General features: G+C 70.9%; 43 protein-coding genes (1 of these 43 only partly in view). 20 read left to right on the top strand and 23 right to left on the bottom strand.

Translation table 11 applies throughout. From position 1 onward, the window contains the following. Positions 1-440: 440 nt before the first annotated feature. Together LIX60_RS31335 and LIX60_RS31330 are read left to right on the top strand one after the other, a co-directional pair. A complete protein-coding gene (locus tag LIX60_RS31335; RefSeq protein WP_227963121.1) occupies positions 441-692 on the top strand; it encodes a hypothetical protein in 252 nt (83 codons plus the stop codon). Positions 693-1035: 343 nt separating this feature from the next. Further along, entirely contained in the window at positions 1036-3708 is a 2673-nt protein-coding gene (locus LIX60_RS31330) for a DEAD/DEAH box helicase (RefSeq protein WP_227963120.1), read from the top strand. Between the two features lie 95 nt (positions 3709-3803). On the opposite strand, the gene LIX60_RS31325 is transcribed toward LIX60_RS31330, so the two are convergent. Further along, positions 3804-4088: a hypothetical protein gene (locus LIX60_RS31325; RefSeq protein WP_227963119.1), complete on the bottom strand. Its 285-nt coding sequence runs from the start codon at positions 4086-4088 to the stop codon at positions 3804-3806. Between the two features lie 178 nt (positions 4089-4266). On the opposite strand from LIX60_RS31325, the gene LIX60_RS31320 reads away from it, so the two are divergent. The 4 genes from LIX60_RS31320 to LIX60_RS31305 all read left to right on the top strand — a co-directional run bounded on the left by LIX60_RS31320 (position 4267) and on the right by LIX60_RS31305 (position 9772). Continuing rightward, the gene (locus LIX60_RS31320) at positions 4267-4974 is read left to right on the top strand and encodes a hypothetical protein (protein WP_227963118.1); all 708 of its coding nucleotides are present in this window, start codon (positions 4267-4269) and stop codon (positions 4972-4974) included. Continuing rightward, on the top strand, positions 4967-6943 hold the full coding sequence (locus LIX60_RS31315; protein ID WP_227963117.1) for a hypothetical protein: 1977 nt from the start codon (positions 4967-4969) through the stop codon (positions 6941-6943). Before LIX60_RS31320 ends, LIX60_RS31315 begins: the two co-directional genes overlap by 8 nt. A gap of 31 nt (positions 6944-6974) precedes the next feature. Continuing rightward, positions 6975-9047, top strand: a complete 2073-nt coding sequence (locus LIX60_RS31310) for a hypothetical protein (protein ID WP_227963116.1) — start codon at positions 6975-6977, stop codon at positions 9045-9047. A 473-nt stretch (positions 9048-9520) separates the two neighbouring features. After that, entirely contained in the window at positions 9521-9772 is a 252-nt protein-coding gene (locus LIX60_RS31305) for a hypothetical protein (RefSeq protein ID WP_227963115.1), read from the top strand. Here LIX60_RS31305 and LIX60_RS31300 read toward each other — a convergent pair. From LIX60_RS31300 to LIX60_RS31280, 5 genes are all read right to left on the bottom strand, one after another. Then, on the bottom strand, positions 9769-10206 hold the full coding sequence (locus LIX60_RS31300) for a hypothetical protein (protein ID WP_227963114.1): 438 nt from the start codon (positions 10204-10206) through the stop codon (positions 9769-9771). The two genes, LIX60_RS31305 and LIX60_RS31300, sit on opposite strands and share 4 nt — an antisense overlap. 580 nt (positions 10207-10786) lie before the next feature. After that, positions 10787-11191, bottom strand: a complete 405-nt coding sequence (locus tag LIX60_RS31295; RefSeq protein WP_227963113.1) for a DUF6009 family protein — start codon at positions 11189-11191, stop codon at positions 10787-10789. Next, positions 11188-12678 carry a phage/plasmid primase, P4 family gene (locus LIX60_RS31290; RefSeq protein WP_227963129.1) on the bottom strand — a complete coding sequence of 497 codons (1491 nt, stop codon included), beginning with the start codon at positions 12676-12678 and terminating at the stop codon, positions 11188-11190. Before LIX60_RS31290 ends, LIX60_RS31295 begins: the two co-directional genes overlap by 4 nt. Positions 12679-12710: 32 nt before the next feature. After that, the gene (locus LIX60_RS31285; RefSeq protein ID WP_374118009.1) at positions 12711-13712 is read right to left on the bottom strand and encodes a bifunctional DNA primase/polymerase; all 1002 of its coding nucleotides are present in this window, start codon (positions 13710-13712) and stop codon (positions 12711-12713) included. Positions 13713-13868: 156 nt separating this feature from the next. Next, positions 13869-14126: a hypothetical protein gene (locus tag LIX60_RS31280; protein ID WP_227963112.1), complete on the bottom strand. Its 258-nt coding sequence runs from the start codon at positions 14124-14126 to the stop codon at positions 13869-13871. A 341-nt stretch (positions 14127-14467) separates the two neighbouring features. Here LIX60_RS31280 and LIX60_RS31275 point away from each other — a divergent pair, with 341 nt between their 5' ends. Beyond that, on the top strand, positions 14468-15217 hold the full coding sequence (locus LIX60_RS31275; protein WP_227963111.1) for a pentapeptide repeat-containing protein: 750 nt from the start codon (positions 14468-14470) through the stop codon (positions 15215-15217). Between the two features lie 281 nt (positions 15218-15498). On the opposite strand, the gene LIX60_RS31270 is transcribed toward LIX60_RS31275, so the two are convergent. Further along, a complete protein-coding gene (locus LIX60_RS31270) occupies positions 15499-16092 on the bottom strand; it encodes a hypothetical protein (RefSeq protein ID WP_039824569.1) in 594 nt (197 codons plus the stop codon). A gap of 356 nt (positions 16093-16448) precedes the next feature. Between LIX60_RS31270 and LIX60_RS31265 the strand changes: the two genes are divergently transcribed. The 10 genes from LIX60_RS31265 to LIX60_RS31220 all read left to right on the top strand — a co-directional run bounded on the left by LIX60_RS31265 (position 16449) and on the right by LIX60_RS31220 (position 28953). Beyond that, complete coding sequence (locus LIX60_RS31265; protein ID WP_227963110.1) at positions 16449-17282, top strand: conjugal transfer protein; 834 nt, start codon at positions 16449-16451, stop codon at positions 17280-17282. After that, entirely contained in the window at positions 17279-17584 is a 306-nt protein-coding gene (locus tag LIX60_RS31260) for a hypothetical protein (protein WP_227963109.1), read from the top strand. Before LIX60_RS31265 ends, LIX60_RS31260 begins: the two co-directional genes overlap by 4 nt. Next, positions 17581-18147 carry a hypothetical protein gene (locus LIX60_RS31255; protein ID WP_227963108.1) on the top strand — a complete coding sequence of 189 codons (567 nt, stop codon included), beginning with the start codon at positions 17581-17583 and terminating at the stop codon, positions 18145-18147. The genes LIX60_RS31260 and LIX60_RS31255 overlap by 4 nt, the downstream gene beginning before the upstream one ends. Positions 18148-18150: 3 nt before the next feature. Beyond that, positions 18151-20790 carry an ATP-binding protein gene (locus tag LIX60_RS31250; protein WP_227963107.1) on the top strand — a complete coding sequence of 880 codons (2640 nt, stop codon included), beginning with the start codon at positions 18151-18153 and terminating at the stop codon, positions 20788-20790. Then, positions 20790-21164: a hypothetical protein gene (locus LIX60_RS31245; RefSeq protein ID WP_227963106.1), complete on the top strand. Its 375-nt coding sequence runs from the start codon at positions 20790-20792 to the stop codon at positions 21162-21164. Before LIX60_RS31250 ends, LIX60_RS31245 begins: the two co-directional genes overlap by 1 nt. Beyond that, the gene (locus LIX60_RS31240; RefSeq protein ID WP_227963105.1) at positions 21161-23695 is read left to right on the top strand and encodes a hypothetical protein; all 2535 of its coding nucleotides are present in this window, start codon (positions 21161-21163) and stop codon (positions 23693-23695) included. Before LIX60_RS31245 ends, LIX60_RS31240 begins: the two co-directional genes overlap by 4 nt. Positions 23696-23790: 95 nt before the next feature. Further along, on the top strand, positions 23791-24843 hold the full coding sequence (locus LIX60_RS31235) for an NlpC/P60 family protein (protein ID WP_227963127.1): 1053 nt from the start codon (positions 23791-23793) through the stop codon (positions 24841-24843). Next, positions 24840-25451 carry a hypothetical protein gene (locus LIX60_RS31230; RefSeq protein ID WP_227963104.1) on the top strand — a complete coding sequence of 204 codons (612 nt, stop codon included), beginning with the start codon at positions 24840-24842 and terminating at the stop codon, positions 25449-25451. Before LIX60_RS31235 ends, LIX60_RS31230 begins: the two co-directional genes overlap by 4 nt. Next, entirely contained in the window at positions 25433-28054 is a 2622-nt protein-coding gene (locus tag LIX60_RS31225; RefSeq protein ID WP_227963103.1) for an ATP/GTP-binding protein, read from the top strand. Before LIX60_RS31230 ends, LIX60_RS31225 begins: the two co-directional genes overlap by 19 nt. After that, positions 28051-28953: a replication-relaxation family protein gene (locus tag LIX60_RS31220; protein WP_227963102.1), complete on the top strand. Its 903-nt coding sequence runs from the start codon at positions 28051-28053 to the stop codon at positions 28951-28953. The genes LIX60_RS31225 and LIX60_RS31220 overlap by 4 nt, the downstream gene beginning before the upstream one ends. A 561-nt stretch (positions 28954-29514) precedes the next feature. On the opposite strand, the gene LIX60_RS31215 is transcribed toward LIX60_RS31220, so the two are convergent. The 3 genes from LIX60_RS31215 to LIX60_RS31205 all read right to left on the bottom strand — a co-directional run bounded on the left by LIX60_RS31215 (position 29515) and on the right by LIX60_RS31205 (position 35286). Then, entirely contained in the window at positions 29515-31404 is a 1890-nt protein-coding gene (locus LIX60_RS31215) for a pentapeptide repeat-containing protein (RefSeq protein WP_308102169.1), read from the bottom strand. 205 nt (positions 31405-31609) lie between these two features. Beyond that, positions 31610-32965 carry a helix-turn-helix domain-containing protein gene (locus tag LIX60_RS31210; RefSeq protein ID WP_227963100.1) on the bottom strand — a complete coding sequence of 452 codons (1356 nt, stop codon included), beginning with the start codon at positions 32963-32965 and terminating at the stop codon, positions 31610-31612. Positions 32966-33615: 650 nt separating this feature from the next. Next, a complete protein-coding gene (locus LIX60_RS31205) occupies positions 33616-35286 on the bottom strand; it encodes a DUF2637 domain-containing protein (protein WP_227963126.1) in 1671 nt (556 codons plus the stop codon). 422 nt (positions 35287-35708) lie between these two features. On the opposite strand from LIX60_RS31205, the gene LIX60_RS31200 reads away from it, so the two are divergent. Continuing rightward, positions 35709-36953, top strand: coding sequence for a ParA family protein (locus LIX60_RS31200; RefSeq protein WP_019711969.1), 1245 nt, complete (start codon positions 35709-35711; stop codon positions 36951-36953). After that, positions 36950-38146 (top strand): ParB/RepB/Spo0J family partition protein, encoded by a 1197-nt coding sequence (locus LIX60_RS31195; RefSeq protein ID WP_227963099.1) that lies wholly within the window; start codon positions 36950-36952, stop codon positions 38144-38146. Before LIX60_RS31200 ends, LIX60_RS31195 begins: the two co-directional genes overlap by 4 nt. 219 nt (positions 38147-38365) lie before the next feature. Here LIX60_RS31195 and LIX60_RS31190 read toward each other — a convergent pair whose 3' ends face one another. Together LIX60_RS31190 and LIX60_RS31185 are read right to left on the bottom strand one after the other, a co-directional pair. Beyond that, a complete protein-coding gene (locus LIX60_RS31190) occupies positions 38366-39091 on the bottom strand; it encodes a DUF5753 domain-containing protein (RefSeq protein ID WP_227963098.1) in 726 nt (241 codons plus the stop codon). After that, positions 39084-39935: a hypothetical protein gene (locus LIX60_RS31185; RefSeq protein WP_227963097.1), complete on the bottom strand. Its 852-nt coding sequence runs from the start codon at positions 39933-39935 to the stop codon at positions 39084-39086. The genes LIX60_RS31190 and LIX60_RS31185 overlap by 8 nt, the downstream gene beginning before the upstream one ends. Positions 39936-40196: 261 nt before the next feature. Here LIX60_RS31185 and LIX60_RS31180 point away from each other — a divergent pair, with 261 nt between their 5' ends. Further along, positions 40197-40400 (top strand): hypothetical protein, encoded by a 204-nt coding sequence (locus LIX60_RS31180; RefSeq protein WP_019711973.1) that lies wholly within the window; start codon positions 40197-40199, stop codon positions 40398-40400. 410 nt (positions 40401-40810) lie between these two features. Here LIX60_RS31180 and LIX60_RS31175 read toward each other — a convergent pair whose 3' ends face one another. The 11 genes from LIX60_RS31175 to LIX60_RS31125 form a co-directional block, all read right to left on the bottom strand. Continuing rightward, positions 40811-41176 (bottom strand): hypothetical protein, encoded by a 366-nt coding sequence (locus LIX60_RS31175; protein WP_019711974.1) that lies wholly within the window; start codon positions 41174-41176, stop codon positions 40811-40813. A 237-nt stretch (positions 41177-41413) separates the two neighbouring features. Beyond that, positions 41414-41950: a hypothetical protein gene (locus tag LIX60_RS31170; protein ID WP_227963096.1), complete on the bottom strand. Its 537-nt coding sequence runs from the start codon at positions 41948-41950 to the stop codon at positions 41414-41416. Positions 41951-42083: 133 nt separating this feature from the next. Beyond that, complete coding sequence (locus LIX60_RS31165; protein ID WP_227963095.1) at positions 42084-42827, bottom strand: hypothetical protein; 744 nt, start codon at positions 42825-42827, stop codon at positions 42084-42086. After that, positions 42827-43639, bottom strand: a complete 813-nt coding sequence (locus tag LIX60_RS31160; RefSeq protein WP_227963094.1) for a histone-like nucleoid-structuring protein Lsr2 — start codon at positions 43637-43639, stop codon at positions 42827-42829. Before LIX60_RS31160 ends, LIX60_RS31165 begins: the two co-directional genes overlap by 1 nt. Then, positions 43624-43827 carry a hypothetical protein gene (locus tag LIX60_RS31155; protein ID WP_227963093.1) on the bottom strand — a complete coding sequence of 68 codons (204 nt, stop codon included), beginning with the start codon at positions 43825-43827 and terminating at the stop codon, positions 43624-43626. Before LIX60_RS31155 ends, LIX60_RS31160 begins: the two co-directional genes overlap by 16 nt. A 20-nt stretch (positions 43828-43847) precedes the next feature. Then, complete coding sequence (locus LIX60_RS31150) at positions 43848-44138, bottom strand: hypothetical protein (RefSeq protein WP_227963092.1); 291 nt, start codon at positions 44136-44138, stop codon at positions 43848-43850. Beyond that, the gene (locus LIX60_RS31145; protein ID WP_227963091.1) at positions 44135-44578 is read right to left on the bottom strand and encodes a hypothetical protein; all 444 of its coding nucleotides are present in this window, start codon (positions 44576-44578) and stop codon (positions 44135-44137) included. Before LIX60_RS31145 ends, LIX60_RS31150 begins: the two co-directional genes overlap by 4 nt. Then, positions 44575-45252 (bottom strand): GGDEF domain-containing protein, encoded by a 678-nt coding sequence (locus LIX60_RS31140; protein ID WP_227963090.1) that lies wholly within the window; start codon positions 45250-45252, stop codon positions 44575-44577. Before LIX60_RS31140 ends, LIX60_RS31145 begins: the two co-directional genes overlap by 4 nt. Positions 45253-45343: 91 nt before the next feature. Continuing rightward, the gene (locus LIX60_RS31135) at positions 45344-45649 is read right to left on the bottom strand and encodes a hypothetical protein (RefSeq protein WP_374118008.1); all 306 of its coding nucleotides are present in this window, start codon (positions 45647-45649) and stop codon (positions 45344-45346) included. 245 nt (positions 45650-45894) lie between these two features. Next, positions 45895-46356, bottom strand: a complete 462-nt coding sequence (locus LIX60_RS31130; RefSeq protein WP_227963089.1) for a Pycsar system effector family protein — start codon at positions 46354-46356, stop codon at positions 45895-45897. Between the two features lie 108 nt (positions 46357-46464). Next, a protein-coding gene (locus LIX60_RS31125; protein WP_227963088.1) for a hypothetical protein crosses the window boundary here: on the bottom strand, positions 46465-46606 show its end. Its footprint extends 194 nt past the window's final position; 142 of the gene's 336 nt are visible here — the last part of the coding sequence; its start codon lies beyond the right edge, outside the window; it ends in the stop codon at positions 46465-46467.

Genomic DNA, 46606 nt, shown 5'->3' with positions numbered 1-46606 from the left:
GATGCGCGGCCCGACCGATGGGGACAAAAAGTCCGGCTAGTGGGCTTCCTGATACGGGAGTTGGGGAGTACTGCGCACTCCTGGGCGGGTCCGCTGCGCTCCCCCGCCTGGCGGCCCTTCCGGCTGCGCCTCCAGGGCATGGGGGCCCGCTGGCGCGGGCCGGGCTGGCTACGGGGGTAGGGGGTCGCTCGTTCGCGTGGGTTCCAGTGTAGCGAGTGCATCCAGTAGATTCACCATGTACTGTTGGCGAAAACATGGACACCCCCCAATCACCCGGAAACTCCCCGGAATTCCGAGAGGAACGACCCGCAGATGACCGGTCACCACGAATCTACCGGACCTGATCCCACGCTGAGAAGCGATTCTGTGCGCCAGGTGACGCAGTACCAGACGGCGGGCGTGAACGCCCGGTTGAAGGTGTTCGCGCTCCTGGAGGCAGGGTGCCCAAGAGCGAAGCGAACAACCTGGTGGCCGCGCTGGAGGCCGGGACGGTCACCGGAGCGCAGTGCCCGGTGGTGGAGCTGGACGGCATGGTGCCGGCTTCTCGGGGCGCGCTGTTCTCGGCCGGCTGGGATGACGGCGTGAGGGCCGTGAGCGAGGCCCTGGTAGGCATCGCGGACCAGGAGTGTGGTCCCAGCACGGCGGCCGGGAGTCCGGGGCCGCTGAACTGGCCGTACACATCGCGGACGTGAGACAGCTTACGCGGGCCGACCTCGTCCGGCTGGAGAGGTTCGTCCGGGAGTCCGTGCTGTCGCGCGCCCACCCGCACACCACAGCGCGGCGCCGGGTACTGGAGGCGCTGGGCGAGGCCGGCGGTCTGCACCGCGCGGATGAGGAGCAGCGACGGGGGACGTCATCGTCTGCGCGCTCGATGCCGGTCACTACGACCCGGACGACAAGCCGCCCTTCAAGGACGGAAAGTCCGGCGGCTGGCACAAGGCGGATGCGTCGATCTGGAACGACCTCGGTGCGGCCTGCATTCCGCACGGGGCCATCTGAAAGACCACAGGAATAGGAATCGGGGAGGGCCTAGAAATGCTTTTGGTTCCGCTCAAAGAACACCAGATCGACCAGAAGTTGAGCTTTCGCGACTGGGTTGGATTTCCTGCAAGATCGCCTGTTCCTCCGGAGGGGGCACGTGCGATGGGGGTGTCCGCGACCGGGTCCGGTAAGACGATCACCACCGCTGCGTGCGCTCTGGAGTACTTCCCGGGCGGGCGGATTCTGGTGATGGTGCCCACGCTGGACCTGATCGTGCAGAGTGCCCAGGCCTGGCGGTGGGTCGGGCACCGCGCGCCGATGGTCGCGGTCTGCTCGGTGGACAAGGACGAGGTCCTGGAGCAGCTCGCAGTGCGCACCACCACCAATCCGATCCAGCTCGCCCTGTGGGCCGGGGCCGGGCCGGTGGTCGTATTCGCCACGTACGCCTCTCTCGTGGACCGCGAGGACCCCACCGACGTCACGGGGCGCCGGACTGTCCCCGGGCCATTGGAATCGGCTCTGGCGGGCGGAGAGCGGCTGTACGGGCAGCGGATGGCTCCGTTCGACCTGGCCATCCTGGACGAGGGGCACATGACCGCGGGGGACATGGGGCGACCGTGGGCGGCGATCCACGACAACAGCCGGATCCCCGTGGACTTCCGGCTCTACCTGACCGCGACCCCGCGGATCCTCGCCGCGCCCCGGCCGCAGCGGGGCCGGGACGGGCGGGAGGTGGTGATCGCGTCGATGGAGGACGACTCCCGCACCTACGGCACCAGGATTTTCGATCTCGGGTTGGCGGAGGCGGTGGAACGCTCGATCCTTGCGGGGTTCGAGATCGACGTGCTGGAGATCCGCGACCCCGACCCGGTCCTGGGCCTGTCGGAGGACGCGCTGCGGGGCCGGCGCATGGCCCTGCTCCAGGCCGCGCTGCTGGAGCACGCGGCGCAGCAGAACCTGCACACCACCATGGTGTTCCACCAGCGGGTGGAGGAGGCGGCCGCGTTCGCCGGACAGATGCCGGCGACCGCCGCCGAGCTGCACGCCGCCGAGGCCTCCGCGGCGGCGCTGGCCGGGGCGGAGGAGCTGCCCGCCTCGTCGCTCGACGCCGAGCTGTACGAGCTGGAGGAAGGCCGTCACGTGCCTGCGGAGCGGGTGTGGGCGGACTGGCTGTGCGGGGACCATCCCATCGCGCACCGGCGTGAAGTGATCCACCGGTTCGCTAACGGCATCGACGCCAACAACCGGCGGGTGCACCGGGCCTTCCTCTCTTCCGTGCGGGCGCTGGGGGTCGGGGTCGACATCACCGGACTACGCGGAGTGGAGGCCGTGTGCATCGTCGGCTCGCGCAGCTCCCAGGTCGACGTCGTCCAGAACATCGGACGCGCCCTGCGCCCCAACCCGGACGGCACGACCAAGACCGCGCGGATCATCATCCCTGTCTTCCTGCAGTCCGGGGAGGACCCGAAGGACATGGTCGCCTCGGCCAGCTACCAGCCTCTGGTCGACATCCTCCAAGCCCTGCGCTCGCACTCGGAACGCATGGTCGACCAGCTCGCCTCCCGCGCCCTGACCCGCGGCGCCGAGCGGCGGCGTATCCACGTCCGCCCCTCCCCCGCGGCCGGGGCCGGCCCGGAGAACGGGGACATGCCCGCGGAGAGCAGCGAGGCGCAGCAGGAGGTCGACCGGGTCACCTCCATCGTGATCAATTTCGCCTCCCCCCGCGACGCCGCCGACATCGCAGCCCTTACCCGCTGCCGCGTCATCCGCCCCCAGTCCCTCATCTGGCTCGAGGGCTACCAAGCCCTCACCCGCTGGCGCACCGAGAACAGCATCACCGGGCTGCACGCCATCCCCTACGACGTCGAGACCGAGGTCGGGACGACGAAGGCGTTTCCGCTTGGGCGATGGGTCCACCAACAGCGAAAAGCGCTGCGGGCCGGAGAACTCGATCCCCACCGCAAAACCCTCCTCGACGACGCCGGAATGGTGTGGGAACCCGGCGACGAAGCGTGGGAGAACAAACTCGCCGTCTTCCGCTCCTATCGGCGCGCGCACGGGCACCTCGCGCCCCGGCAAGACGCGGTGTGGGGCGAGGGCGAGGCGATGGTGCCCATCGGGCAGCACCTGGCCAATCTCAGGCGCAAAGGCGCGAAGAACGGCCTGGGCAAAGACCCGGAACGGGCCGCAGAGCGCGCGGCGCAGATGGCGGCGATCGACCCGGACTGGAACTGCCCCTGGCCGCTCGACTGGCAGCGGCACTACCGCGTCCTCTCCGACCTAGTCGACGCCGACGGCGTCCTGCCTGCCATCGACCCCGGGGTGCTGTTCGAGGGCGACGACATCGGACGATGGCTCACGCGGCAAAGAGAAGCGAGCACCTGGACACAACTCTCCGCCGAACAGCAGGAACGACTGACCGCGCTGGGTGTGACGCCCGTCGAACGGCCCGCTCCAGCCCCGGCGGCCCCGCGCGCGACGAAGGGGCCGAGCAAGGCGAAGCAGTCGTTCCAGCGGGGCCTGGCGGCCCTCACTCAGTGGGTAGAGCGGGAGGGTGCCCACAGGCCGGTACCCCGCAGCCACGCTGAGGAGATCGCGGTCGACGGCGAGACGGAGCCGGTGATCGTCAAGCTAGGCGTGTGGATATCGAACACCCGCGCGAGGCGGGACAGGCTCACCGCGGAGCAGCTGGACGCGCTGCGGAAGGTGGGCATGGAGTGGGCCTGATGGAGGTAGCCGCTGGGCCCGGCAGGCCTGTCGTAGTGCTGCCGCTCTTCCCTCAGCGCTGGGGCGGGCCCAACCAGGCCCGCCCTGCAGGGCCCTCAGGCCAGGGCAGCGTGGCCGGCCTCGGTGGCCTCCGTCAGGTCTGGCCGCTCTCCGTTCGCCGGGTGGACAATCCGGACGAGACCCCCGTCGTGCAGGTCAATCACCGCCCTATAGAGCCCGAACTGCTTCTCCTGCCATGCCACGCGCCGAGGGTCTTCCTTGACGGCGCTTCGCTCGAAGTTCGCCGGGTGGATGGTGTGAAAAAAGTCGGAGGCGGCCACGGGCTCTGGTGACTGGGCGATCAGGCGGAGGAGTTCATGCTCGTCGGCATTCAACGTCATGAAGGCAACGTAGAGGCCGGGCTGGGCAAGAGTAACGGATTCCGGGCCTAGGTGTCGGTACCTGGGCGAAGGACAACAAACAGGCCGGCGGCCGTGATCACGCGAACGACTGCGCGTGCAACACCCGGTTTGGTACACGAGGGGTCCAAAAAGGATTACTCGCCGCTACGCTGAGCCGGTGGATCAAGAGCTTCCCACTGCAGACGAATCGGTCACCAGCCGGGAGCAGGATGCGGTGCGCCTGCTACTGCTCATCGATGGTGCGTGCGGGAGCGTCAGCGAGCCTGAGCTTGCCGATCCGGGGCTCGCTGAGGCTGTGGGCGTGGTCCGGACCCAGGTTCGGCTGCAGAAGCTGGATTTCTGGCTGCGCAATCCGGACTACCTCGCCGACGAGCTGCTCACGGAGTACGAGAAGAGCGGCGAGGTGCCCCTGCTGAAGCTGGCGGGCTCGATCTTGGATTCCGAGGAACCGGAAGTACGGCGCTACCCGATGCTGCGCCACCACTTCGGCGCCTACGAGCCCTTGGACGACGCCCTGGCGGTGCTGCGCAGCGCCGGGCTGGTGGCCCGTCGCCGGCGCGGCACCGTCAACCGGGTCCGCCAGCACGACTACTTCCTCCTGGAACCGGGTCGCGTGGTGGCCCGTGAGGTAATCCGGGAGGCGCCGGACTTCCGCTACTACGTCGACCGTGCGCGGTTGGTGCTGGCGCTGGCCGACGGGCTGGGCGGCAGCGAGTTGAAGAAACGGCAGTACCTGCAGCGAGAATACGCCGAGGCGGTGCGGGGCGAACGGATCGGTTCGGTCGCCGTCCGTGCGCGGGTGCGGCTGGGGAAGCTACGGACGCAGGCACGGGCGAAGGGAATTCGGGTGGGGGAAGATGGCTGAGGACGACGATGTCCTGCTGGAGTCGCGGATCGCGGCGCAGGCAGGCGTAGCGGTGGAGAACGTGCGGTCGGTGTTCGCGGGGTACGGCCTGCCGCTGGTCAGTCCTCCTGCCAGGTCCCGGACGCTGCGGCTGCACCGTTTACGGATCGCCGGGGTACGGGCGGGGACGGTGCACCCCGGGCCGTTCGACACCGAGATGCGGTTCTCCGAAGGGCTGACAGGCCTGGTGGCGTCGAACCTGCGGGGGAAGACCAGCGTTCTGGAGCTGGTGACGTGGTGCCTGCGGGGGTCCCCGCGGGAGCCGACCGGGGTGCGCCACTGGCTGCGTGAGCTCGACCTTGACGTCGTGGTGGCGGGCAAGCCGATGGGCTTCCGCTTGGACCTGGCCGACGAGGAGATCTCCTCCGCCGTCGTCCTGTCCGGACCCGAGATCACGGCGCTGGAATCCGTGCGCACGCCGGACAGAGCGCGCGAGATCGTGCCGGTGCTGCGCGCGTCAGGGTCGGACAGCTACTCCGAGCAGGTGCAGGCCCTGATGATGGACCGACTGGACCTGCACCCGCTGGTCAACAGTTTCCAGCAGACCGGGACCCAGACCCACGGCTGGCCGGTCTACTTCGGGGCGGTCTACCTGCCAGCGGGCCGGGACAAGGCGCTGCTCGGTGACGTGGTCACCGGCGGGCTGCCGGGCCGGCTCCTGCAGGTGTTCTTGGACCTGCCCGCCGCCGCCGCGCTGACCCGGGTCAAGACCGCCTCGGACGTACTGACCGCCAAGCGCAAGGCCCGGCTCACCGCCGACAAGACCGCCCGAGACCAGCGCACCGGCGAACGGAAAAAGATCACGGATGATCTGGCGAAGGCGAAAGAGCAGCTCGCCCTGCTGACATCGGCAGAGCCGGGCGAGCAGGAGACCCTGACCGAGCTTGCGGCCCGCGCCGTCCAACTGGCCCGCGGCATCGCAGACGCCCAGGACTCCTGGGAGGAACTGATGCAGGCGCACCGCCGGGCCCGCGTCCAGCGCCAGCACGACGCGAAGCTCGTCAATGACGTCACCGAGAGCGCCACCGCCCGGCTTCTCTTCCACGGGCTGGACCCGAAGGCCTGCCCGCGGTGCGACCAGCCGATCGCGGGGGACCGCCGCCAGCAGGAGCGTGATTCCCATGCCTGCGCGGTGTGCGCCCGGCCGGTGCACGGTGACGACGACACTCCTCAGGAGGTCCTCGACGAGGCCCGCCAGCGGCTGGAGGAGAGCACGGCGGACGAGAAGACCGCCAAGAAGGCCCTCGAAGCAGCCGAGGCCGGGCTGGCGCGCCTGACGGCAGAACTGGACCTGGCTCAGGCGCAGTTGCGCAGTGCGGAGTTCGCGGTCCAGGTACCGGCCAGGGCCAAGGCCCAGGAAGACGTGCTGCGCCTGGAGGGCGCCCTGAGCGTGTTCCCCGAGCTTCCGCCACTGCCGGACGACCCGATCGAGGCCGAGGCCCTGAAGGTGCTCAAGGCTGGCACGAAGATCCTGGAGGATGACCACCAGACGGCCGCCGAGTCGCTCTTCGCCGACATCAACCGGGAGATCGCCGATCTCGGCCGGCGCTTCGGCATCGACTCCCTGGAGTCGGTGAAGATCAACCGTGCCGCCCACCTGGACGTAACGAAAGGCGGCGACCGGCCCAAGCCCTTCGGGGAGCAGAGCCCCGGCGAACGGCTGCGCTTGCGCATCGCGGTCGTGATCGCCCTGCTCCGCGTGGGCGCCGCCCATAACGTGTCCACCCACCCGGGCCTGCTGCTCATCGACAGTCCCAAGGCGGAAGAAGTCCAGGACCTCGATATCCGCAGGCTGCTGGGTGAGCTGTCCGAGCTGGCCGCCCACAATCACCTGCAGGTCCTGATCACCACAAGGGACTTCGACCTGGCCCACGACGTCCTGCCGAAGCAGAACATCATCGAGGCGCCGGAAGGCAAGCCGTTGTGGTGAAGGACCGCAAGCTTCCGGCAGGAGGGCGGCCATGACGCAGCTGGCGGACCGGCTGGACGCACTGGCAGCCTCCGGACAACCGGTCACCTTCCACGCGGTCGGCCTGACGCAGGACGTCGTCGCCGCCGAGGTCGCAGAGGTGGCCGCCGGCCCCTACGCGCCCTTGCTGGCCGAGGCTGTCGCCGCCGTGTTCGACCAGACCGACCCGGTGTGGGCGCAAGCGGCCGGCCTGTTTCCCGCAGGGTTCGCCGGCCAGGGCAGTCTGCTGGCCCTGGCCGAGGCCCTGGAGACCCTGCTGGGCAGCAGTGCCGCCACAATGGCCCTGGCCGGGCCGCTGAACACGGTGCTGCTGGACGGTCTGGCCGACGCCATCGCCCGCGTGCCGCTGCTGGCCGCAGCCCGCCTGGAAGGCGCCGTACGGCTGGCAGCCGCCAACGCTGTCCGCCCCTACCGGGTGTGGGAGGCCCTCGAAGAGCTGCCCGGTGACGGCCCCGAGGACTTCACCGAGCGCCTGCCGAGGATCCTGGGTGTCGCCCTGGACTGCTGGGCCCAGCAGGAAGCCACCGTCAGCGCAACCGTGCGTAACCTGTTGGAGCAGCTGTCCGTCGATGAGGCTGCCGATGTCGATGCGCTGTTCGAGCTGGGCTGCGACCGGCTGCGGAGCGCGCTGTCCTCACACGACCTCGTCGACGTCAGCGGCCGAATGACGGAGGCCAGGCGCTTCTTCTCGGCGGCGCAGGCAGCCGAGGAGGCCCGGGATGACGCGGCCGTGTACGTGGCGGTGTGCGATGCGGTGCTGGGCTTCACCGCGGGCAACACCCCCCAGGTGGCCGAGGCGGCAGACTGCATCGAACAGGCCCTGGAACGCCGAGGCGCATGGCTGCACGGCACCCACCAGCCCGCATGGCTGCAGCCGCGACGCTCCGCGGAGATCGCCTGGGGCCGACTCCTTCTCCAACTCCGGGCGGCCGCACAGACCCTGACGGCGCCCGTGCGGATGGACCAGTGGCAGGCCCTGGACGCGGTGCTCGCCGCCTACCGCGCCACCCGGACCATTCACCCGGTCGGGACCAGCGGCGATGTCACCGGGCTGGCCGCCCTGATCGAGCCGGCCATCGAAGACGGCTTCCTGCGCGAGCAGTCCTTCCTCAACGCCCTCCGGCACGCCGCGGCACACCCGCAGGACTACCCCGGACCGCTGTTCGACGCGGAAACGGCCGCCGTCGTCATCGCACGGATCGACGCCCGTGAGGCCACCACCGACCCCGCCAGGGAGCCCGCGGGCGAGGACGACGAAGAACCCGGACGAGCAGCTGCCTCCGAGCGACTGCACCGCATCGCCCCCACCCTGGTCCTCAAGCTCGGCGGCCACCGCGCGCTCAGCATCGCCGATGGCCTCGACGATGACGCACTCGCCGCCGTTGAAGGCCTTGCCTACAACGGCGATGTCGCCCGGCTGAAGGCCTCCGACCCGCTGATCGTGCCGCTTCTGGACCGCTTCGTCAGGGAACTCTCCGGCCACCCAGAGTTCACCGGCGATGTCCGCCAAACCTTCAGCGCCCTAGTCGAGCAGACGCTGCTGTTCCTCAAGAGCCGCTCCGACCTGACGCGCACCAGCCTCTTCGGAGTCGGCAAGAAGGACGATCCGCCGTACGATTACCGCCGCAAACCGCCGAAGGGCCACAGGAAGGCTGTCGAAGCCGACCTGCAACGCGACTTCCACGGCTGGCTACAGGCCGGGCCGCTGCACAACATCGTCTTCGTCGAGCCGACTGACATGGGAATGGGCCGCGCCGACGTCCTGGTCCACTTCGGCTCACTGCGCTACCTCACCGAGATGAAGCAGGACAGCGACGACAACACCCGCGCCCACATCGAGGCCAAGTACCTCACGCAGGAAGCCGAGTACACCAACACCAACGCACCGTTCGGGCAGCTACTCGTCCTCGACCTCACACCGAAGAGCGGCACCGGAGGGACCCGCCGGATCGACGAACTCACCTGGCTGACCACCCACCGGCCCCAAGACGCCGACACGGACCGCCGCGTACTGGCCGGCATCGTCACAGGCAACCGCCTCACCCCCTCCGCCTACTCCAAGTAACAACACGTCGTAAGGAGACACGTGCCGCTTCCGGGCATGCTGCGAGTTGCCCCTACGGCCGGGGAGACGACGTGGTCGTACCTGTCCCGAGTTGCTGGGCGCTACGGCATGGATCCCGGCGCGCTGCTGCCCTGGTGGACCTGGTCAGGTTCCCGGCCGCGGGACGAGGCCGGTCCGCGCGAGGACACCGAGGTGCTGCTGGCCCGACCGGGCGGGGTCGACGAGCAAGAGCTGGCGCGGGCGCTGCCCGCGTTTGGCAACTGGCCGCAGCCGACCTTTTCCGGCACGCCGGGCGGCCCCGGTAGGGCTGGGCCACACAGCGGCAGGCCGGTGGAGGGTGGCGTCGGCTGGGGAGTACGGGCCGGTGGCGTACGGGTGCCGGCTGTGCACAGCCGCCCGCACCAGAGAGGACACGGTGGTGGTGCGGTACGTGGCACCGTGGCAGCGGTGCCTGCGCCCGCCACCGGCGGTGGATGCTCACCTGCGGTGACGGGCACCGCAACCTCGACCTGCGGGCGAGCCCGGAGGTTGCCGCGGCGCAGCGGGCCTGGCCGAAGGTCGCCCGGACCGCGGCCGCAGCCGGCGCCGATCCGGGGCGGGTGTTCGCTCTCGCCCACGCGGTGGTGTGTGCGTGGTGGGAGCAGGCCCTGGAGTGGGAGCGGGAGCGGACCTGGCCGACCCGGCTGCATGTGGTCGCGGGTGGGGATGCCGGGCCGCGGTTTTAGTGGTGGCGGATCATCTCTCGCGACGCGGTCGTATTCCCCGAGACGGTGGCGCTGGCCGCAGCGCTGCTCGCCATGCCGTTGCGGATCTGCCGACCGTAGTCGAGGTATTCGGCCTGCCGGGCCGTCAGGATCCCATCATCGGCCCCCTGCTTGATGAGCTGGTAAAGCGGCTTCTTCCCCGCGTCCGGGATGCGGTAGCGCAGCACGATCTCCACCGCGATCAGGGAGTGCATGACCACCACGGTGGAGAACTCGTAGCAGTAGTACGACTGGCGCAGCAGCTCACGGGCCGTCCGCAGGACAGTCGCCGCGGCTTCGGGTACGCCGACGGGCACGACCAAGTCCTTAACGAGTTCGTGCATGTCGGCGTAGCTGTCGACGAAGAGGTGGGCGCGTTCGTCCGGGACCGGGAACGGCAGCCGCTGCGTGGTCATCCCCGCAGTCTCCCAGCGACACGCCTCGGGCGGCAGTGGTTTTTCTCCGGGGCGACGCGCAGCGGCCGGGCGGCGACGCGCCGCTCAACGGGGCAGGCCAGGAGCCCGTCGGTGCGCGGTTCAGCGACCATATCGCCGCCAAAGGCGCTGGAGAGCGACCGGCCGCTTTCAGTCGCTGCCCTGGACACTCAGGAAAAAGCCCAGGTCAAAACAAGAAATGGACACCACGGAAGCGACTGAAGCGACTGAAGCTCCCCATCTATGACACGCACGCACGCACACGGGAATGTCTTCATAAGCCCGAGCTCGGGTCGCTTCGGTCGCTATCGGTTTCTGTCGCTGTCCTGACCTGCGATTTTCTGCCTCCGGGAAGGTCAGCGACTGATTAGCTCGGTCGCTGCTGTATCGGTCGCTGGCGGCTGTTGGGGCAGTCAGAAGGGCCTGAAGAACCATGATGGCTGGGTGCTAGGGGAGCGCTTTGTCCACCCGGGTGCCGCTTTCAGTCGCTAGCGGCCCTGCCGCAGACGCCTCCAGGAGCTGTCTGCCGCCGCCGGGTCACCGCCCCGCAGCGGCGGAACCGTCAGCCTTTGGGAAGCGTTATGCCCAGCTCTCTCATCGCATCGGACGGCGGGCCGCCCTCGGAGCGCTGGGTCTTGTAGCCCTTGACGCCAGGGGCGACGGTCCGGGGATCGATAGCTTCGGAGGGGGCCCCGGAGGCGTAGAGGCCGTCGGGCTGGCCGTCGCGGTCGTGGGGAAGCAGCCAGAAGACGCGGCGCAGGAAGGTGCCCGAGGCGCGGGAGGAGCGGGCCTCGGGGCCGAGGAGTGCGTAACCAACCATGCGGCCATCGCGGTGGTAGGCGGGCCTTCCGCGGCGGGTGGGGAGCCGCTCCAGGCTCTGGCGGACGTAGTCGAGGGTGCTAATGTCCTCCAGCCACACCAGCTCGTTCTCGTGGGCGAGCTGCTCGGGTTCGATGAGGGCGCTCATGAGGTCTCTCCCACTTCGGCGTTGAGGCCGATGCCCGGGTAGTACTTTCGCTGGTTGGACAAGATCATCTCTTTGGGGGTGGCGATACCGACAGTGTCCCGGACACGGGCGGCGAAGGCGCGGGAGGAGACCGGGTTGGCCCCTTCGAGCTGGCACCAGTCCCGGTAGGCCGTGTAGAGGCTGGTCTGCTCGGCCCGGTGGGCGGGGTCGAGGGTGCAGCACTCGGTGAGGAAGCGGCCGGTGTGGTCCTCGGTTTCGGCGTAGGCGGTGGTGGCGACGCGGACGCGCTGCGGGCCGGTGAGGTCGCGGTCGCCGTTGAGGTAGCGGCGGGCTCCGGTGATGAGCCAGTGCAGGATGCCGGGGCCTTCCTCGGTGACGAGGACGTCGGCGAGGTTGTCGACCTTGCGGTCGTCGGCCACGACTCGCTCGAACGGGATGAGCTGGATCCGGCGCCAGAAGGCGTAGCCACCGGTGCCGACCTCGGGGCGGTGGTTGCCGAGCAGCCAGAGTTTGTGGGTGGGGTTGAAGCTGAAGAAGTCCTGGCGCATGCGGCGGGCCTTGATGCGGTCGCCGCCGGTGAGCAGCTTGACGCGGGCCTCGTCGAAGCGGTCGCCGGGCTTGAGTTCGGAGCAGACGATGATGCGCCGGCCGTGCAGTTCCGCGAGGTCGGTGGGGTGGCCCTCGAAAGGGCGGGCCATGAGGAAGCCGGGCGGAGCTGCGTCGGCGTAGTCGCCCAGGAGTTTGACCATGACGTCGAGCAGGACGCTCTTGCCGTTCTTCCCGTGCCCGTAGAGGAACGGCATGATCTGCGCACCGACGTCCCCGGTGATGGAGTACCCCAGCAGCTGGTGCAGGAAGTCGATCATCTGCCGGCCCTCGGTGTCCGCGCCGAAGGTGTCGGTGAGGAACCGCTGCCAGCGCGGCGTGGGCATGTCCTTGGGCGCGACCGTGGTGGCCCGGGAGTGGCAGTGCTTCTCCGGGTCGGGTGACTGGAGCAGGCCGGTGTTCAGGTCGACTACGCCGTCGGGTGTGCACAGCGCGTACGGGTCGGCGTCCAGCAGCGACGCGTTGAGCACCATGCCGGGTGCGGCCTTGGCCTGCATCAGCATGGCCTTCATGCCGGAGGTCGACAGGGCGCGGCGGCGGTGCCGACGGAGGGAGGAGGCGGGGTGTCGGCCGGTGGGGTCGGTCTCGGCGAGGGTCTCGGCCATCTCGCCGGCCGCCCAGAGGACCTTGTCGTCCTCGTCGATCTCCCAGCGGTGGCCGCTCCAGCGGTACCAGCCCAGTCCTGGCACATGCCGGAAGTCGCGCCCGTACAGCTGCACGAAGAGTTTGGCGTTGCCGCGGTCGCTGAGGCTGTCGGGGAGCAGCCCGTGTTCCGTCACCGTTGCGGTCTGCGCGGTGGGACGGGCGCCCTGGGGCGGCACTGTCGGCTGGTTCGCCGCGGTGGGCGCGGGGCCTTGGAGGATTTGCCGGGCCACCTCCATCGGGTCGAACAGCCCGTCTCCCGGAGTGTCGTTCACGTACGTTCTCCCACCACGAGCGGACGTCGCATACCGGCGGCCATCCCGCTCCGGACGATGAGTGCGGCCCGGCGTTCCTGCCCGGGCCGCGCGTGTTCGGCCGCTGCCAGCAGCGCGGCCTCCGCCGACCGGGCCTCCACATGGCCAGCGGCCACCAGCCCTCCGGCGGTGTACGCGGCACGGTTGAGCTTGTCGGTGAACCCGGCGCCTTCCGCGACGGCGGCGCAGTCGGCCACCGCGGCGAGCACCGTGGCTAGCGTCCGGCCCGCCACGGCGCGGCCACTGCCGGCACCGATGACCGCTTCCCGTCCCCGGTCGGGAACGGCAGGCCGGGCGGGGTGGGGAACGGCGGCCGGGAGGTGGCCCGTTCTGGCGAGTTCGGTTGCCAGCCACTGCGGCAGCGACGCGGGGCGGCGGCAGGGCCCGACGGGGGTGTAGGGGCCCGCGTCGGTGACCGTGCCCGGAGCGACGATGTAGCCGCCCTCGCCCCGAACGTCCACCTGCCAGGCCAGCGCCCGCTGCCCGCTCGAACCGGTGGAACAGCGCCAGGGCTGGCCGGGGGCCGCCTCGTACCAGACGTGCATGCCGCCCGACGGTGTGCGCACCCGCAGGGTGTTGGTGTCCTCGGCGGGATCGGCCTGCCCGCGCAGTGCGGCCAGCAGTGCCAGGCTGTGGAAGCCGTGGCGCAGGCCCCGCAGATCGACCTCGTCGTGAATGGCGATCCCCGGCAGCAGGCGCCCGCGGTCGGGCAGCGGCGCCTGGTGCGCGTCGATGTCGATGACCACCAGCCGGGCGGGCCCGCACGCCACGCCGACACCGAAGAGCGGCTGCCGGCTCCACCAGGCGCGGATCCGTTCCGGGTCGGTGGTCGCGGCGTGGAAACCGTGGCACCACCGGCCCCGCCGGAGGCAGGCGCAACCGCGCGGGCTGTGCCGAGTGTCCCTGCAGGTACGGCAGTTGGCGGCCGGTGTCTTGCGTTTCGGGGCCAGGGGGTGCACGGGCCAACCCCGCGCCGCGCACCACAAGGCGGTCTCCACCGGGCTGCCATCAGGTAGCGACTGGGCGGGAGGCGCTGAGTCGCTGGAGGAGATCCGCAGGTCAGACACTATGGAAACTCCTCTCAGCGACCGAAGCGACTCAAGCTTGGGAAATGTTCAGCACAGGCTAGCGGAGAGTGCCGCACCAGTCCCGTAGGACGTCTCCGACACAGTGGAGGAGGGGGCCTGCGGACCGGGTGTGATGGAGGTGTCGACCAAGTCGAACGTCGCCTGTTCGGCACGGGCCTGGCGCACATCTGGGCTGATGGCGACTACACCGGCCACCTCACCAACTGGACCGACCAGTACCTCGGAGTCATCCTGGGCATTGTCCGCCGCAGCGACGACGATGCCCGCATCGACGGCATCCGCCACCCCTGCGACATCTCGGCCAACAATGGACCAAGGCTCCCGCGACAACTGCGATCTCATGTCCGACCGGCAGAAAACGCACATGAGGTTCGAAAGAGAACGACCTCTCAGGCCGGCCAACCTCTCCCCTTCACCAACGCGCTGCTACAGCTTCGCAACTTTGGGCGCATCGGTCGCCTGTCGCCCGTATCAACGTTTTCATGGCCGCCACACCGCCCCGCCGCTCCGGCCGCGCCGCTCGTCTGCAACGGGTCACCCGTCGCCGCACCCGCACCGCGCCCCGTCGCGTTGCCGCTCCGATCGGGTCCCGCCCACCAGGCCGACGCCGCCGCACCCCCGCGCCCGTGTCTCCCGCCGCCCGGCAGGCAGTTGTTGCCGCGTCGGCGGACCGGTGGACGCGCATCCAGCAGGCCGCGGGCACCCTGGCCGCCCTGGGCACCCTCGCCGTGATCGTCTTCACCTGGCTGTCGATCCAGCAGGTCGACAACGAGCACGCCCTCACCCGCGAGGGGCAGGTCACAGACCGCTACAACGCCGCCGTCGGCAACATCGGCGAGGACTCCCTGGAGGTACGCCTGGGCGGCATCTACGCCCTGCAGCGCATCATGGAGGACTCCCCCCGCGACCAGCCCTCCATCATCAACGTCCTGTCCACCTACATCCGCAACCACGCCAAGAAACCGAAACCAGGCACGAACACCCCCGAGAACCCGACCAGCGACATCCAAGCGGCCCTCACCGCACTCGGCAGCCGAAACCCCTCCCATGACAGCACCGCCCACATAGACCTGGATGGCGCGGATCTGGACGACACGGACGTGAACGGCACGGACCTTCACGGCCCGGACCTGGGCGGCGTGAGCCTGCGCGGCGCGGATCTGGACGGCGCGGACCTGGATGACGCGGATCTGGATAACGCGGATCTGGATAACGCGGCCCTGCGCTTCGCGGACCTGCGCTTCGCGGACCTCCATGGCGCGCACCTGCGCGGCGCGCACCTGAGCTTCGCGAACGTGCGTGTTGCGGACCTGCGCGGCGTGAACCTGGACGGCGTGAACCTGCGCGGCGTGATCTTGGACGAAGCGAGGGGGTAGCGCCCCACTCCGCTTGGGACAGCGACTCGTCATCAGCGCACTGGGCTGCGAGTTGCCACTGTGACGACGACTGCAGCGGCCACGGCTGACCACCACCAAAAAGGTCTCTGGCAGGCCCGTCGTTCAGACAGGCGTACATCGTTCCCTTGAAAGGGAAATCCGCAGGTGGCGTTCGGTACGACCATGCCTTGGCTGCGGCCCTGCGGGCATCGGCACGCCGTTGGGCAAAGGGACGCTGCCCGGACACATGCTGCGATGCGCGCGGTGAGTCCTGGTGGCGGTCAGCAGCGCACGCCGACGATGCCCCAGCCGCGGCGCTCCGCCTCGGTGACGACCTCTCCCCAGTCGTGGAGGAAGTCGGCGAACACCTCGAAGGTGGTGATCCATCCGCTGGGCTGCGCGGCGTGCTGGGTGAAGGGTTCGCGCAGCCCGCTCAGGTGGGGTGCGGCCTTCCGCCACCAGCCGGCGAGATGCGGAAGGTAGTCGGGCGGGCACCACAGGAGCAGGTCCGCGTCCCAGACGTAGGGCCGGTCCGGGAGGCCGGAGGCGGACCTGGTCGTGTCCTCCAGGCCGTGCCAGAACAGGGTGTCAGTGAAGGGATCCAGGAGTTCACGCACCGCGGGATCAACGAATGCGCGCATGTCTTCCCAGCGCTCGCCGGCCCAGAAGTGGGCTTTGTACGAGCCGAATGCGTGGCGGAAGGCGTACCTGCCGTACCAGTCCTCACCCGGCTGCGCGGGCCAGGTCCAGCCGTGCGCGAAGAGGTCGTCGTCCTCTCCGAACGCGGCGTCGGTCAGCAGGTCGTCCCGGTCGCTGGGTGCCGCGGCTTCCACCCGCGCCCAGTCCACGATCAGTACCTCTATGCCCAACCCCATCGCGCCAGCGTAGAACGATCCAACGCGCCCGGAGGCTGTCGTGCTTCCTCAGCTCGCCGGTCGCTTCAGAGCGGATCCGCGTAGTCATAGTCAGCCCAGTGGCCTGTGGTCAGGTGCGACCACGGACGTGACCGGGAGGGCCGGCCCAGCGATGGTGACGTGGTTGTGATCGTGGTCAGGGGCGATGGCCAGCGGGCCGGTTACCGGCGCCAGATCTGCTGAGGGGGTCGATTCCTTCTAACGATCCGGGAGTTCCTGCCATGCCTCCACGTGCTCTGCGAAGCTGGGTGGCGCCACCGGCGCCACCCAGCCCACATCCGGCCTCGGCTGAGCGACTGGCTCGCGCGAGCCGACGGGTGGCGGTTGGCCGGTGCGCGGTGTGGACGGCCCTCGCGGCCGGACCGGCCGCTCTGGCGCTGACCCTGACGCTGCCCCAGACACCGGCCCAGCGCGCCGCGCACCACCGCCCCGCTCCCCCAGCCACCGCGGCGGCCGCCGATCCGTCGGGCTGGGCAGAGGTGTTCCTCGCCGCCTGGCTCCGCGCGGACGACCGCGACCAGGACAGTCCGTCCGCGGTGGTGGTGCGCTCGATAGCCCCGGAGGTGGAGCTGCCGCGCCCGGGCGGCAGTGACGCCACCGCCGGTGCCGGGCTGGATCGGGTGGCGGCCGTGCACAGCCGACGGCTGGGCGACGGCGAGTGGTCGGTGACGTTGGCGGCGCAGTACGCCAACGCATCGGTGCGCTACTTCTCCGTGCCCGTCCTCGCCTCCGGACAGGGTCAGTTCACCGTCTCCGGCGGGCCCGCCCGCGTCGCGGCCCCCGGCCCGCTGCCGGTGCCCAAGCCCGTCGAGAGCCATCCGGTGGAGCTTGGCCGACCGCTGGCCGAGAGCCTTGAGGAGTTCTTCGCGGCCTACCTGGCCGACGCGGGGACGGTGGACCGGTACCTCGCGCCGAGGGTTCGTCTGGCCGCAGCCGGGGGTTACAAGCGGGTGGAGCTGCGGCAGGTGGCCGCCGACCGGGAGGCCTCGAAGCACGTTCCCGACGACGGTGTGCGCGCCCGGGTGCGGGTGCGTCTGGAGGCTGAGGACGCCGCGGGGGTGTGGCCGCTGGAGTACCGGCTGCGGATGAGTGCGCGCGGTGGCCGCTGGGAGGTCGCCGCGCTGCAGCCGGCGGCTGGAGGTGCCCGATGACGCCGATGCTGGTCCTGGCCGGGGACCTGGACCGGCTCGGCGATTCCCTGATCGGGACGGTCGGCGACTGGGCGGACAGCGGCCTGCAGGCGGCGTTGCTGGTGATCGTGGTGATCACGGTGATCCGGCGGGTGTCGCTGAAGGCGGGGATCGGTGCGCTGCTGGGCATGGTGATCGCCCTTGGGCTGTACAACTCCCGTGACTCGCTCGCGAAGATCTTCGAAGACGAGATCAACGACCCGGCTCAGTCGGCTCCGGCCTTCTCCCGTCCCTCTTCCAGCGGTGAAGGCAGTGTGTCGTGAGCGGTACGTCCCGGGCCCGGGTGGGCCGGGTCTACACCTCCGCCCGGCGGCATCCGTGGGTGCTGGGCAAGCTCGGCGACTTCACCCTTCCCCTCGGCCCGTATACGCCGGCGCAGATCACCGTCGCATTCACCGGCGCGATCGTGCTGGTCAAGAGCTTCGCGTGGTGGTCGTGGCTGGGGCCGGTCCCGGTCATTGCCCTGGGGATGGCGGTGTGGGCGGTGCGCGGGGCCCGGATCGGTGGCCGCGCGCCGATCGCGGCCGCTCTGGGCTGGCTCGGGTTGTGCCTGCAGCCCGCTGCTGGGCGGATCGGAGGACGCGCCGCCCGGGACCGTGCGCCGCGGCTGCTGGTCGGCGGCTTCACCCTCGGTGACCCTGCCCCGGCTCCCGCAGTGGCCCGCGTTTCGGGCGGGCCGGTGCAGGCGGCCGGAGCCGCGCAGGGCGGGCCCGGCCGGCGACGACGCGGGCCGTCGCGGGCCCGTCGTGCCATGGCTGCGGCGCCCGCTGTGCCCCGGTCCGCTCTGCAGCGGCTTCTGGATACCCCCGATGCGAAGAGGAGCTAAGTGATGCGCCTGCATATCCGCCATATCGCGGGCCAGTTGGTGTGGACGACGTCGGGCAGTGTGTGGGCGCTGTGGCGGGTGACGCCGCGCGGCGGCCGCTACCTGCCTGCTGCCGAGCAGGATGAGGTTCTGGGCCACATCACCGCGCTGGTGCGGGCCCTGGCAGGGACTGCGCCCCGGCTGTTCGGGCTGTGCGCTCAGCTCGACGCAGGCGAGGTCGCCACACAGATGATCGACGGGACTGATCTGGAGACGGCGCCGGCGTGGTCCGAGCACGTCGAGGCCGGACTCGATCTGCTGGAGCGGCAGGAGATGCACCGGCGCACGGTGTGGCTGGCCGTGCCGTTGTCCGCCCTGGGGCGGCGGGCTGCCCTGTCCGCGACGTTCGGCTCGCTGTGGGCGGAGACCGCCTCGGCACTGGGCCTGCGCACCGCCCCGGTCAGCCGGGCGGAGGTCACCGCCTACCAGCGGCAGGCCGACCGGCTGGCGGCCGCCGTGGGCACCGGTGTTGAGCTGCGGCCGGCGCGCCCGGCGGAGATCGCCTGGATGGTGCAGCACGCGGTCCACCGCGGGCAGCGGGAGGAACCGCTGCTGGCCGTCGCGGAGACCAGCGACCTGTTCGCCGGCCGTCTGCGGGGCGGGCAGTTGCGCTCTCCGTCGTACGCCGACCTCGGCCTGGTCCGCCTCGTTGAAGGCGGCCAGGACGCGACTGGCGCGGAAGGCGCGTTGGCCGGTGAGGAGGACAGCGGTGTCCGCGGCGGTCGTGGCCGGTGGTGGCGCGGCGGTGCGTCGCCGCTGGGTCGGCGGTGGCTGCAGGTGGAGAACGAGACGGGGATTGGCTACCAGGCGCATCTGGCGCTGGCCGAGTTGCCGGTGGCCGTCGCCGCGGGCGCGGCGGATCTCTTCGCCCAGCTGGAGGGTCTGGAGTTTCCCGTCGATTACACCGTCGATCTGCAGGTGGTCCCGGCGGAGCGGGCCAAGGAGGCGGTGCGGCGGAAGAAGAAGGAGCTGGTGGACCAGGCCGACCAGTACGGCGCGCAGCCCGCGGGGATGCCGTCCTCGCTCACGGAGGCGGCCGGTGATCTGGGAGAGATGGACGCCCGGCTCTCGCGCTCCGGCGTGGAGGTGGAGGTGCAGGCCGTGACCGTGCTGACGGTGTGGGGGCCCACCGCCGCGGTGTGCGATGCGCGGGCCCGGGCTCTGGCCGGGCTGCTGGCGGGCGGGGACTACCGGGCGGTGCGCCCGGCCGGCTTGCAGGAGGCCTTGTTCACGCTCGGGCTTCCCGGTGCGGCCCGCCCGGCGCCGGCGCGCGAGTTCACGCAGTATCAGCTCAGCGAGGACTGGGCGATGTGCCAGCCGTTCGCCGACACCAGCCTGGGGGATGAGGCCGGGGCACTGGTGGGGATCGACCTGGACTGCGGCACCGTACGGCCGGTCCTGCTGAACCCGGCTGATGCGCCGCGCAAGCACGCCTCGGCCTCGGTTGGGGTGGTCGGGGACCTCGGGGCGGGAAAGAGCGTGCTGCTGAAGCTGCTGACCTCTTCGGTGGTGGACCGGGGCGGGCGGGCCATCGTCATCGACCGCACGCCGATCCGGGAGTACGCCGCCTTCGCCCACACGGCCGCCAGCGACCGCTGCCAGGTCATCGACGCGGCTGCGGCCCAGCTGTCGATCGACCCGCTGCGGGTCTTTCCGGACAAGACCGGCGCGCACTACGCCCTGTCCTACCTGACGCTGCAGCTGGGGATCGGGCCAATGTCGGCCTCGGGTGCGGTGCTGCACCGTGCGGTGGAAGAGGCCGCCGCCGATCCGGAGCCGTCCATGGCCAAGGTGCTCAGTGCGCTTGCGGCGACCGCGTTCTCGGGGACACCCGCGCGGAAGGACGCCGCTTCCACCCTGGCTGATCTGCTGCAGATCGTGTCGGACAACCCGCTGGCCGCGATGGTCTTCGATCCCGATCTGCCGCCGGTCAGCCTGGACGCCGATTTGGGCTCGGATCTCGTGGTCATCACCACGACTGGTCTGACGCTCCCGCCGCGGGAGGCCTTCGCCTCCCCCGAGGTGCTGTGGCAGCAGCCGTTGGAGGCGTTGATCGGCCGGGCCGTGCTGTATCTGATCGCGGCGATCGCCCGGCAGGCGGCGTTCGCGGACCCGGCGCGGTTCTGCTCCGTGGTGACTGACGAGTGCTACTGGCTCACCTCCTCCGCCGAGGGCACGGCCCTGGTCCACGAGATCCTCCACGACGGGCGCAAGCACGGCGCCGGCCTGGCCGCCGGTGCCCACGACGTGGACGAGCTCGGCCCCGACCGCGGTCTGATCGCGTACAAGCTGCTGGCGCGCACCACCGACCGGGCGCGGGCGATGAAGGGGCTTCAGTACCTCGGGCTGGACGCTGACGACGAGGAGCTGCTGCGGCTGGTGACCACCAGTCTCTCCCCGGTCGGATCGCCCGGCCGTGAGGGGGAGATGCTACTGCGCGACCCGCGGATGCGGGCAGGGCGGATCAAGGTGATCATTCCCGAGGTGGCCCGCATCCGGCACCGGATCACCACCACCCCGGGCGGTGCCGCCGCAGACGGGCGCGCCGAGGGCTCGGCGCCCGGCGAGGAGGGCGCTGATGCCGCTGCGGGGGGTGAGCGGTGATGAGGGGGAAGTCCACCTGGCCCCGGCGGCGGCACTCCTCCTTGCTCCTGGCCCCGGCCGTGTTCCTGTTCCTGATCGTGCTGCTGCTCGTGCTGGGGATCGCCGGGCCCTCGCTGATGGAGATGCTGCTGCCGGACATCGGTGCCGTGTTCGATCCTCGGCCGGCCGGTATCGGCCCGGCCGGGCCGCCCGTGGAGGCGAGGGCCGTTGCGCGGGACCTGGACGGGTGTGAGCTGATCGCTGGTCCAGCGCGCGACTTCTGCGGCGCGGAGCGCGGCGCGGGCCCTGACATCGACGCCGCGGAGGCGGTCGTGCTGCTGCCGGCGGTCGCCGGTGTCGGTGCGCTGTGGGTGGCTGCGGGGCGGCGGCGGTGATCAGGGGAGTCGGCGGCAGCGCGCTGCGCCCAGGGGCGTTCCTGGCTCTGCTGACGGTCGTGTTCTGGGCGGTCACCGCCCAGACTGCGGCGGCGGCCGACGGCGGCGAGGACGGGAGCGGGAGCGGTGGGTTGCTGGCGCCGCTGGATGTCAGCACCGTTGAAGGTGTGCCGCTGAGCGGCTACGAGCTCGGTGCGGACGGCGGCACGGCGCTCAGTTTCTCCACCCAGGTCCGGGCTTTTCTGCTGGGCGGGGCGTTCACGGTGGTGCGGCTGCTGGTGGGGCTGGCGTGCTGGCTGATCGACTTCACCTTCTCCTTCCCGCTCTTCCCGCTCCTGCTGGGGCCCGCTCAGACCGCCGCCGACTCCTACAACCAGCACGTCGTCGGCGCCCTGGGGCTGAAAGGCCTGATGTTGTCGTGGGCGTTCGTGTTCGGGCTGATCCTGCTCATGCGGGGGAAGGTCGGCCAGGGCCTGGGCGAGCTCGGCCTCACCCTGCTGATCAGCGCACTGGCGGCGAGCGCATTCGTCCGCCCGGACTATCTCCTGGGCCAGGACGGGCCGATCAGCCAGACCCACCGGGCCGCGCTGGAGGTCGCTCAGATCACCGTCGCCAGCCACGATTTCGCCGGCTCTGCTGCGGCGTGCTCCCCCGGCCGGAATGGCGATGGGTGCGCGGATACGGACCGCAGCAGTTCGACGGTGTCTAAGCCGGTGCAGGACGCCCTGACTAACGCCCTGGTCGTCAAGCCCTACCAGCTGCTGCAGTACGGGCAGACACTCAACTCCGAGGGCCAGGCGGACCGCGCGGCGTACGAGGCCCATCTGAAGTGGGTCAAGGGCCAGTACGCGCCCGAGCCTGCGACGGGGGCGGAAGACCGTTGTGAGGAGATGGTGTCCGGTCCGGCCGGGGACTTCTGCGGCAGCGGCGCGGACCCGCTCGACAACGGGCTGGGCGGGGGGTTCCGCAGCCCAGAGCAGCAGCAGTTCGACCGTTTCGTCACCGACCTGGAGAAGGCGGGGACGACGGGGAAGGCCGCGGCCGCGTACGCGGCGGACCCCACCTGGGACCGAGTGGGCGGGGCGGTCCTGCTGCTGATCGCCGTCGTCCTGGTCGCGGCGATCGTCGGGGCGATGGCTCTGGTACTGCTCGGCACTCAGGCCGCCGACTTGGTGGCGGCCGCCTGCAGCGGGCTGGCCTTCGTGTGGGCCATGCTCCCTGGGCCCAGCCGCCAGGTGCTGTGGCGCTGGGTGGGGATCTTCATGGTGTCGGTGCTGGTCATGTTCGCCACCGCCATGTTCCTGCCGCTGCTGGGCATCGCCGTGGACGCGATCCTCACCGATGGCCCCGACCTGATGGTGGAACGGCTCCTGCTGATCGACGCCCTCGCGGTGATGGGGCTGGCCTTCCACCGCCGACTGCTGGCCGGACTGTCCGCTTTCGGCAACCGCATGGCGGTCCGGATGCGGTACGCCAAGGTCGGCGGTACCCATCTGCCCGGCGACACCAGCGAACTGGGTGCCGCGCTGGCGCTGCACGGGGGCCGTGGTGCCCTGGGCGGCTACGCCTCGGACGGGCTGCTCGGTGGTGGGCTGACGCCCGGCCGTGGCCGTCCGGCCGTCCTCGGGCTGCGGCAGCGCCTGCTGGGCCGGATTGGGTCCCTGGCCGACACCGTCGGCGCCCCGGTCCCGGCCGACCGGATGCTGGGCGACGCCGCGGCTGAGGCCCGCCGCGGCCTGGCCCCCGCCGGGCTGGTCAAGGACGGCGTGCACGGTGCCCTGCTGGGCGCTCACGCCCTGCTCATCGGCCGGCATCCCGGGGACGAGAAGCTCGCCGCGTGGCGCCGGCCCACCGTTGAGGATGCGGAGGCCCGGCGCCTGCGGGAGGGCGGCGGTGCGGGCCCGGGCGGGGAAGGTCCCGCGCTGCGCGGCCTGGGAGGCAACGCCGGCCGCGATGACGGCAAGGTCGTCGACAAGACCTCGGGGGAAGTGCTGTACGACCCGGAGTCCGGGAGGGACCTGCTGTCCACCCGGCTGCACAACCGCCTGGTGCGCTTGCGCGGGTACCGCCTCGCCCACCGGAGCGGACGCCTGGCCTACGGTGCCACCTATGGCCTGCCGACCGCCGCCGCGGCGGGCCGCCGCTCGGCGAGCCGGCTCACCGAGGATGTACGCACGCAACTGCGGGTCACGCGCAACACGCTGCGCGAAGACGGGCGGCAGTGGCAGCCCGCGGCTGAAGCCGCTCGCCACCCGGTGCAGCGGGCGGCCGTGGCGGCCCGGGTGCACGGCCCCACCGCGGCGCGCGCGGTCCGGGACACTGCCGCCGGCGTCGTCCTGGGGGCCTCCCCCAGCGAGCCGTCCGGCTCCCCGGCCAGGTCCGGCCAGCCGCGGCCTGGCGCGTCCGCGACGGCCGAGGCGGAGGCGCAGCGGGAAGCACGACGCCGCGTCCTGGACGCCTTGATGCAGGCCCAGCGGGCCACCTGGGAACAGCAGCCGCGCTGGGGAGGCAGGGACGGTGAGGACCGGTGACCGCCCGGATCCGCCGCAGGCGTTGGGGCCGGTGGGGGTGTCTGGCCGCAGTGCTCGTGGTGCTGATCGGAATTGGAGCGGGTCTGGCCGCCACGATGTCAGCGGTGGCCGCTTTCCAGGCAGCCCGGCAGGACGGCAGCGGCCTGGACGGCACCGCCGCGGACATTCCCGCGCGGATGCTCACCGCCTACAAGAGGGCGGCCACGCTCATCGGGCGGGAGAGCCCCCGTTGCTCCGGGATGCGCTGGCCGGTGCTGGCCGGCATCGCGAAGATCGAGTCCAATCACGCGGCCGGGCGGTCCGTCAGCGCCGCGGGAGACGTCCGCCCGCGGATCCTGGGGCCCCGGCTGGACGGGTCCGGCGCGGGCGGCAACACCACGGCGTTCCCCGACAGCGACCGGGGCCGCTGGGACGGCGACGCGGCCTTCGAACGAGCCGTGGGGCCGTTCCAGTTCCTGCCCTCCACCTGGGCCGGGTCAGGGCGGGACGGGAACGGCGACGGGCGGCGCGACCCCCACAACGCTGATGACGCGGCCCTGGGCGCGGCGGTGTATCTGTGCGAGGGCGGGCGGGACTTGGGAAACCGGGGGGAGTTGGAAGCGGCCCTGTACGCCTACAACCGCTCCCGGAGCTACGTGGCCGACGTGCTGTCCTGGATCGACCAGTACACCCCGGCCCCGGCCGGAGCGTCCCCTGTCGGGTCGGCCGCGGGGAAGGTCCGGACCGTGCTGCGGGCCGCGCTCGCCCAGCGTGGCCTGCCCTACTCCTGGGGCGGCGGCACCGCCGACGGCCCGTCAACGGGCAGCTGCTGCTCGCCGTCCGGCCGGTCCGGAGAACGCATCCGGGGCTTCGACTGCTCGGGGCTGACCACCTACGCCTTCGCCCAGGTGGGCATCCCGCTGCCGCGCACTGCCGACGCTCAGGCCGGGGTGGGGCGGCGCATCCCCGCCGCCGCGGGGCTCGGCGCGCTGCGGCCGGGGGACCTGGTCTTCTTCGGCTACCTGCCGGGCAGCGACGCCTCGATCCACCACGTCGGGATCTACCTCGGAAACGGTCGCTTGATCAACGCCCCTCGTCCCGGGACGGTCGTACGGATAGACCCGGTCAATTCCATGCCCGGCTACGCGGGAGGAGCACGCCTGCTATGACCGGCCGATCGCTACCCGCCCCGTCCGGCCGGGCGCTCCTGATCCTGGCCGCCATCCTGGCGGTCACCGGTGGCCTGTTGCTGAGCCCGGGCCGGGAAGCCGCCGAACGACCGGGCCCGCCGGCGGCCTCGGCCACACCGGCAGTGCCAAAGCCGGAACCGTCGTCCGGTGAGACCGGCGGCTCCCTGGCGCCCTCCGCGCCCTCCCCCAGCGGTGCCCTGGCGCCGCCCGGTGAGGGCCCCGGCGGGGACCGGGCCGTCCAGCGGGCGCTGGACTCCCTCTCGAGACCGGACCTCCCTCCAGGAACGGAGCGGGAGCTGCGGCAGCTGGGCTGCGCAGTGCTGCTCGCCGATGTCACCGGCGAGGGACGGCAGCGCTGGCCCGGCTACTTCGACGGTCCGGTCGCCGGGCGGTACCGGCAGGTCCGCGTCCAAGCGGTCATCGCCCGCTCCGCCAGCGGTCCGGGCCGGGCCGTGGTCCACCTGGTGTGGGCCGGAACCGACCCGGGCGGCAACCACACGGCCGGCCGCCCGGCCACGATCCGCTTCACCTCTGCCGGCCGTACCGCACTTGAGGGAGGAGGGGCGTCATGGGAACCCGTACGGTGACAGCCCTGACCGCGGACAGGCCCGCTGCGGGGAGCCTGCCCTTCGACGCGTTCCTGGCGCTGCTGTCTGCGTTGGGGTGGCTCGCCGGCCACGTGACCGTGGTGGCGCTGGCCGGGCTCGTGGTGTGCGTGGCGGGGGCCGTGGTGCAGCGCCAGCTTGCCGACCGGGCCTCGGCGCAGCGGATGGCGGTGGAGCTGGTGCCCTCGCGCCACTTCGACCCCGGCAGTGAGGAGATCCTCCGCTACGGGGTGCAGCTCGCGCGGGCGGCCGGCGCGGGCCCGTGGTGGGTGCCCCGGCCGGCGAAGTCGGTGCGGATCCGGCTCGGGGCCGACGGCTTACGGCCCTTGACGTTTCAGGTGGAAGGGCCGGCCAGTGCGGCGAAGCTGCTGCAGACGACGCCGTATGCGAAGGCGGTGCGCTGCGAGCGGCCAAGGCCGCGCCGGAAGAAGCCCCCGAAGCACGTGGTGCGGGCGGAGTTCACCGTCCGCGGCCGCGCGTCGGCATTCCTGCGGGAGGTGCCGCTGGAACCGGACCCGCTGCAGCCGCTGGTCGACGCGGTCGCGGACTTGAACGCCGACTTGGGCGACACCGCGGAGGTCTGCATCGACGTGCAGCGGGCGCCCCGGTGGCGGCTGCGGGCGAGACGGTGGCAGGTGGTGGAAGAGGCGCGGCACAACGAGCGGCGCGCCGCCCGGCAGGCCGCCCGCTGGGTGCGGCAGGACTCACTCGATGTGGAGGACTCCTTCACCTACCAGTTGACGCAGGCGCTCTCCCCCGGCCGGTCACGGGGCGGAGGCCGGCTGATGTTCCCTCCGGCACCCCGCCGGATCGAGCGGGAGAAGGTGCTGGGCAAGCTCACCGACGAAGCACACCTGCTGCGGGTCCAGCTGCTGGTGCGCTGCACGTCCGACATCGAGGGGCGGGCCCAGTCCCGGCTGCGGCAGGTGGAAGCGTCGCTGGATGTGTTCAACGGCCCGGCCCGGCTGGTGATGAAGGGCTGGCGCGTGGGGCCCTGGCGGCTGGGAGCGGACCGGTGGCCGTGGCGCCAAGGGTTCGACCACCGATGGCGCACCGGGCAGATCCACGCACCCCGCACGAACTGGGTGCGGGTGGAGGAGCTGGCGGGGCTGCTGAAGCCGCCGACGGTGCACTGCCATCTGCCGGTGCTCGCCAGCGCGGTGCCCTCGTTCGCCCCCGGCCACCGCAACCTGGTTCTGCAGGGCTGGCATCGCAGCGCGGACCGGGCCCCGCGGCTGGTGGCCACCTACGAGCACGAGACGCTGTTCGAGACGGCGGTTGGCAAGTCGGGGTGGGGCAAGACGGAGCGGGCTCTGTGCCAGGCGGTCGGGCTGGCCCACGCCGGCCGCGGTCTGCTGTTCGTCGATCCGCACGGGGATTCCTGGCAGCGCGCCGAGCCGTTCCTGGCCCATGACGCGATCCGCGAGCGGGTCGTGCGCATCGACCTCGCGGCCGGCGGCCGGGCGGCACGGCTGGCGTCGTGGAACCTGCTGGGGGTGGACCGCGGGCAGCGCCCGCACGAGGTGGTGCCGGCCGTGGTCGACGGCTTCGCTTCCGTGCTGGGCTGGACCGATGTGACCGCCCCCCGGGCGATCACGATTTTCACCAAGGCCGTCCAAGCGCTGACCACCCTCAACGCCGCCGCCTGCGCCGAAGGAACGCCGCAGATGCAGGCCACGATCTTCCAGGTGCGGGCGCTGCTCTCGGACGAGGCGTTCCGGGCGCTGGCCCTGGACAAGCTCGAACGCCTCGACCCCGAGCAGGTGTCGTGGTGGCGCAGCACCTTCTCCGCGCTCCCTCCGGACGCTCTGCCGGTCGTGCTCAACCCGCTGGACCGGCTGGCCGCGCAGCCCGTGTCCCGCGCCTTCCTCGGCAGCCCGGTGGGCTCCTACGACCTGCGGTCGGCGATGGATGAGGAGAAGGTGGTGTGGATCTGCCCGGCCGGAAGCGGCCCCACTGACCGGCTGCTGGTCGCGCTCCTCATCCGGGATCTGCTGCGGGCCGGCCTGTCACGGCGCGAGGTCCCTGCGCAGGACCGCACCCCGTTCCGGGCCTACCTGGACGAGCTGATCACGCTGGACGGGGCGGCGTCGGCGTCCATCGCCGAAATGCTGGAGCAGCTGCGGAAGTTCAACATTCGGCTGCACGGCATGACGCAGCTCCTGCAACGGCTGTCCGATCCGGTGCGTGCCTCCCTGCTGCAGAACTCCTCCACCCTCACGGTCACCGCAGGCGCGATCGCGGCCATCCGGCAGATCACCGCGGAGTGGGGCGACCACGTCGACCCGGGTTTGGTGACCGAGCTGGACCGCTTCCGCCACTACGCGACGCTCACCGTGAAAGGCAGCCGGGTCGGGCCGCTCCAGCTGCGCGGGCCGGCCCTGGAGGACCTCGCCTCCGTGGGCCTGCGCCCGCAGCCCGCCCGGGTGGAGGCCCTGCGGCAGACCGCCGACGACAACGCCGGGGCCCGCCCCTTGGCGGATCTCGCCGAGGCCGCCCGCCGCCACACCGCCCACGTCCAGCAGTACCTCGCCGGCCCCGGACCTTCCTCCGGCGGCCGCCGTACAGAGAGGGTTCACCGATGACGACCGCGCCCTGCCACACGGCGCCCCCCGCCCAGGAGAGCGCGGCTCACCGCGTCCTGGCCGTCCTGGCCCAGCACCGTATGGCCACCAGCGCCCAGCTGAAAGAGATGCTGGGGATGAACCGCAGCGCCCTGTCGAGGCTGCTCAGCCGGCTGCACCGGCAGGACCTGATCGCCTTCATCACCCTGCCGCGCGCTGCCCGCGCCCGGGCCTGGTTCCTGCAGCCGGACGGTGTGCGGGCCACGCGGGACTGGCCCGAGTTGCGCGGCCGCCCGCCCTACCCGGTCACCAGCGCGACGGCTGCCTCCTTGCGGACCGCCCACACCCTCACCGCAGTCCGTACCCACCTGGCGTTCGCCCGCGACGCCCGGGAGCGGGGAGATGAGCACGGCCCGCTGGACTGGACCCCGGAGGTCTCCCACCAGCTGCCCGACGCCGAGCGGCTGATCAGCGACGCCCTGCTGCACTACACCCTGCACGAGGCCGGAGACCGGCGCGTCCAGCTGCGCGCCTTCGTCGAGGTCGACCGGGCGACCATGACCGCGGAACGGCTGGCGTCCAAGCTGATCGAGTACGCCCGCTTCCACACCTACACCCCCGTCCCGGTCGGACGGCGCTCGATGCAGCAGGCCCCCGCCACCGGGCCGGCCTGGCAGCGCTGGTACCCCGTCTTCCCCCGGGTGCTGTTCGTGCTGACCGGCGCCGGGCCCACCGCCCTGGCCAACCGCACCGCCAGCCTGCGGGCCATGGCCGCCGAGCACCCGCTAGTGGCCTCCATGGCCCGCCGGGTGCCGCTGGGCGCGGCGGTGCTGGAGGACCTGGAAGCCCACGGGCCGCGAGCCGCGGTGTGGCAGCCGCTGGACGGCCGAACCGCTCCCTGCTCCTGGACAGACCTGTAGACCCCAACACGAAAGGGAAACAGCCCATGTACCGGCCCACCACCACACCCTCCCGCCATGCGGCCACTGCGGAAGCCGACGGTGCCCCGAGAGACCACGGCCCGACATCGGGCCGCACCTGGCCTGCAGGCACCCGCACCCTTGATGACACTGGGCAGGCCCTCGTGCTCACCGGCCACTTCACCCCGCACGACCTCCAGGACCTGCGAGCCGCGTTCCCCGACCGACACGTCAGCCTCCATGGCGCCGGGACCGTGCTGATCGCAGCCCGCACCAGCAGCGGTGACGCACCCGCTCCCTGTATTCGGCCGTCACCCGGCGGCCGCTGGAGTGACCAGGCTGAACAAACCCAGCAGGTCTCGACCGGAACGGGGGCCAGCCTGAGTCATGGCGACGAATTCCTTAAACGGCACCACTGGCGCGCCCCGACGTCCGCTCAGCAACTTCAGAGAACCGACCAACGCGGCCGCCGGTGAGGAACTTGAGGATCGCCGCCAACGGGCGGGCCGGTCACACTCACATGCCACTGGCGCGGCTTGCTGCTGCGCGGACGGAGTACGGTCAGCGTTTGACGCGGCTGCGGATGGCCAGGACGGCCAGGCCGAGGAGGACGGGTTCGGCGAGGCGGGAGGCCATCTCGGTGTAGGTGCCGGCGGTGGTGAGGTCCTGGCCGGAGGAGCGGAAGACCACCGAGTTGATCACCACGCGCAGCGCCTTCTCGAACCGCTCGGTGGTGACCCGCTCCGGCCAGGGGCCGGTGGGGTTGACTGGGTCGGGGGTGTCGGTGGTCAGCATGACCTTCTGCCCGACGGCGACCTGGCGGCCGGTGGTGGTCGGCTTCGGGTCGTCCACCGGCAGGCCCCACAGCAGCAGCACGAGCAGGGTGACGGTCATGGCACCCAGCAGCCAGGCCAGGGCGCGGCCGGCGCGCAGCCCGTATCCGGACAGCATCCAGTAGGCGGTCAGCAGCGCCCGTTCGCCCCGGGAGCGGGTGGTGTCGTGGCGGCGCATCTCGCACTCGCCGTAGTAGAAGTCGGCGGCGTCCGGCTCGTTCTTGCCGTCCTCCAGCGACTTGCGCAGCTGCCGGTACAGCGCGGCCAGCGCGGCCGGCTTCAGCACGGGGGTGTCCCGGGGCGCGGGGGTCCAGCCCCAGGCCGCGGTGGGGCGCGGGCGCCGGGCACGCCAGTGGTGCTCCTCGGCCAGCGTGCTGCGCAAGCTCCACCACCTGGGGAACAGCCGGTGCCGCCGGACGCCGGTGGGGGTGGTGGCGAAGGTGCACCAGCCGTCCACGCGGAGCTGGTCGAGGTGAACCGCCCCGGCGAACCGGCAGGCGCCGAGGTCGATGTCGTGCAGCACCAGGTGCGCGGCGTCCACCCCGTCCACGGAGATCAGGCGCACACCGGAATCCCGGTGGGACAGAAGTGTCTCGTCACCCCTGGAAGTGAATGGTGTCGAGCGGGCGGTGACCGTCAGGGGGTACTCCAGGACTGCATCACTCAGGTCCAGCTCTGCGTAGCGCAGCCGCAGCGTGGCCGCCGAGGCCCACCGGGCACGGCCACAGGTCACCGCACGCGCGGCGGCTTCCACCGTCACCGGCTCCCCGAACACCGCACCGTCCAACATCACCGTGCCACCGCACACCAGCGGACCGAGCCGCCCCGCCGCCTCGAACCGGACCCCGCCGAACCTGGCATCGCCGGTAAAGGTCACCCCGCCGAACTGGGCCTCCCCAGTGAAGGCTGCTCCGTCGAACCAGGCGAGATCGCTGAAGGTCGCCCCGCCGAACTCGGTGACGCGGGTGAAGGTCGCCCTGCCGAAATGTGCCCCGCCGGTAAAGGTCGCCGTGCGGAACCAGGCGACGTTACTGAAGGTCGCCTTGTCGAACTGGGCCTCACCGGTGAAGGCCGCTCCGTCGAACCAGGCAACGTCGCTGAAGGTCGCCCCGCCGAACCAGGCGACGTCGCTGAAGGTCGTCCTGCCGAACCAGGCGACGCGGGCAAAGGTCGCCCTGCCGAACCGGGCGCCGCGGGTGAAGGCCGCTCTGTCGAACCGGGCCTCGCCGGCGAAGGTCGCCCTGCGGAACCAGGCGCCGTTACTGAAGGTCGCCCCAACGAACCGGGCGCCCTGGGCGAAGGTCGCCCCAACGAACCGGGCGCCGCGGGCGAAGGTCGCCCCCTCGAACCCGGCGCCGCGGGCGAAGGTCGCCCCCTCGAACCCGGCGACGTCACTGAAGGTCGCCCTGTCGAACTGGGCCTCACCGGTGAAGACCGACCCACCGAACCAGGCGGTGCCAAGGCGAGGACGTCCGGTAGCAGGGTCGTGCAGGGCATCGAGTAACCGGTTCAGCAGCTCCGTGGTGAAGGGGGTACCGCAGTGGTCGAGGTCAGCCCCAGGGACCAGGGCTGCCAAGTAGGCGGCGCGGTCGGCCTCTGCCAGGTGGGCCAGGCACACGGTGTGGCCGGGAACATGGCTGCCGCGGCAGCCTACCGGGTCTCCTGCGGTGGTGCCATGGCCACAGTACGGCCGGCTCGGCGGAGGCGCAGACGGTGGGGCAGGCGATGCAGATGTCATGCCCGGAGGACGACCGAGCGCGGCCGGGCAGTTGCCTGCGCTACGACCGGAGCGGAGCACCACCATGGGCAGCCTCGGTGTTCCCTTACGGGGAGATCCAACGGGCCTGCCCGTGGCGGGGCTCAGCCGGCCCGCCTACCGAGGTCGCCGCGTGCCACTGGGCCATGTGCTCCGCGACCTTGTACTCCAGCAGTTCTCCCCACAGGCCGGACGAAGCCAAGCGCTGACGGACGGTCTGCTCGCGGCGTGCGGCCGCTGTTTCGCGCGCCTGGGCGGCGGCCTGCTGTTCTTCGAGAACTCTCTGCTGCTGGCAAAGTGCCTCGGCTGCGCCTTCTGTGGCGCGCCGGGCTTGTTCCTCCTCCGTGCGCCGCTGTGTGCAGGCGCGGCAGGGAATGCCGGTGCCGATGAGGATGCCATCCTCGCAACTGGGATCGGGGCATTCCTGGATAGTGAGCAAGGCGGCGATGTAACCGACGGGGCGGCGGATGCGGTCCGGGCCGCGGTAGTCCGGGGCAGTGCGCTCCGGCCCATCTGTGCGGTACCAGCGCCGGTTGATCCGTGCGATCAGCTGCTCAGGGGTCCGCGGGGGGATCCGGTAGGTGCCGGGCTGGTCGGCGGGAACGCCGGTGAGCGCGTCGCAGATCGCACGGACGAGCGTCGGCGCGAGCGGAGAGCCGGGATGGGCGGGCTGTACCTGTGGCGGCAGTGCCTGGGCGACGGTCTCGAAGCCCGGCGGGCGGCGACGCGGGCGGGTGGACACGGTGCGCCGCCTGGCTCTCTTCTTCCCCGCACCCTCGGCCGCGCGGCTGGCGCCGCTGTGCGTTTCGGCAGCGCAGCCGCTTTCGGCCCGCAGGAGTGCCGGCAAACCACCCGCGGTCCTCCGGACGTCCGTACCGATTCCCTTAGTGGGTTCATGGTGATCGGTTAGGGAGGGGTTGTGGGCAATACCCTGCCTGGGTACTGCCGGTGTCCCCTGGGAGGGGTTGCCCGCAACCCCTCCCAGGGGACGTTGAGGGGAGGGGTCGTCGGCGCCCCCTGCCCCGTTCTCCGGATTCGGACGGGCCGGGCGCGGGATGAAGTCGCCCTCCCGGACGGCGGCATAGCGGTCGTCGGCCCGGCCGTAGTGGGCGATCTCCTCGAACGGCGTGCGGGTGCCGCCCCAGTGGTCCCACGGCCCGTGCAAGTAGTACCGGTTGGACGTCTTGGAGCCGTTGTCCCGGTAGCGCTGCCGGGCGGAGACGAAGCCGTCGCGGCGTAGATCGCGCAGGATGGTCTTCGCGCGCTCCTCGCTCACCAGAGCCTCCCCTGCGACCAGGGCCCGGGAGGGGAAGCAGGAGTAGGCCTGATCGCATCGGGTCGCCAGCGCGAGCAGCACCAGTTTGTGCGCTGGGGTGCGGAGCTTGAGCCGCATGACGTAGGCGGTCGCGTCGACGCCGCTCATTCCCGCTCTCCCGGTGACCGGTCATCAGCCAGTGGATGAGGTGGGTCCTGGGGACACGCGGTGGATCGGTCACGCGCTCCGGCCGGTGACCGATGGCCGGAGACCGAAGACCGGCCGACGGTGTACCGAGACGTGAAGAGTGGGGAAGCATGGGGCTGCATGGTTCGAGCACACAGGCTGTCCCTAACCAGTCATCTGGCCGAGATCGGTGACCGGTGATCACAGTCCGGTTGCATCCGGCGCAGGGGGACTGGGTGGTCGGCGGCACTGTTCGTAGCCGCGGACATCCCTGTCCGGCCGTGCTCTCCTGAGATGGCCGGGGACTGGCGGCAGGGCTGTGGCCTGCATGGTCAGGCTGACCACACCGCTGACCATCAGGATGACCACGGCGGCCGTGTGCCCTCTGCACCCGGGGCGCGAGGGCCGCCCCCGGCTGTGCGGTGCCACCGGGCGCGGGACCGCTCCGGCAGCAGCGGAGGCCGCCGCAGCGGGCGGCGGCATGGGGACCGATCGGAGCTGAACGGTCAGTGACCGGTGACCGGATCGAGGGAATCGGTCACGGGCCCCGGTGTGGGGCACCGAGCCAGGTGAAGGGCCGTGACCGATCCGTCAGCTTTACGGCCACCGTGCGGCGTGACCGTTAGTCGGGCTCAGGTATTGCGGCCGACGGACCGAAGGCGGGTGCGGCCGTCTTCCCGCGGCTGTTCCTTCCTGACCGCTTTGGCCTTCCTCACCGCTCGCTGGCCGGTGCTGGGCGATACGCCCAGGCGCCGGGCAACTTCCGCGCCGGCGAGTTTCTTACCCGCCCTCTCGGCTTCCTCCAGCCATGAGACGACCCGCTGGATCCGCAGCTGCTCCTCGTCCGGCTCCGGAGACTGCTCCGGCACGCGAGCTGTGGCCGCTCCCCCACCCGAGGAACGCTCCAGACCTTCCGCGTTCTGAGCCGGAACTGCCACGTCCGGTGACGGGCTCGTGGCCGGCTGCGCCGCCACACCACCAAGCCCCACGCGGGCACTGGTCGCCGGGGCGCCCCGATGAACGGCCGGACGTCCCGGCGGCCGGTGGTCGCCCACGGCTGGACCGGTCATGCCGGGCCTGGCAGTTCCGCCGTCGTGCACCCGCCGCACCGTCGCGTCCGCCTGCTCCCGGAGTTCCTTCAGAATGGGGCGCAGTTCCGGCTCAGGTATCGGAGCACCGGTGCGGTCCCGGATGCCGTAGAAGTCCATCAGGTAGAGGCCGAACTGGCGCGCGTTGGGATAGTCGCTGCGCTCCCTGACGTACCGGTGGAACGCCTCACCGTATGCCTCCTCATCGGGCTCCGGCGTCGGCGGGTGAGAGGTTTCCGGTGAGGCGGGTCCCGCGTCTGCTTCCGCCACGCTGCTCCCTAAAGGATCAACGTTCCTGCCGGACGGCTCCGGTCCTGCCCCGGCGTAGTCGGCTGGGAGGTCGGACCTGGTGAGCGGCGCGGTACCGCCGGCGGCTGAGTGCTCCGGGGAGCGCCGGGCGCCTGACCTGGGGGTGGGCTCTTCCCTGCCCTCGGCGGCCGAACGCTGGTGGTCGTCCTCGTCGGGTGCCGGGTGGTGTTCGGCGGCGGTGAGTTCGGGGCGGCGCGGTGAGGGGCGTACGGCGGCGGGGGTGGCCGGGTCGATGCCGGCGGCGGCGAGTCCGTCGGGCGCGGTCTCGGCGAGCGGGATGCCGTAGCGGGCCAGCCGGAGCGGCATCATCGACTCGACCGGTGCCTTGCGGCGCCAGGCGCGGCCGTAGCGGGCGCGGAGGCGGGCCTGGTAGACGAGGCGGTCCTGTTCGAGGCGGATGACCTCGTCGTAGGAGCGCAGTTCCCACAGCTTCATCCGGCGCCAGAGCCGGAAGGTGGAGGGGAAGGCCAGCAGCCAGCGGGAGAGGCGTACGCCCTCCATGTGCTTGTCGGCGGTGATGTCGGCGATCCGGCCGATGGCGTGCCGGGCGGCCTCGACGGAGACGACGAAGAGGACGGGGATGACGGCGTGCATGCCGACGCCCAGCGGGTCGGGCCAGGCCGCGGCGCCGTTGAAGGCGATGGTGGCGGCGGTGAGCAGCCAGGCGGTCTGCCGCAGCAGGGGGAAGGGGATGCGGATCCAGGTCAGCAGCAGGTCCAGGGCGAGCAGGACGACGATCCCCGCGTCGATCCCGATGGGGAAGACGACGGAGAAGGCGCCGAACCCTTTCTGCTCGGCGAGGTCGCGGACCGCCGCGTACGAACCGGCGAAGCCGATCGCCGCGATCAGCACGGCACCGGCGACCACCACCCCGATCAAGATGCGGTGTGTGCGCCCCAGTCGCATCTGCTCCACGAGGTGCCCATCTCCCCACGAGCGTCGAGAACATCGCCGGTTCAGTCTCTCACCGAGGCCTCTTCATCACAGGGGGTGTCTGCCTCCTGCTCCGGCCGTGTTCCGCTGTGTAGAAGGTCGTTCACCATGGCGGCAGGGTGACCACCCACGCCGCACGGCCTGATGGAGTTGTTCAGGTCAGGCAGCAGGCTCGAGGGCTGTGGGTGCTGTTGCGCAACCTGGTGATCTCTCTGCCGGGTTCCGGAGTCCGGGCTGGCTCATTGCCTGCGCGCTGGTGAGGTTGGGCTACGCCTGCGCCACGGTCGGGCTTTACCGCGGTAAAGCCCGACCGTGGCGCAGGATCACACACCAGACGGGGGAATCTAACGTGCCGATACTCTGCTTTGATCTTTGACGTTAGTAAGGTATCCAGCATGAGTTCTCCAGCCACCTCGGGCGACCGCGAGAAGGTCGTCTCCAAACTGCCGGGATGGCTCCGGCAGGACCTGAAAATCAGAGCAGCCCAGCACGGCATCGACATCCAGACGGCCGTGGAGCAAGGCATCGCTGCGTGGATCGATCTGGCCGCCACCGGCGGCCCGGTGGACACTTCCGGCGCAGACTCCTTCTCCACCTTCCTCCCCTACGGCCAGTGGGAGGTCTTCCGGCAAGCCGCAGCCGACCGCAAGGTCTCCCTCATTCAGGGACTCGCCCAGTCAGTGCAGTTGTGGCTGGAGACGAACCCCGCCCCCAGCATCGAACGGCCCAAGCACCCACGGCGACGCATCGTCTGCAATCAGAAGGGCGGCGTCGGGAAGACCGCTGTCGCCGCTGGCCTCGGTGAAGCCTTCGCCGAGAACCCGGACGCGCTCCACCCCGTCCGTATCTCCAAGCACTTCGCCGCCCAACTCGGCGGTCAGGAGACCAGCCCGCTCGAGGTCGAGGACCTCCCCGGTCTGGGCCGTCGCACCCTTCTGATCGACTTCGACCCCCAGCGGCACCTCACGAAGCAGCTCGGGCAAGAAGAAATCCCGATGGCTCCGGATGTGGAGAGCCTCGGCAAGCACATGACGGGCGAAGCCAAGGGCGACATCCGCGAGCTGATCGTGCCCATAGCCGATGACCGGTACGGCAACCGTCTCGACCTGCTTCCCGGCTGCCAGGACGGCTTCCTCCTGGACGTCGCCCTGTCCAAGGTCCGGTTCCGGGAAGCGGCGCTGGAGCGCGCGCTGGCTCCGATCGAGCCGTTCTATGACGAGATCATCGTGGACTGCCCGCCCAGCCTGGGGCTGAGCATGGACACCGCGATCTACTACGGGCGCCGACGCGACGACGAACCCCCGGGCAACTCCGGCCCGCTGATCGTGGTCCAGGCCGAGGACAGCAGCGCCGACGCCTATGATCTGCTGGTCACCCAGATCGAAGACCTGCGCAGCGACATGTCCGTCGAGGTCGATTACCTCGGCATCGTGGTCAACCTCTACGACCCGCGCCGCGGCTTCATCGCCACGTCGTCCCTCGAAGCCTGGATAGACATCAAGGACCCCAAGGTCGTCGCTGTGATCGGCGACCTCACGGACCAGCGCAAGGCAGTCCGCCTCAAGCAGCCCTTGCTGTCATTCGCCCCCTCCGGCGAACAGGCCGTCACGTTCCGCGCACTGGCCAGGGAGATCTCATGAGCCGCGTCGCCGACCAGCTCGGCACTGGAGCATCCTTCGGCCGGACCCGGGGCGGGGTCAGCGCCCGACGCCAGGCCGTCGCCGCCACCACCGGGGCGCCCACCACCGGGGCCCCCGACAGCCGGCTGCGGACGCTCCCTCTCACGCAACTGGTCTGCACCCGCTTCAACCCCCGCCGCAACTTCGGCAGCGAAGCAGACCTGCTCGAGTTCGGGCTGAAGCTCAAGAAGAAGCAACTCCAGCCGGCGGTGGCAGTCACACGGGAGGCCTACCTCCACCTGTGGCCGGACGAGGCGGACAACGTCGGCAGCGCCCCCTACGTCATCGCCAACGGGGAACGGCGCTACCGCGGCTCTCTCGCTGCCGGCCTGCCGACCCTGGAAGTCGTCGTCGATGACGAGATTGCCAGCTCACGCGCAGACTTCCTCGACGCGGTCCTCTCGGAGAACAACGACCGGGAAGACCTCGATCCCATCGAGCGGGCTCTCGGCATCCAGACTATGGTCGAAGAGCTCGGCGGCAAAGCCATAGTGGCCGAGCACTACGGGAAGTCGGCCGGCTGGGTCACCCAGCAGATGTACCTGCTGGACCTGGCCCCGGAGCTGCAGAGCCTGGTGAGCTCCGGGGAGCTTCCCGTCCGGGAGACCCGCGCACTGGCGAAGCTGCCCAAGGACCAGCAGGCAGCGGCTTGGCAGGCCAGAAGCACTGAGCGTGTCGAGGAGAAGGCCCAGCCGAAGCGGCCACGGCGCGGGACTCCAGCCGATGCGGCGACTCGCGAGCCGGCACCCGAGGAAGCGGGCGACGGTCAGTCCTTTACCGCGGTAAAGGACCACCAGACACCGGTCGCGCCGGCAGGTGACGGCTCACCCGGCTTTACCGCGGTAAAGCCGACCGAGGATCTTCCGGCTCCGGAACCGGCTGAGGTAGTTGACAGCGCACTGCCTCTGCCCGACCAGCGAGCGACCCCGGGAGAGTCGGCGCACGGCAAGAAGGTGATGAAGATGCCGTGGGCTGACGGGGAGGCCAGCATGGACATCTTCTTCGGCAAGCTGGAGCCCCAAGAGCGGCACAAGGCGATCGGCCGGTACCTCGAACTCCTCGGGTCACCAGAGAACTTCGTCGCGGATCTGCGCGCTGCAAGCACAGCCGACTTCCGCAGGCAGGTGGTCGAGCTGCTCTCGGCAGACCTGTAGACGACAGTCAGCGCAGAGAGGCCTCGCACCCGGCAGAGTCCGGGCGCGGGGCCTTCCTCTTCAGCAGCAGGCGAAGCCGAACGGCCCCCTCTGAGGCACCCTGAGATGCAGTTCAGGCCAGAGAGTCGGCGCGGGCCTTGGGACAGGCTGTCGTGCACACCCCGCATCCCGTGGAGACTCCAGACAGCCTTGAGCCTGCCGGGCCCTCCCTGGCCGTACTCAGAAAAGCCGCATGAGCTTCCACAACAGATCACGGCTCTTGTCCGGGACGAGACTGTCCTCCTGCAAGCCCCGCAGCGCACTCTCGTACTCGTCCACCTCCTGTCGCTTGTCCAGGTAGAGGGCGCTGGTGAGCTGCTCCAGGTAGACAATGTCCGATAGGTCAGGCTCCGGGAAAGTGAGGATGGTGAAGGCGCCAGCCCCGCTGGGGCGCCCGCCATCGAGCGGTCGGATCTGCAGCCGCACGTTCTCTACCTCGGACAGGCCGATCAGATGATGAAGCTGGTCCCGCATCACCTCACGACCGCCGTACGGGCGGCGCAGGAGGGATTCGTCCAGAACCACATGGAGCAGCGGGGGCGTCTCGGAGACCAGGCGCTTCTGACGTTCCAGACGCGCCGCCACAAGCCTCTCGACTTCCCCCTCGCTTGCGGTTGCCGAGCCGCTCCGCATGATTGCGCGGGCGTACGCCTTGGTCTGCAGCAGGCCGGGCACAAAGTGCACCTCATGGGTGCGAATCAGAGACGCCGCTTCCTCCAGGCCAACGTATGTCGGGTACCAGTTCGGTAGCACGTCGGCATAGCGATGCCACCAGCCTGAGCCAGCGATGGAGCGCACGGCACGGGACCGGAAGGCCGGCGTTCGGGCGCGAAGCTCGCGGGCTCCGCGGCTTCCCAGAGACGTCCCCTCCAGCAGCTGGTTGAAGTCGTCGTTCTGGTCACCCATGAAAGCCTCTTCCTTCGTGCTGCTTCGCCTTCGTCCGCCACCGGTACAACAACCCTTCGATCGCGCGGATTGACGTGGCGTCTAGGAGCTGCTGGATCTCCTCTTGGGTGTAACCGTCGATCGTCAGGGCGACGGCGACTTGGGTCCGTGGGTCGTTGATGTCCTGGAGCTCCTTGAGCACCCGCAGCTTGCCCACTACCTCTTCGGCGACGCCTTGCACCGCGAATCGGCCCTCGGTGGTTATCTGCTCGGTCGCCTGACTACGGCGCCACCGTTTCTGCTGCACGCGGTGGCGCCGGTACTCGTTGGGGAACTGGTACGCGGACGCCCCCATGAAGTAGGTGGCGATACTGGCGCCGCCTTCCGCCCGCCACCCGGCCTCCACCAAGGCACGCTGCCGGAAGACCGGGAGAGCCCGGGCGACGGTCATCATCGCCAGCTCCTCCCGTAGATCACTGTCATGGGCCAGTTCCTCCAGCTCCAGCTCGTGCGGTTTGAGGTCGAAGCCGCGCGAGGCGACGAGCTTGAACACGTAGCCGGAGTACAGCCAGCCCCGTAACACCGAGATCCCGTACCGGGCGAGCTCATCCTCGAAACGGACGTAGTGCGGTCCGGCGAAACCGCTCTGCGACAGCAGCTGGACCATCCGCTTGTCGGCCATCCGCCGGTCCAAGTTCTCCTGCAGCTTCTTGGCCTGCTGCGCGTCGACGGCATTCATCTCACGCTGGGCTTTGAGAGGCACCGGCCCGCCGAGAAGTCGTCCCTGCTCACCTGCAACAGGTTGTAGGTGCCGGGCGCGCGCGACTGCGGACCCCTGGCCCGCCGCCTCGTCGTCGCCCCTCATTGCCTCCCCTTCCGGTTGTCGCCGCCGCCCCCGAACAGCAGGGGGTCGGCTCCGTCCTCTGCCGCCCCAGCCCGTCGCAAGCTTCCGAACTGGGGCGGCAGAGCACGAAGACGACCCCTTGTAAGTCACCTACCGCCGGGCACCCCACGGACTTTTTCAAGATCTTTTCTGTGGCCGCAGCACGGATTTCAGCCGTGGGGTGCTGGGCCGGCCGCGACGTATGAGCGGATGACATCATCACCAACAACCGCTGGAGCGCACGTGAGTTCGCCAGTTCCCCCGCCGCCGGAGCCGCCCTTCATCACCCTGCACACCGCTGTCGTCCTCCTGACTGCGGTGCTCATCGGGCTGATCGTCGGCGTGCTCACCTTCCTCTCGTACTTCTCCGCTTCTGGAGCGGTTCTGGCGGGACTGGGCGCCGTGGGTCTCAGCGTGCCGGTGTTGCGTTCGCTGATCCGTCCATAAGGGAGGCCGCGCCCGCGGGGGTGAGGAGTCCGGAGCACTTCGGACCGAGGCGGTTGCGGGCCCGCGGCCGGCGTGGCAAGGCACGCGCGAGTGCAGGCGACGACGTCGGCGGGCCGCCCCCCTTTACCGCGGTAAAGGATCGGCGGGGCTCCTCGCGCCGACAGCGGCACCACCGGGCTCGATTCAGAACGCAGAAAGGCCCCGCACCCGACGGAGGTTCGGGTGCGGGGCCTTTCGCTATCGTCATCAGCGGCGCGGCTTGTTCTTGGCGGGTCTGCCGCACAGGCCTTTGCCGGGCGGACAGACGGGCTTCTTGAAGCCGAGCAGGGTGCGCGTGGGCTCAGCTCCGGGTTCTGCGCAGATCCAGCAGTTCGCCCTGGATGGTTCCTCCTGGCTTGGCTCTCGTGAGGTCATACGGCGGTCCGCTCCATGGGTGCGACGCTGCGTGCGGTGAGCCAGGTGATGGGGATGGCCCCGTCAGCGCCCTGGGTGGTGGTCTCCCACCACAGGTAGTCCTCGCCTTCGCTACGGGGGCAGTTACACCAGTCGTCGTCGCAGCCTGCCTGGGGGTCGTGCTCGGCGAAGCGCATCCACAGGTGGCGGAGGGTGCCGGGCACGGTCTCCATCGAGTCGTAGTCGGAGTCGGCGGGCTGAACGAGCGCTTTGTTGGCGGTGGCCTCGGTGACGTGACCTTGGTGGATCCACTCGCAGGTCTCCCATTGGATCCAGATGGCAGGCCGGACGGGGAAGAGAGCGCTGTCGGCCAGGTAGGGCATGGTTTCCTTCGCTTTCGGTCAGAGGGCCGATGCCACAGGCACAGCCATGGGGGAGCGTCATCTCAGGACGCAGGTGTCGTAGTGAGCCGGGCGGCCGCGCTGGGTGTCGCGTCGGCCCAACCGGTGACGGACGCTTGGTGCCCCTCAGCGGGCAGCGAGGGTGTTGCGGTGCTCCTGAAGGCGCCACGCCCGGCCGGGGAGGCAGGGCGTGGCGCTTGGGGTGTGGTGCTTGTTCTGTCAGGTGGTGGGGTTGGTGGTGGTCATGAGGAGCGCCGCCGTGATGCCGTTGATGGCCCTGACGAGGGCTTCGACGTCGCCGCTGGAAAGGTGGTCGGCCTGGTAGTTCATCGCGTCGACGGCTTCGAGTCGGTAGTCGCGCCGCCGGGCGGGGATGGTTGGGGTTTCGCGGCGGGCGGCGGCGACGTCGGCGAGCGTTTGCAGTAGCCGTACGCGGCCGAACTCCGGGCTGGGAGACTCCCAGTCGGCGGTGTGCAGTTCGACCGTCTCGTCTTGCTCGCTCCACACGGCGCGCACCTCGTAGGTCTGCTGCTCATAGTCGGCTCCGACGAGCTTGGCCGGCTGCACCTGCCCGCGGGGGCCGACGCTGGCGTGCTTGATGGGCTCGATGCCGAGGTCGGCCAGCCGGGTGTTGATCTGCCTGGCGTGCTGTTTGGCGCGGCGGAGCGCGGCCGCGGCGGCGGAGCGCTGCTGCTTCTGGTGAGCGGTTTCGGCCTCGATGAGCCAGCCGGGGAGGGCGGTCTGGGTGGTCGTCATGTGTGTCCTCCGTGGGGACGGATGTGACGAGGCCCGGGGCGGCGGTCTGCTGCCTCGCAGCGGCCGCCGCCCCGGGGTCGGTTGGTGGGTGGTGGTGGTGTGCTCGTTGTTCAGGGACTGGTGGGAGCCGCTGTCACGGGCCGGTGTCTTCGGGATCTGGAATCTCGCCGAACACGTCGTCCATGGCCCGGATGACGGTGAGCCGGTGCTCGGGCCGGGTCGCGTTGAGAACAGCCCCGGTGAGATCGACGAGGTTGATGCCCTCGAACACTTCGGCCAGTTCGGCGACGGTCTCGGGGTCCAGGGCGGTGCCGGTGTCCGGGCGCTCGCAGTGCTGGTAGCAGTTCATCGCGTCGATCTGGTCGGCGAGCCGGTGTGCCGTCGCCGGGGTGATGTCGATGCTGTGGCAGTGCTCCAGGCCCGGTTCGTGGATGTTGTTCGGGCTGATGCGGAGCCGGATGCTCTGCCCGGGTGCTTGGTGGCCGAGGCCGGTGAGGGCTTCGGCGAGGGTGTGGATCGCGGCGTTGCGGTCCGCTTCCACGTCGGTGCCGTCCGCATCCGTGACGTCGTCCTCCGGCGGGTCCACAGTCGGCACTCCCCAGAGGATTTCGACGCTGTCGGCGTGCAGCCGGATGACGCCGTCGGCGGTGTCGGGGAGGGCGAGGTGTCCGGTGACGCGCAGTAGGTCGCCGGGACGGCACTCGGTGAACAAGGCGTCCACGACCTGCTGTTCGGTCGTGGTGCAGGGGATGATCGCCTCGTTGACCAGGTGGTCGGTGGGGGAGGAGATCAGCCGCCAGGAGGCGGTGCCCTCACGGTCGCCGCGTTCGGCTTCGGCCTCCAAGTAGCCGTCCAGCACGAGGGATATGGCGTCCATCAGCCCGCCTCCGCCAGGTTGGTGCTGCGGTGGGCGGCGTCGTAGGCGTCCAGGACGGCCTTGGCGGGGGTTCCCCGGTCGGCGACGTGGTAGCCGTTGGCGCGTGCCCACGTCCGGATCGCGGCCAGCTCGTCCTTGGTGCGCTTACCGGTCCGAGCCGCAGAAGTCAGGGGCGTGCCGTCCCCGGTCGTCGTGGCGGTGCGGCCGCCGGCTTTCACCGCGCGCAGCTGCGCCTGCGCGGCTTCGAGTTCGGCCTTGGCCTTGGCGACGCGCTCTGCCGCCTTCTGCTGGGCGGCGTCGGCGGTGCGGCGCTCGGTGAGCTCGGTGAGGTCGCTGCGGACGCGGGCGGCCCTGTTGCGGATGCCGGCGGCGGGGTGGTTCTCCGCCCAGGAGAGCAGGGCCTCGATTCCGTCGGTGTCCGCTGTGCCGTCGGGCGCTGGGACCGGGACGGTGGTGAGGGCGGGCGGCAGGTCGGCGTGCTGCACGGCTTTGGTGAGTTCGCTCTCCGAGAGCTGGAGGGTGCTGCGGACGTGTTCAGGGCTGTCGCCGTCCTTGAGCATGGAGGCGGCCGTGGCGGTGAGGGCGTTCATGGAGTCTCCGGTGGGGATGTCAGGGCTGGTGAGGTGCGGTAGCAGCCGCGTCAGGTGGTCTTCGGCACAGGGCAGGCCGAGGGCGCCGAGCAGGTCGGCGAGGTCGTCCTTGTCGCGGGCGTGGCGGGCGGCTACCACGGAGGCGTGGGTGATCTGGTCACTGCCGAGCGGGGTGATTTCAAGGGCCTCGGCTTCGAGGGCCTGCTTCATGTCGGTGCACATGACCGGCTCTCCCCTGCGGTGGTGGTGCGCGGTGTGCACGCGGCGAGTCTCAGCAGCTCGTGGTTGCGCTTCTGCTGCTCGGCCGTGAGCGGCTGGGTCTTGGGGCCGTGGCGGTGCCACAGCGGATGAGCGGGCGGTTCGGGATAGGCGAGAGCGTGTTCGGCGTCGCGCCCGGAGGTGCTGCTCATGGAGGTCCTCCAGGTGGAGGTCAGGAGTGGTCGCCTTGGCCCTTGGACTTGGGCTTCGGCGTGAGGTCGGAGGCGAACCGCCCGCGGCGGGCCTCGACAGGGTTGGCGGTGATCCAGTCCTCAGCGCACGCCTTGTGTACGGGCTCGCCGGAGTGGGAGCGCATGGGCGTGGGCTGGCCGCACAGCGTGCAGGGGAGGTCCTGCCAGCGGTCGAAGTGCTGGCCGTCGCGCCAGACGAGGAGTTCGCCGGGAGCCGGGATCAGGCCCGGCTCGAACGGCGGCTTCTGCTTCGTGCGTTCCCTGCGGGTCATGGCCGGAAGGCGGGCAGCTGCTGGAACACGCGGTCCAGCAGGTCCTCGGTCGGCTTCCAGGGCCCGAGCTGCCCGGCGGCGGGGACCGGCAGAGGCAGCTCCTGGACGTCCTTGAGGACCAGGTGCCAGGTGCCGGCCTGCGCCCACGGCGTGCAGGGCGGGGAGTCCTCGGGGTCCTGGTGGCAGTCGACCAGGCGGGCCACGCCGATCACGGCTCCGGTGGTCAGCTCCCGGCCGCGGATCGTGCGGGCGATCAGCGGGACGTGCAAGGCGGGCCGGTCGATCCGCTGGCCCGCGTGCAGGAGCATCCACCCGCGCCAAAACCAGGCCCGGGGACGGTTCTCGATGCCCTTGTCGCCGGTGAGGATGCAGGTGGCGTGCGGCTGCTGGACGCTGATACCGCGGATCCAGTCACCTTCGGGAAGGGGCATGGTGCTCATGCGGCTCGCCCCCATACGGCCGTTCCCGGGCGCCCGGCGCGGCGGCCGTTGATGGACGGCACCGTGGTGTGCGCGGGCGAGGCAACGGCCGCGCGCCCCGAGTGCTTGCCGTCGTACAGGGCCGCGTCGGCGGCCCGCTGCAGCACGGTCAAATCGCGGGAGCCGACCGCGTGCGAGGCCGCGGCGCCGACCGAGGCGGCGACATCGACGGTGCGGCCGTCGTCCAGGACGACCGGGGTGTGCAGCATGCGGACCAGCTGCGCAAGGCGCTGTTCCAGGCGCGCGGCGGGCAGCGCCAGGACGACGGCGAACTCATCGCCTCCGAGGCGGCCAACGGCGGCGCGCGGGCCCGCCCACGCGGTGAGCCGGGCGGCGGTCGCCGCGAGGACGGCGTCGCCGGCCGGGTGGCCCATCGTGTCGTTCACGGCCTTGAAATGGTCCTGGTCGACGATGACCACCGCGGTGTCGTCGCCGTGGCGGGCCAGGAGCCGGCGGGCGCGGGCGGTGTAGGAGTCGCGGCGCAGGAGGCCGGTCAGCGGGTCGCGGCGGGTGGCGGCGAGCCGCTTGTGCAGTGCGACGGCGTGCACGGTCCAGCCGGTCAACGGCAGGGCGGCAGCGGTGATCAGAAGGGCGCGTGGCCCGATCCGGGCCTGCGCGCGGAGGACGGAGTCCATACTGAGGATCTCCCTCTCGTCTCGTACGGGATGGGATGGGCCCGGGACAGCCGCACTGCTTGGCGGCTACGACGGCTGTCCCGGGGCGGATCTACAGTTCGCAATCGCCGGCACGACCCCAGCTGTACGGGTCGTGCCAGCGGCCGGCGGTCGCGGCCGTCCAGTCGAGCTCCCAGCCCGGCCGGTAGCCGCGGGCGCCCCAGCCGTCCGGCCGCACGCGAGGGATCTCACGTCCGGTCGCGGCCGCGGCGCGAGCCGCGTCGTACGCCTCATGCGCGGCCCGGACGGCGGCGCGGCGGCTGCCGGCCCGGCCGGTGAAGACGTGCACACCGCGCAAGCCGGTGGTGCTTCTTATCGGGACGTCGACCTCGTAGAGGGGCAGGGGCATGACGTCCATCTCCTCTCCTGCTCGGGTGGGTTGAGTGGCCACTGCGACCACCCCGACCCCGGCGGGTGCGGGACCGGGGCGGCACAGAGTGCGCTCAACTCAGGTCAGCTGGCCGACCTGGCGGTGCGGTTCACGCGCGGACCGCGTCCGCATACTGCTCCTCCAGATCGGCACGGCCCTCGGGGTCGTCGTCCTGGTCGTCGTCCTCGGGCGGGCCGTGAACGGTGCAGCGCACGTGGGCACCGCGGCCACCGTCACAGCGCAGTCCCGGCGACGGCGAGCGCGAGCAGAGCCAGAGCGGTGAGGCTGAGGTCGACCGCCCGGCGCAGGTGGATGAACTTACGGACCGCGAGTGCGGACAGGACCCGGATGCGGGCGGCGCGGGCGTCGCCCTGCATGCAGTCGCGGATCGCGTCCTCGTCGAGCTGCGCCCAGTACGGGAAGGACGCCCGGTCATCCCCCCGGAGCCGAGGCCGGACCACCAGGAGCAGCAGCACGGCGGCCGCCCCCAGGGTCATGACCGCCGCCGTACCGAACACCTTGGTCGCCAGGGGCAGATCCTGGTCGGCGACGGACGCGAGTCCGGCGAGGACGGCGCCGTTGAAGGCGAGCAGTAAGGAGGACTTGCCGTCCGTGCGGCTGATCTCGTTGGTGACAGCGGCGCAGGCGGCATCCATGTTCTTGCCGATGCCAGGAGCGGGGACCGTGGAGGTCATGGGCGGTGCTTCTCCTTGTCGTTGCCCGGCGGGCCGCGCGGCCCGCCCGGGAGTAGGTCAGAACGCTGGCTCGCCCGGTCGCGGGCGACACCAGGAGCCAGAGAGGGATCAGAACGGCGGCTCGTCCGGCCAGGGCGGGATGGGCAGAAGTTCGATGCACAGCTCCCGTCGGTCGGACCAGCAGCCGCAGGCCTCCATCTCGGGGTTCGCGCCGGTGACCCACCAGCCGCCGTCGCCGTGGCACTGCGGG

Source organism: Streptomyces sp. S07_1.15 (genome assembly GCF_020739505.1).
GTDB classification, from domain to species: Bacteria; Actinomycetota; Actinomycetes; order Streptomycetales; family Streptomycetaceae; genus Streptomyces; species Streptomyces xinghaiensis.
Note: the sequence above shows the minus strand (reverse complement) of the source record. Positions and strands in the feature narration are given on the sequence as shown.

Excerpts from the sequence above, each read along its gene's own strand:
- LIX60_RS31330 (WP_227963120.1), top strand. The coding sequence starts at position 1,036 with ATGCTTTTGGTTCCGCTCAAAGAACACCAGATCGACCAGAAGTTGAGC.
- LIX60_RS31325 (WP_227963119.1), bottom strand. The coding sequence starts at position 4,088 with ATGACGTTGAATGCCGACGAGCATGAACTCCTCCGCCTGATCGCCCAG.
- LIX60_RS31315 (WP_227963117.1), top strand. The coding sequence starts at position 4,967 with ATGGCTGAGGACGACGATGTCCTGCTGGAGTCGCGGATCGCGGCGCAG.
- LIX60_RS31310 (WP_227963116.1), top strand. The coding sequence starts at position 6,975 with ATGACGCAGCTGGCGGACCGGCTGGACGCACTGGCAGCCTCCGGACAA.
- LIX60_RS31305 (WP_227963115.1), top strand. The coding sequence starts at position 9,521 with ATGCTCACCTGCGGTGACGGGCACCGCAACCTCGACCTGCGGGCGAGC.
- LIX60_RS31300 (WP_227963114.1), bottom strand. The coding sequence starts at position 10,206 with ATGACCACGCAGCGGCTGCCGTTCCCGGTCCCGGACGAACGCGCCCAC.
- LIX60_RS31295 (WP_227963113.1), bottom strand. The coding sequence starts at position 11,191 with ATGAGCGCCCTCATCGAACCCGAGCAGCTCGCCCACGAGAACGAGCTG.
- LIX60_RS31290 (WP_227963129.1), bottom strand. The coding sequence starts at position 12,678 with ATGGAGGTGGCCCGGCAAATCCTCCAAGGCCCCGCGCCCACCGCGGCG.
- LIX60_RS31270 (WP_039824569.1), bottom strand. The coding sequence starts at position 16,092 with ATGGGGTTGGGCATAGAGGTACTGATCGTGGACTGGGCGCGGGTGGAA.
- LIX60_RS31260 (WP_227963109.1), top strand. The coding sequence starts at position 17,279 with ATGACGCCGATGCTGGTCCTGGCCGGGGACCTGGACCGGCTCGGCGAT.
- LIX60_RS31250 (WP_227963107.1), top strand. The coding sequence starts at position 18,151 with ATGCGCCTGCATATCCGCCATATCGCGGGCCAGTTGGTGTGGACGACG.
- LIX60_RS31245 (WP_227963106.1), top strand. The coding sequence starts at position 20,790 with ATGAGGGGGAAGTCCACCTGGCCCCGGCGGCGGCACTCCTCCTTGCTC.
- LIX60_RS31235 (WP_227963127.1), top strand. The coding sequence starts at position 23,791 with ATGTCAGCGGTGGCCGCTTTCCAGGCAGCCCGGCAGGACGGCAGCGGC.
- LIX60_RS31230 (WP_227963104.1), top strand. The coding sequence starts at position 24,840 with ATGACCGGCCGATCGCTACCCGCCCCGTCCGGCCGGGCGCTCCTGATC.
- LIX60_RS31225 (WP_227963103.1), top strand. The coding sequence starts at position 25,433 with ATGGGAACCCGTACGGTGACAGCCCTGACCGCGGACAGGCCCGCTGCG.
- LIX60_RS31220 (WP_227963102.1), top strand. The coding sequence starts at position 28,051 with ATGACGACCGCGCCCTGCCACACGGCGCCCCCCGCCCAGGAGAGCGCG.
- LIX60_RS31210 (WP_227963100.1), bottom strand. The coding sequence starts at position 32,965 with ATGAGCGGCGTCGACGCGACCGCCTACGTCATGCGGCTCAAGCTCCGC.
- LIX60_RS31205 (WP_227963126.1), bottom strand. The coding sequence starts at position 35,286 with ATGCGACTGGGGCGCACACACCGCATCTTGATCGGGGTGGTGGTCGCC.
- LIX60_RS31200 (WP_019711969.1), top strand. The coding sequence starts at position 35,709 with ATGAGTTCTCCAGCCACCTCGGGCGACCGCGAGAAGGTCGTCTCCAAA.
- LIX60_RS31195 (WP_227963099.1), top strand. The coding sequence starts at position 36,950 with ATGAGCCGCGTCGCCGACCAGCTCGGCACTGGAGCATCCTTCGGCCGG.
- LIX60_RS31190 (WP_227963098.1), bottom strand. The coding sequence starts at position 39,091 with ATGGGTGACCAGAACGACGACTTCAACCAGCTGCTGGAGGGGACGTCT.
- LIX60_RS31185 (WP_227963097.1), bottom strand. The coding sequence starts at position 39,935 with ATGAGGGGCGACGACGAGGCGGCGGGCCAGGGGTCCGCAGTCGCGCGC.
- LIX60_RS31175 (WP_019711974.1), bottom strand. The coding sequence starts at position 41,176 with ATGCCCTACCTGGCCGACAGCGCTCTCTTCCCCGTCCGGCCTGCCATC.
- LIX60_RS31170 (WP_227963096.1), bottom strand. The coding sequence starts at position 41,950 with ATGACGACCACCCAGACCGCCCTCCCCGGCTGGCTCATCGAGGCCGAA.
- LIX60_RS31165 (WP_227963095.1), bottom strand. The coding sequence starts at position 42,827 with ATGGACGCCATATCCCTCGTGCTGGACGGCTACTTGGAGGCCGAAGCC.
- LIX60_RS31160 (WP_227963094.1), bottom strand. The coding sequence starts at position 43,639 with ATGTGCACCGACATGAAGCAGGCCCTCGAAGCCGAGGCCCTTGAAATC.
- LIX60_RS31155 (WP_227963093.1), bottom strand. The coding sequence starts at position 43,827 with ATGAGCAGCACCTCCGGGCGCGACGCCGAACACGCTCTCGCCTATCCC.
- LIX60_RS31150 (WP_227963092.1), bottom strand. The coding sequence starts at position 44,138 with ATGACCCGCAGGGAACGCACGAAGCAGAAGCCGCCGTTCGAGCCGGGC.
- LIX60_RS31145 (WP_227963091.1), bottom strand. The coding sequence starts at position 44,578 with ATGAGCACCATGCCCCTTCCCGAAGGTGACTGGATCCGCGGTATCAGC.
- LIX60_RS31140 (WP_227963090.1), bottom strand. The coding sequence starts at position 45,252 with ATGGACTCCGTCCTCCGCGCGCAGGCCCGGATCGGGCCACGCGCCCTT.
- LIX60_RS31135 (WP_374118008.1), bottom strand. The coding sequence starts at position 45,649 with ATGGACGTCATGCCCCTGCCCCTCTACGAGGTCGACGTCCCGATAAGA.
- LIX60_RS31130 (WP_227963089.1), bottom strand. The coding sequence starts at position 46,356 with ATGACCTCCACGGTCCCCGCTCCTGGCATCGGCAAGAACATGGATGCC.